Below are 57,671 nucleotides of genomic sequence, written 5' to 3' on the forward strand. Positions count from 1 at the left end.
GAAAGCAAGGCCTTCTAATACTAGGATGTTTTCTTCTAATACTTTAGAAGATAACGCAGATTTGATTGCCAGACGGCGAACCTTTTTAGGCAGTTTGTAGCTGTAGCTGCGTGGTACAGGACCAAATACAGTACCGCCTCCGCGCCATTGTGGTGAACGGATTGAACCTTGACGTGCACGGCCTGTGCCTTTTTGGCGCCATGGCTTGCGTCCTCCGCCCGCTACTTCAGAACGAATTTTAGTTTTATGAGTCCCTTGACGTAATGAAGCTCTTTGCATAACAACGGCTTCGAATAATACGTGCTGGTTAGGCTCGATACCAAAGATCGCATCATTAAGTTCGATATCACCAACTTTAGATCCGCTTTGGTTAAACAATGCTACTTTCGGCATTCTGTTTTCCTCCTTTCCGGTTTAATTATTATGCTTTTACCGCACTTTTGATTTTTACTAATGCTTTTCTGGCACCAGGTACATTACCTTTGATCAAAAGAAGGTTGCGTTCAACATCAACTTTAACGATTTCAAGGTTTTGTACAGTCACTTGCTCTCCGCCCATACGTCCAGGTAATAATTTACCTTTGAATACACGGTTTGGAGCTACAGGACCCATTGAACCAGGGCGACGGTGGTAACGAGAACCGTGAGCCATAGGCCCGCGAGATTGTCCGTGGCGCTTGATGGCACCCTGGAAACCTTTACCTTTTGAAATTCCTGTTACATCAACAGTATCGCCTTCTGCGAAAATATCAACTTTGACTTCTTGACCAACTTCATATTGTCCTAAATCAGCTCCGCGGAATTCGCGTACGAAGCGCTTAGGAGCAGTGTTTGCTTTAGCAACATGCCCTTTTTCAGGTTTGTTGGACAACTTGTCGCGCTTGTCTTCGAATCCAATCTGGATTGCTTCATATCCATCAGTTTCAACTGATTTCTTCTGAAGAACAACGTTAGCAGCTGCCTCAACTACTGTTACCGGGATAAGATCACCGTTTTCAGCAAATACTTGAGTCATACCAATCTTTCTTCCTAAGATTCCTTTGGTCATTTCAGTCACACCTCCTAAGTTTCTTATGATTATTTATTGATTAAAGTTTGATTTCGATATCTACACCTGACGGTAAGTCTAAACGCATTAGAGAATCAACCGTTTGTGGTGTTGGGTTAACGATGTCGATTAGACGTTTATGCGTACGCATTTCGAACTGTTCACGAGAGTCTTTATACTTGTGAACCGCACGTAGGATTGTGTAAATAGACTTCTCAGTTGGTAATGGAATCGGACCTGAAACAGCCGCACCAGAACGTTTTGCAGTCTCAACAATCTTTTCTGCTGATTGATCTAGAATTCTGTGATCATACGCTTTTAAACGAATACGAATTTTTTGTTTTGCCATTATTTTCCCTCCTTTTCGCCTATTTTAATATAGACATTCTCCGTGAAAATTTCCCACACACTCGCCATGGCAAAGCGGCCGGGTGTGTCAGCAACCTTTCACATCATCGCAGTCAAAGACCAACATTGTCTATTATACAGAAACAATAAATGAAATGCAACATGTATATGTTATTTCTTTTTGTTCCGCACACTTTTACTATTATAACTGCTGTGTATTGAGTTTTCAATAGTATAGGAAGAAGTCTAACTATTTGCACTGTGGTTAGTTAAATAGAAAAATATAATGGTGATTATATATAGAAGAAAAGCGGTTTTGATCGGGGGAGTGTTAAGGAGGAAGTATCTCTTTTCGGCGATTAGAAGCAGACCCGCAAGAAATCTTATTGGAATACGATCGATGCTTTTTTATTTCATTCATCTTTTTATGTCTTAAATTATTGAAGCAGCATACAAAAAAACAGATGGGTCGTCACCCATCTGTTTTTATTAGTTGAGATTACTCTTGGATTGTAGCAACTACGCCAGCGCCTACAGTACGTCCACCCTCACGGATAGAGAATTTAGTACCTTCTTCGATAGCGATTGGAGCGATTAGTTCTACAGTCATTTCGATGTTATCTCCAGGCATAACCATTTCTACGCCTTCAGGAAGATTACAGATACCAGTTACATCAGTTGTACGGAAGTAGAACTGAGGACGGTAGTTAGTGAAGAATGGAGTATGACGTCCACCTTCTTCTTTTGAAAGAACGTAAACTTCAGCTTTGAACTTAGTGTGTGGAGTGATTGAACCTGGCTTAGCAAGTACTTGTCCACGTTGGATATCTTCACGCGCAACACCACGAAGAAGGGCACCAATGTTGTCTCCAGCTTCAGCATAGTCAAGAAGCTTACGGAACATTTCTACACCAGTTACAGTAGTTGATTTTGGCTCTTCAGCAAGACCGATGATTTCGATAACGTCACCGACTTTAACTTGTCCACGCTCAACACGTCCTGTAGCAACAGTACCACGGCCAGTGATTGAGAATACATCCTCAACAGGCATCATGAATGGCTTGTCAGTGTCACGAGTTGGAGTTGGGATGTACTCGTCAACAGCTGCCATAAGTTCTTCGATTTTAGCTTCCCACTCAGCTTCTCCTTCAAGAGCTTTAAGTGCAGAACCTTTGATTACAGGAATGTCATCACCAGGGAATTCGTACTCAGAAAGAAGGTCACGAACTTCCATTTCTACTAATTCAAGTAGTTCTTCGTCGTCAACCATGTCACACTTGTTCATGAATACAACAAGGAAAGGAACACCAACCTGACGAGAAAGAAGGATGTGCTCACGAGTTTGTGGCATTGGGCCGTCAGCAGCAGAAACAACTAGGATTCCGCCGTCCATTTGTGCAGCACCAGTGATCATGTTTTTAACATAGTCAGCGTGACCTGGGCAGTCAACGTGTGCATAGTGACGGTTTTCAGTTTCGTACTCAACGTGTGCAGTTGAGATTGTGATTCCACGCTCGCGCTCTTCTGGAGCCGCGTCGATTTGATCGTATCCGCGTGCTTCACCGCCGCCCTTTTTAGAAAGAACAGTTGTGATAGCTGCAGTTAAAGTAGTTTTACCATGGTCAACGTGTCCGATAGTACCGATGTTAACATGGGGTTTTGAACGGTCAAATTTAGCTTTTGCCATTTGAAAAATCCTCCTTCAGATTATAAAAGTTAAGTATTTGATGCTGTGGAGAGGTTTCCCTTTCCACAGCGCTTATAGCCTACAATAGTAGTTATACTTTATTGAAAAGGTAAAATCAATTATTCACCTTTATTTTTTTTGATGATTTCTTCAGAAATTGATTTTGGTACTTCTTCATAGTGGTCGAAGTGCATTGAGAATGTACCGCGTCCTTGCGTGTTAGAACGCAATGAAGTTGCATATCCAAACATTTCTGATAGTGGAACCATCGCACGAACTACTTGTGCGTTACCGCGAGCTTCCATACCTTCAACGCGTCCACGGCGTGAAGTTACATCACCCATGATGTCTCCCATGTATTCTTCAGGGATTACGACTTCAACCTTCATAACCGGCTCAAGAATTACAGGGTTACATTTTGACGCAGCGTTTTTAAGTGCCATAGATGCAGCAATCTTAAACGCCATTTCAGAGGAGTCAACATCATGGTAAGAACCGTCAAATAAACGGGCTTTGATGTCTACCATTGGGAATCCGGCAAGTACTCCTCTATCTAGAGAATCTTCAAGACCCGCTTGAACAGCTGGGATGTATTCACGAGGAACGACACCACCAACGATTCCGTTTTCGAATTCGAAGCCTTTACCTTCTTCATTAGGACTAAATTCGATCCAAACGTGACCGAATTGTCCGCGTCCACCGGATTGACGTGCGAATTTACCTTCAACCTGAGCTGAACCGCGGAAAGTTTCACGGTATGCAACCTGAGGAGCACCTACGTTAGCTTCCACTTTAAATTCACGTCTCATACGGTCAACAAGGATATCAAGGTGAAGCTCACCCATACCCGCGATGATAACCTGTCCAGTTTCCTGGTCAGTATGAGCGCGGAATGTAGGATCTTCTTCTTGAAGTTTTTGAAGAGCAGTTGTCATTTTATCTTGGTCAGCCTTTGATTTAGGCTCGATAGATAATGAGATAACCGGCTCTGGGAATTCCATAGACTCAAGAATAACAAGATTCTTTTCATCACATAGAGTATCCCCTGTAGTAGTGTCTTTAAGACCTACAGCAGCAGCGATATCTCCAGCGTGTACTACTGAGATCTCTTCACGGGAATTCGCATGCATTTGCAGGATACGTCCTACACGCTCACGCTTTCCTTTAGTAGAGTTCTGTACATATGAACCAGAGTTTAATGTACCGGAATACACACGGAAGAATGTAAGTTTACCAACGTAAGGGTCGGTCATAACTTTAAATGCAAGTGCTGAGAATGGTGCATCATCGCTTGAAGGACGAGTAACCTCTTCTTCTGTATCCGGTGTTGTACCTTTAATAGAAGGTACATCAAGTGGAGATGGAAGGTAGTCGATTACTGCATCAAGCATTTTTTGAACACCCTTGTTTTTGAAAGCAGAACCACAGATAACTGGGTAGAATTCAACGTTTACTGTACCTTTACGAATAGCAGCTTTAAGCTCTTCGTTAGTGATTTCTTCACCGCCAAGGTATTTCTCCATTAATTCTTCATCAAGTTCAGCTACCGCTTCAATTAGCTTTTCACGGTATTCTTCTGCTTGATCCATGTATTCAGCTGGAATTTCACGGTCTTCGATATCAGTACCCAAATCGTTTCCGTAGAATGTAGCTTTCATTTCAATTAAGTCGATGATGCCTTCGAATTGATCTTCAGCACCAATCGGTAATTGAATTGCAGCTGCATTCGCTTGAAGACGATCATGAAGAGTCTTCAATGAGTACAAGAAGTCTGCACCGATTTTATCCATTTTGTTTACAAATACCACACGTGGTACTCCGTAAGTAGTAGCCTGACGCCAAACTGTTTCAGTTTGCGGCTCAACACCTGACTGTGCGTCAAGTACAGCTACCGCACCATCAAGAACACGAAGTGAACGTTCAACTTCAACTGTGAAGTCTACGTGTCCAGGAGTGTCAATGATGTTAACGCGGTGGCCTTTCCACTGTGCAGTTGTCGCAGCAGAAGTGATTGTGATTCCACGCTCTTGCTCCTGCTCCATCCAGTCCATCTGTGAAGCACCTTCGTGCGTTTCACCGATTTTGTGGATACGGCCAGTGTAGTAAAGTACACGCTCAGTAGTTGTTGTTTTACCGGCATCGATGTGAGCCATGATACCGATATTACGAGTATTTTCTAAGGAGAACTCTCTAGCCATTGGGTCTTTCTCCTTCCTAGTATGAGTGTTATTTTAGTTAAGCAGTATATCTTACCAGCGATAGTGAGCAAACGCTTTGTTTGCTTCTGCCATTTTGTGTGTATCTTCACGTTTCTTAACAGATGCACCAGTGTTGTTAGCTGCATCAAGGATTTCGTTAGCTAAACGCTCTTCCATAGTCTTTTCACCGCGAAGACGCGCATAGTTTACTAACCAGCGAAGACCAAGAGTAGTACGGCGGTCAGGACGCACCTCAACTGGTACTTGGTAGTTTGCACCACCTACACGGCGTGCTCTAACTTCAAGTACAGGCATGATGTTTTTAAGCGCCTGATCGAAAACTTCCATTGGTTCTTTGCCAGTGCGCTCGCTGATGATATCGAACGCAGAGTAAAGAATTGCTTGAGATTTACCTCTCTTACCATCGATCATCATTTTGTTGATCAGACGGCTAACTAGCTTTGAGTTGTAAATCGGATCCGGCAATACGTCTCTTTTTGCTACAGGACCTTTACGTGGCATGGATTGTTCCTCCTTTCAAAGATGGTTGTCTATTAATTAGAATTATTTTTTAGCTGCTTTTGGACGCTTAGCACCGTATTTAGAACGGCCTTGCATACGGTTGTTAACACCAGCAGTATCTAAAGCGCCGCGCACGATGTGGTAACGCACACCCGGTAAGTCTTTTACACGTCCTCCACGGATAAGAACAACACTGTGCTCTTGAAGGTTGTGCCCGATACCAGGGATGTAAGCATTAACCTCGATACCATTTGTTAAACGAACACGAGCATATTTACGTAATGCAGAGTTCGGTTTCTTTGGAGTCATTGTACCAACACGAGTACAAACACCACGCTTTTGAGGTGAAGCTACATTTGTTTGAGCTTTTTTGAAGCTGTTGTAGCCTTTGTTAAGAGCAGGTGAGTTTGACTTCTCAGACTTAGTTTGACGAGGCTTGCGCACTAATTGATTAATAGTAGGCATTTGATTTTTCCTCCCTTCGAATTTGTTTAAGCCCACACATCCAGGTGGTTCATTTTGAAGCAAAAACAAAGTTCTTGCAGATACCAATCTACAAAAACAGTTTTTAAATAGATATGGCAACAGCTGCTGCCCCAACTTCGATTCCGCATGCTTTTCCGAGTTTTTTCATCGAATCGACATACACAATCGGAACGTTCATCTCATTCGCTGTACTAACCACTTTGGCTGTAATCCTAGGATCAGCATCACTGGCGACTACGACTTCATCGATTGTTCCCAGTTTAAGAGCTTTGACTGTTTGCTTTGTTCCTACAATAATACTTTTTGCCTGCAATACTTTATCATAAGACATTTACGGCATCCTCCAAAGTATCCGGTGAATAGGAGCACCTTTGCTATAGTAACACCTTCATATTTCAATGTCAACAAGCAAATTGATTTTTATTTTGTTTATTCACTATAAAATGCGGTACTTGCTGTCAAACAAGCAAGCACCGCAATGATTACATTATTCTACAGTAACAGTATCTTCAGCAGTTTCCTCGTTTGTATAAGGCTCTGCTCTTCTGTATCTCTGCATACCTGTTCCAGCAGGGACAAGCTTACCAATAATTACATTCTCTTTCAGGCCAAGCAGCTCATCGCGCTTGCCTTTGATCGCTGCATCGGTAAGAACTCTTGTTGTCTCCTGGAAGGATGCTGCTGATAAGAATGAGTCTGTTTCAAGAGATGCTTTTGTGATACCCAGCAGAACCGGACGTCCTGTTGCAGGCATTTTACCAGCAAGAAGGGCTTTTTCATTGGCATCTGTAAACTGATGGATATCAAGCAGTGTACCTGGAAGCACATCTGTTTCTGCCGCATCGATTACACGCACTTTGCGAAGCATCTGGCGGACCATTACCTCGATGTGCTTATCGCCGATTTCAACACCCTGCATGCGGTATACCTTCTGAACTTCACGCAGCAAGTATTCTTGAACAGCTGTTACATCTTTAACTTTAATTAACTCTTTAGGGTCAATAGAACCTTCAGTCAGTTCCTGTCCACGCACTACTTCATCGTTTACAGCTACTTTTAAGCGGGCTGTATAAGGTGCTGTGTAGGTCTTGGATTCAACTTCACCCTGAACAACAATCTCCTGCTGACGGTCGCGGCCTTCGTTGAGACCGACAACTACACCATCGATCTCTGAAATAACTGCCTGACCTTTAGGATTACGCGCTTCGAAAATTTCCTGGATACGCGGTAAACCTTGAGTGATATCGTCTCCTGCTACCCCGCCGGTATGGAAGGTACGCATCGTTAACTGTGTACCTGGTTCACCGATGGATTGGGCAGCGATAATACCCACTGCTTCACCAACTTCAACCTCTTGGCCGGTAGCTAAGTTACGGCCGTAGCACTTCTTACATACACCATGGCGGGTGTTGCAAGTGAATGCAGAGCGGATCCATACTTTTTCAATGCCGGCTGAAACAATTTCTACTGCAATATCTTCAGTGATCAATCCATTTTCAGGCACGATCACTTCATTTGTCTCAGGATGCTTGATATTTCTTCTTGCATAACGGCCAATCAGACGCTCTTCAAGCGCTTCAATGACTTCTGTGCCATCCTTGAGGGATGCGATAAGCAAGCCGCGGTCAGTTCCGCAATCGTCGTCACGTACGATGACATCCTGCGCAACATCAACAAGACGGCGAGTCAGATAACCTGAGTCAGCTGTTTTAAGAGCCGTATCGGCAAGACCTTTACGGGCACCGTGTGTGGAAATAAAGTACTCAAGTACTGTTAAACCTTCACGGAAACTCGATTTGATCGGTAATTCAATGATACGTCCAGCCGGGTTGGCCATCAATCCGCGCATACCCGCTAGCTGAGTGAAGTTGGACGCGTTACCACGGGCACCGGAGTCACTCATCATGAAGATCGGGTTGGATTTATCCAATGACTTCATTAATTTTGCCTGGATATTATCTTTCGCTGCACTCCAGATTGAAATAACACGATCATAACGCTCGTCTTCGGTAATAAGACCGCGTCTGAACTGTTTCATTACATTATCAACCTTGCTCTGTGCTTCCTGGATAATTTCCTGCTTCTCCCTTAATACTACGATATCAGCAACACCGACTGTGATACCGGCTTTTGTGGAGTGCCTGAATCCAAGGTTCTTCATGCGGTCAAGCATTTTAGACGTTTCTGTAATTTTGAAGCGTTTGAAGACTTCCGCAATAATGTTTCCAAGGATTTTTTTCTTAAATGGATCTACCAGCGGCATTTCCTTGATAACGGCAGCTACATCAGTAGCAGGCTCTACAAAATATTTCGCAGGAGTTTCAATCTCAAGGTTTTCTTTTGTAGGCTCGTTAATGTAAGGGAATGTCTCAGGCAGAATTTCGTTAAAAATAAGCTTACCAACCGTAGTTAATAATAGCTTTTTATTTTGTACTTCAGTGAAAGTTTGATTATTTAAGGATCCAGCATGGACAGCTACTCTTGTATGCAAGTGCACATATCCATTTTGATAAGCAAGCAGCGCTTCGCTTGTATCTTTAAAAATCATACCTTCGCCAACAGCGCCGGCTCTTTCAAGTGTCAGGTAGTAGTTACCTAATACCATATCCTGAGAAGGAGTAACAACTGGCTTACCGTCTTTCGGATTCAGGATGTTCTGTGCTGCCAGCATCAGCAAGCGGGCTTCTGCCTGTGCTTCAGCTGAAAGCGGCACGTGAACTGCCATTTGGTCACCGTCAAAGTCTGCGTTGTAAGCAGTACATACAAGCGGGTGAAGACGAATAGCGCGTCCTTCCACCAATGTCGGTTCGAATGCCTGAATGCCGAGTCTGTGAAGAGTTGGGGCACGGTTAAGCAATACAGGGTGCTCTTTAATAACACTTTCAAGAACATCCCAAACTTCCGGCTGTACTCTTTCAATTTTGCGTTTTGCAGATTTGATGTTGTGGGCTAAGCCCTTCTCCACCAATTCCTTCATAACGAATGGCTTGAATAATTCCAATGCCATTTCTTTTGGTAGTCCGCACTGGTACATTTTTAAGTTTGGTCCTACGACGATAACCGAACGTCCGGAATAGTCAACACGCTTACCAAGCAAGTTTTGGCGGAAGCGTCCTTGTTTCCCTTTCAGCATATGTGATAGGGATTTTAATGGGCGGTTTCCTGGTCCAGTTACCGGTCTTCCGCGGCGGCCGTTATCAATTAGCGCATCTACAGCTTCCTGAAGCATACGCTTTTCGTTCTGAACGATAATACTTGGAGCACCAAGGTCCAATAAACGCTTTAAACGGTTGTTGCGGTTGATTACACGGCGGTACAGATCATTTAGGTCGGAAGTGGCAAAACGCCCGCCATCCAGCTGTACCATCGGACGAAGCTCCGGAGGAATAACCGGAAGAACGTCGAGAATCATCCAGGACGGTTCATTTCCAGAACCACGGAAAGCTTCAAGAACTTCCAGGCGCTTGATTGCACGAGTGCGTCGCTGGCCCTGGGCAGTTTTAAGTTCCTCTTTAAGGGAATCTACTTCTTTATTGAGATCTATGTCAGAAAGAAGCTTCTTAATGGATTCAGCACCCATGGATGCCTGGAACTTGTTTCCGTACTTTTCACGGTATGCGCGGTATTCTTTTTCAGAAAGCAGCTGCTTCTTTTCAAGAGCCGTATCGCCAGGATCGGTTACAACATAAGAAGCGAAGTAAATAACTTCCTCAAGTGCACGCGGAGACATGTCCAGCACAAGACCCATACGGCTTGGGATGCCCTTGAAATACCAAATGTGGGATACAGGGGCTGCAAGTTCAATATGGCCCATTCTTTCACGGCGGACTTTCGCACGTGTTACTTCAACGCCGCATCGATCACAGACAACACCTTTGTATCGAACACGCTTATACTTACCACAGTGACATTCCCAGTCTTTCGTCGGTCCGAAAATGCGTTCGCAGAATAGACCGTCTTTTTCTGGTTTTAATGTACGATAGTTAATCGTTTCAGGCTTCTTAACTTCACCATGTGACCAAGAACGTATCTTATCCGGTGAAGCAAGACCTATTTTCATATACTCGAAATTGTTTACATCTAGCAAGGGGCCTACCTCCCTTTTGATCTCCGGGTTTTACCCTTATTGCTCAAACAGCAGCAAAGTGCCAATAATATCCCCAGCGGCATCCGCCGTGTGAGGCGGAGCGCCAAGGGATTAAGGAATTTATATGAAATTATTCTTTCGTAACTACTTGCTCTTCGTTTTGCGTTTCCGGAGCGATTGTCAATGATTCAGCCTGCTGAACTTCATCTTCATCTTCCAAGTCGCGCATTTCAATTTCTTCTTCATCGCCGGATAGGATCTTAACATCCATACCTAAACTTTGAAGTTCTTTGATCAGTACCTTGAATGATTCCGGTACACCTGGTTCAGGAACATTCTCGCCTTTGACGATTGATTCATAAGTCTTAACACGTCCAACCACGTCATCGGACTTAACTGTTAAGATTTCCTGAAGTGTATAAGCAGCACCATATGCTTCAAGTGCCCAAACCTCCATCTCACCGAAACGCTGTCCGCCGAACTGAGCTTTACCGCCCAATGGCTGCTGCGTAACAAGAGAGTAAGGTCCTGTTGAACGGGCATGAAGCTTATCGTCAACCATGTGCGCCAGTTTGATCATATACATGACACCGACTGATACACGGTTGTCGAATGGCTCGCCTGAACGTCCATCATAAAGGACAGTCTTCGCATCACGCGCCATGCCTGCTTCTTCGATCGTTGACCATACATCTTCCTCACGGGCACCATCGAATACAGGAGATGCAACATGAATGCCAAGAGCTCTGGCAGCCATACCAAGGTGAAGCTCAAGCACCTGTCCGATGTTCATACGCGATGGAACCCCAAGAGGGTTTAACATGATGTCTACTGGTGTGCCATCCGGCAGGTAAGGCATATCTTCTTCCGGTAAAATACGGGAGATAACACCTTTGTTACCGTGACGTCCGGCCATCTTGTCACCTTCAGAGATTTTACGCTTCTGAACGATATATACACGTACAAGCTGGTTAACACCTGGAGGAAGCTCGTCTCCGTCTTCCCTGTTAAACACTTTCACATCCAGTACAATACCGCCCCCGCCATGTGGCACACGAAGGGATGTATCACGGACTTCACGTGCTTTTTCACCAAAGATTGCGTGCAATAGCCTTTCTTCAGCCGTCAGTTCCGTTACCCCTTTAGGAGTTACTTTACCAACAAGAAGATCGCCATCTTTTACTTCCGCACCTGTGCGAATAATTCCGCGTTCGTCCAGGTTGCGCAGTGCATCTTCCCCAACGTTAGGGATATCTCTTGTGATCTCTTCAGGTCCAAGCTTTGTATCGCGTGATTCTGATTCATATTCTTCAATATGGATGGATGTATAAACATCATCTTTTACAAGGCGCTCACTCATGATGATCGCATCCTCGTAGTTATAGCCATCCCATGTCATGAACGCTACAAGAACGTTGCGTCCAAGAGCTAATTCACCAAGTTCCATGGAAGGACCGTCAGCAAGGATTTCTCCCTTTGTTACACGGTTGCCAACAGCGACGATAGGACGCTGGTTGTAGCAGGTTCCCTGGTTGGAACGGATGAATTTAAGCATTCTGTATTTATCAAGATCGCCTTTAACTTCCTGGCCATCTACATTTTGAATACGGCGAACCCAAACTTCGCGGGCTTCTACATGCTCAACAATTCCCTCATGCTTACAGATGACTGCAGCACCTGAGTCTTTACCTGAAACATATTCCATACCAGTTCCGACTCTTGGCGCTTCCGGCTGCATCAATGGCACAGCCTGACGCTGCATGTTCGCTCCCATCAGGGCACGGTTGGAGTCATCGTTTTCAAGGAATGGAATACATGCTGTCGCAGCAGATACTACCTGTTTCGGCGATACATCCATGTAGTCAACACGGTCACGTTTAACAACTGTATTCTCACCTTTGAAACGGGCAACTACTTCTTCGTCAAGGAATGAACCATCATCACCAAGAAGTGCATTCGCCTGGGCCACTACATAGTTATCCTCTTCATCGGCTGTCAGATAGTCGATGCGGGATGTAACTTTTCCGGTCTCAGGGTCGATTCGGCGGTATGGTGTTTCGATAAAGCCGAAGCGGTTTACCTTCGCAAATGAAGATAAGGAGTTAATCAGACCGATGTTTGGTCCCTCCGGCGTTTCAATCGGACACATACGGCCATAGTGAGAGTAGTGAACGTCACGGACCTCGAAGCCGGCACGTTCACGTGTCAGACCACCCGGCCCTAACGCTGAAAGACGGCGCTTGTGTGTAAGTTCAGCAAGCGGATTTGTCTGGTCCATGAACTGGGACAACTGAGAGCTTCCAAAGAACTCTTTAATTGACGCAATAACAGGACGGATATTAATCAGCTGCTGAGGTGTAATCGTATTTGTATCCTGGATGGACATTCTCTCGCGGACCACACGCTCCATACGGGATAAACCGATGCGGAACTGGTTCTGCAATAGTTCTCCGACTGAACGAAGACGTCTGTTTCCAAGATGGTCAATATCATCTGTATCTCCTACAGAATGCAGAAGGTTAAAGAAATAGCTGATCGATGCAATGATGTCAGAAGGTGAAATGTTTTTCACTGCTTCTTCCACATAGGCATTGCCGATAACATTGATGACCTTTTCGCCATCTTCATTAGGCGCGTAAATCTTAATAGACTGAAGCAATACTTCATCATCTACTACTCCGCCTAACAGGCTTACTGTTTTGAATCCGATATCCTTCTCAAGGTTAGGAAGAATGCGGTCTAATGTACGGCGGTCAAGTGTAACGCCTTTTTCCGCAATGATTTCGCCAGTTTCTGGATCCACAAGCGTTTCAGCCAGTTTTTGGCCAAACAGGCGGTTTTTAATATGAAGCTTCTTATTGATCTTATAGCGTCCAACATTCGCAAGGTCATAACGCTTTGGATCAAAGAATCTTGAGACAAGCAAGCTTTTCGCATTTTCGACCGTTGGCGGCTCGCCCGGACGAAGACGCTCATAAATTTCAAGGAGCGCTTTCTCTGTGCTTTCCGTATTGTCTTTTTCAAGCGTGTTGCGAATGTACTCGTTGTCTCCAATCAAATCGATGATCTCTTGATCAGAGCCGAACCCAAGTGCACGCAAAAGAACCGTAACGGGCAGTTTCCGAGTACGATCTATTCTGACGTATACGACGTCTTTGGCATCTGTTTCATACTCAAGCCATGCGCCGCGGTTCGGGATTACGGTTGCTGTATAGCCTTTTTTCCCGTTTTTATCAAGCTTTCCACTGAAGTATACGCTCGGAGAACGCACTAACTGGGATACAATGACACGTTCCGCTCCATTAATAACGAACGTACCTGTCTCTGTCATAAGCGGGAAGTCACCCATAAAGACATCCTGGTCTTTAACTTCGCCTGTTTCTTTGTTTACAAGACGCACTTTCACACGTAAAGGTGCAGAATATGTAACATCTCGTTCTTTCGATTCCTCAACGGAATATTTTGGTTCGCCAAGGCTGTAATCAATAAATTCAAGCGACAAATTACCAGTAAAGTCTTCAATCGGAGAAATATCATGGAACATTTCTCGTAAACCCTCATCAAGAAACCATTGATAAGAAGAGGTTTGGATTTCGATTAGATTTGGTAATTCTAAAACTTCACTGATTCGTGCGTAACTTCTACGTTGGCGGTGTCGTCCATACTGAACTAGTTGACCTGTCAACTGATTCACCCCTCAAATCAAGCGTTATTGTTGCTAATAGCAATTTATATCATCCTATAAGAAAAGCGATGAGCGCCTGCCTATCGGTTCAGGTATTAGCAACTGGATCCGATGGCGCACGAAGCCAGCCAGTAAAACTGGCCCAGAAGCCGGGCTTCTCCCCCAAAAAAGCACAGGGGCTTAAGCCAAACCTCCATTCTTATAAGACAAAAAGAAAAAGGGTTTTCACTTCAAAAACCACATTTTCACAATACGACTATTATTTTGTTAGCTTTCCCATTAAAACCAAATTTATACAACTATTAGATAAATTTAGTTATAAATAGAAATATAATATGTTGGCATTTTACAATACTATCATAGCAAAAAAGTCAAGTCAATCTTTTTTTGCTCTTAAAATAAAATAGCCTTTTTTCTTTTCTGCTGTCTCCACTTCACCGAATAACTCTGTCAGTTTATCGATTGCAGATGGCGCACCCTGTTTTTTCTGGATGACAACCCATAGCTCTCCGCCCGATATCAGAGCCTCAAAGCTTTGTTCAAAAATATCATGCACTATCTTTTTCCCGGCGCGGATTGGCGGGTTTGTCAGGATAGCCGCAAACTTATTGCCTTTCGTATTCTCAAGGCGGTCACTTTCATAGATTTGAACATTTTTTATGCCGTTCAATTCAGCATTTTCCTTTGCCAGGCCAAGGGCCCTCTCATTTACATCAACCATATGAACAGTCCGTTCCGGCATAAGCTTCGCTGCAGTCAGCCCGATTGGCCCATATCCGCAGCCGACATCGAGAATATTCCCATCAGCTTCCGGCTGTTCAAATGTCTCGAGTAATAATTTAGATCCAAAATCCACTTCACCCTTTGAAAAAACACCGTTGTCTGTTTTAAAGCGGAATGGGAATTCCTTTAGAGTATAGCTCCAGGTTTTAGGGCTGCTATCAACTTGCTGTGTTTTGGAATAGTAGTGTTCAGACATGAAATCACCTCCAGGAGTATATATATGAAGATAAAAGGAGAATCACAAATTAAGTGGTTTCGAAGGAATTATATAGGATTGCCCATTAAAAAGCAAAAAGTTAAAGGACAATGTATATTCGACTCCAAAACAAAAAGCCCGCTTAAGCAGCGGACTTTTCATAAAGGCTATTACTTAACTTCAACGCCAGCTCCAACTTCTTCAAGCTTAGCTTTAACTTCTTCAGCTTCTTCTTTAGAAACGCCTTCTTTAAGAGCTTTTGGAGTGTTATCAACAAGTTCTTTCGCTTCTTTAAGTCCAAGACCTGTGATTTCACGTACCACTTTGATAACTTTGATTTTTTGGTCGCCTGCAGAAGCAAGAACAACGTCAAATTCAGTTTGCTCTTCAGCAGCGCCACCAGCAGCAGCTCCGCCCATCATTGCTACTGGAGCAGCAGCAGTTACACCAAATTCTTCTTCAATAGCTTTTACTAAGTCGTTTAGTTCTAAAACAGTCATAGATTTAACTGCTTCAATGATTTGTTCTTTAGTCATGATTATGTTTCCTCCTTATTTTTGGTTTGAATCTATTAGTTTAACGCTAAAATTAACTTACGCGCCTTGTTCTTCTTTTTGATCTGCAACAGCTTTTGCAGCAAGAGCAAGATTGCGGATAGGTGCTTGAAGTACGCTGAGTAGCATAGAAAGCAAGCCTTCGCGTGATGGTAGTTCAGCAAGAGCTTTGACATCTTCTACTGAAGCGATATTTCCTTCGATTACACCTGCTTTAATTTCAAGTGCTTCATGCTTTTTCGCGAAATCATTAAGGATTTTCGCTGGAGCAACTACATCTTCTGTGCTGAACGCGATTGCGTTAGGTCCAGTTAAAGACTCGTTTAAACCGGAAAGTTCAGCAGCTTCAGCAGCACGGCGAGTCATTGAATTCTTGTATACTTTGAATTCCACGCCAGCTTCACGAAGCTGTTTACGAAGTTCAGTAACTTCAGCAACAGTAAGACCACGATAGTCAACAACAACTGTTGATAAACTTGATTTAAGCTTATCAGCAATTTCGTCTACGATTTGTTTCTTTTGTTCGATAATGCTGCTCATCCTTACACCTCCTGTAGAATTTTCTACATTCATACCGTTCAATAAAAAACCTCCACGACTTTGCAGACATGGAGGAAGTATACAATAGCAAGAAAAAGCAATTCTATCGTAATACCTCGGCAGGAAATTAAGCAATTAAGCACCTGCTGTCTACGGCACAAATGTTATTATATTTTAACAACAAAATACATATTACAGCATGTATTTTAGAATGTCAATTGTTATTATTGTCCAGCTTCAGCGCCTAGCCCCTCGAGGTCATAAGCCAATCCTCCCGGAAAGGTAAAGAACACCTTTCAGTGAGGCTCGTCTTATGCTTGTCGGGGCTGGGCAAGGCGCTTACGCTTTTCTATTTCACTGCAACAGATGAAGGATCTACTTTAACGCCAGGTCCCATTGTAGAAGTAACAGAAACGTTCTTCATGTAAGTTCCTTTAGCAGCAGCAGGCTTCACTTTCATCATTGTGTCGAAAATTGTGTTGAAGTTTTCAACAAGCTTTTCGTCTTCGAAAGATACTTTACCGATTGGCACGTGGATGTTACCAGCTTTGTCAACACGGTATTCAACTTTACCTGCTTTGATTTCGTTAACTGCTTTTTGAACGTCAAAAGTAACTGTGCCAGTCTTAGGGTTTGGCATTAAGCCTTTAGGTCCTAATACGCGGCCAAGTTTACCAACTTCACCCATCATGTCAGGTGTAGCAACGATTACATCAAAGTCGAACCAGCCTTGGCTGATTTTGTTGATGTATTCAGAATCGCCTACGAAATCTGCTCCAACAGCTTCTGCTTCTTTCGCTTTTTCACCCTTAGCGAATACAAGAACGCGCTGAGTTTTACCAGTTCCGTTTGGAAGAACAACTGCTCCACGGATTTGCTGGTCAGCTTTCTTAGGGTCAACTCCAAGGCGGAATGCTACCTCAACAGTTGCATCAAATTTTGCAAAATTAGTTTTCTTCGTAAGTTCAATTGCTTCAGCAATCGGGTAAGCTTTTGAAGAATCAACAAGCTTCACAGCTTCAGCGTACTTCTTACCTTTTTTAGCCATTTTTATTTCCTCCTTGATTGTGGTTTTAGCGGAATAACCTCCCACGCTTAAAAGCGGAGGCGCCTCGGTCGAAGGCGCCTGCGCTTGACAGAACAAAGGTTGCGAGTGAACCAAATTCAACGTCGCAACCTCATCCCTTAATCTGCTTCATACATGGATCAGTCTTCGATAACGATACCCATGCTGCGTGCAGTACCTTCAACCATACGCATTGCAGCTTCTACGCTTGCAGCGTTTAGATCAGGCATCTTTGTTTCAGCAATCTCGCGTACCTTGTCACGCTTGACTGTTGCTACTTTATTACGGTTCGGTTCACCAGAACCAGACTCGATTCCAGCCGCTTTCTTAAGAAGAACTGCAGCAGGAGGAGTTTTCGTAATAAATGTAAATGAACGGTCTTCAAAAACCGTGATTTCAACAGGAATGATTAAGCCAGCTTGTTCAGCTGTGCGAGCGTTAAATTCCTTACAGAATCCCATGATGTTAACACCTGCTTGACCTAGTGCCGGTCCTACCGGTGGTGCAGGGTTCGCTTTACCTGCAGGGATTTGCAGCTTTACAAGTTTGATTACTTTTTTAGCCACGAGACACACCTCCTTAAAGTCCGTGATGTGGTAATAGGGAAAGTTCCCTCCCACTCAACTTATAGTCTTTATATTAAGATAAAGAACTTTTAACTACTGTCCAGTCTCTTTGTCCGAGACATACTGACCTTTGAAATATTATCACTTTTCAAAGCCAATTTCAAGTTTTTTTACAAAGATATATAAAAGTACTTTCACAGAAGGCTGATTCTTACAGTTTTTCAATCTGTGAAAAATCAAGTTCAACCGGCGTGTCACGGCCAAACATGTTCACAAGCACTTTAATCTTCGCCTTATCTTTATCAATATCTTCAATGGAGCCTGTGAAGTTCGCAAACGGACCTTCTTTCACCTTAACGGTTTCGCCGATCTCAAAGTTGATATCAAAGCGGGCTTCTTCAACACCCATATGCTTAAGAATATGAGTAACTTCCTCAGGCAATAGCGGAGTCGGCTTTGAGCCTGAACCTGCCGAACCTACAAATCCGGTTACACCCGGAGTATTTCTTACTACATACCATGAATCATCTGTCATAACGATTTCTACGAGTACATAACCAGGGAAGACCTTGCGCTTCACTACTTTTTTCTTGCCGTTCTTCAATTCTGTTTCTTCTTCTTCCGGGACTACCACCCGGAATATTTTATCTTGCATACCCATTGATTCAACACGCTTCTCCAGATTGGCTTTCACTTTATTTTCATAGCCGGAGTACGTATGAACAACATACCAATTCTTTTCCATTCACGAGGACTTGTTCGTCCTTCCCTCCCTGTATTCAACAATTTATAATTTTTCTCCAAATTAAAAAACCCGTTTCCGGGCTTTGCAAATGTTTCCTGTGTTATTCTCCATTATACCATGGAAACTCAGGGGTTATTCAAGAATTATACGAATCAATTCAGAAATTCCCAGGTCAATCACTGCAAAAAACAGAGCGAAGAACGTAACTGTAGCAAGAACGGTAACAGTATAGCTTGTCAGCTCTTTGCGTTTAGGCCAGCTGACCTTTCTCATTTCCCGGCCAACTTCACGGAAAAAATTCACGATGCGCTGCATTTCGTAACCCCCAACTTTCAAAAGATATATCCTTTAACAAGAAGCGAAAGCGGCTTCAAATCAGACCGATCTTCCAATCTGCATAAAACAGCTCAGCTTCAGTCTATTAAAAGAACAAACTTCTTATCTATATAATCACTTTGTTTCTTTATGGATCGTATGAGCACTGCATGTGCTGCAGAATTTTTTCAATTCCAGCCGTACAGCATCATTTTTGCCCGCAGTGGAATAATTCCTGGAACCACATACAGAGCATGCCAAAATTACTTTTTTCGTCATATTTCCACCTACTAACGCCCTTAAAACTTTAACACGCACCCTAAAACATGTCAATAACTGCAAAAAAAAGCATGGTGTTAGGAAATTTTGTCTACAGGGAAAATTCGCGCACTTCCAGATATCTTTCCAGCTTTCTTTTCACCCGCTGAAGAGCATTGTCAATCGATTTAACATGGCGGTTCAGTTCTTCGGAAATTTCCTGATAGGACTGCCCATCCAAATAAAGAGCAAGCACCTTGCGTTCAAGGTCACTCAAAAGCTCAGACATTTTCACTTCAATATGATCAAATTCTTCCTGGTTGATAATCAGCTCTTCAGGGTCCATAACCTTCGCCCCGGAGATAACATCCATAAGCGTTCTGTCCGATTCCTCATCATAAATGGGCTTGTCCAGAGACACATATGAGTTCAGCGGAATATGCTTTTGGCGGGTCGCCGTCTTAATGGCGGTTATGATTTGCCTGGTGATGCACAGCTCGGCAAACGCTTTAAATGAAGACAGCTTGTCCTCTTTAAAGTCGCGGATCGCCTTGTATAAGCCAATCATTCCCTCTTGTACAATATCTTCTTTATCTGCGCCAATCAAAAAATAGGATCTTGCTTTTGCCCGGACAAAGTTGCGGTACTTATGAATCAGATAATCCAGAGCCTCACTCTCGCCCTTATGAACGAGCTCCACTATTTCTTCGTCCTCAAGCTGGATAAAGTCTATAAGATTTTCGTCGATTGTCTTGAAGTCAGCACTCACTAGGATCCCCCCGACCGTACAAGCATGGTTAGAAACATTATACAGCACGGTTTTTTCAAGCGTCAACCGCTCATTGGCCCCCTCTGCGCCATTTTTCAAAAATTTCTGCCACTTCATCACTGAGAGGTATCTTGGAAACTGGCTTTTTCTCCTGAATTTTTTTTACTTTTTTTTCAATGCTGCTTTCAATCAAATTCATTTCATTCAGCAGCTCCCTCGCTGATTTTCTTAACGCCCCCTGGCCAAATATGACCCATTGCTCTGTGAAATCGGAGGTTGCCACATGAATTTGGGTTTTAATATTGCTGAGATCGATAGCCAGTTTTTCGATGCGTTCGTCGGCCGTTTCATTATTCCGCGTGAAAATAACTTCGATCTTTGAATTCTTAAACTTTTTTTCCGTGCCCTTTACATAGTGGGCATCAAACACGACAATCACTCTGTACCCGGAATATCCCTGGTACTCGGCCATTTTTTCGATCAGACGGTCTCTGGCTGATGATAAATCCTTGTTTTTGAGCTCCCTGAGTTCTGGCCAAGCACCAATTATGTTGTATCCGTCAACAAGAAGGATGTCCATTTTTATCCCTCAAGCGGGTGCCGTTTCCGATAAACCTCATACATGAGCAGTGCAGCCGCAACTGATGCGTTAAGGGAAGTAACGTGTCCAGCCATCGGCAGGTTAATGAGGAAGTCGCATTTATCGCGAATCAGGCGGCCCATTCCTTTACCTTCGCTGCCAATCACAAGACCTAAAGGCATCGCTCCATCCATCTGGCGGTAGTCCTGTTTCCCTTTTGCATCCGTACCGGCGATCCAGACGCCTCTTTCTTTTAATTCATCAATCGTTCTGGCCATATTGGTGACACGGACAACGGGAATATACTCGATCGCACCTGTTGAAGCTTTAGCTACTGTTGCTGTCAGCCCGACCGCTCTCCTCTTCGGAATAATGATCCCATGGGCACCGACTGCATCAGCCGTTCTCATGATGGATCCCAGATTGTGCGGATCTTCAATTTCATCCAGCAGCAGGAAAAATGGTGCTTCATTTTTCTTTTCTGCAGCAGCAAACAGATCATCGATTTCTGCGTATTGATACGCAGCAACCTGTGCGATGACGCCTTGATGATTTCCCTCTGCCATCCCATCTATTTTTTTCTTTGGCACAAACTGGACCAGCACCCCGGCGGACTTCGCCAAACCGATTACCTGCTGCATCTGCCCGCTTTGCGATCCTTCTGCAATAAAAATCTTATTAATATCCCTCTCTGACTTCAATGCTTCAATGACGGGATTCTTCCCAATGATAAAATCCTGGCTCATTTTACCGCTCCTCCTTTCTTTTTCTCAACTAAATCTATGGATTCCAGAATCAGCTCTTCCATCCGCTCCTGTCTTTTCGCTAAAAACAGATAGCCGATCAGCGATTCAAAAGCTGTGCTGTATCTGTATGTTTGGACATCTGTATTCTTCGGCACCGAACCGGACTTGGCATTCCGCCCCCTGCGGACGACTGCCAGTTCTTCTTCTGTCAGCCGTTCAGCGTCTATTAATTCATGAATGATCAGAGACTGGGCTTTTGCAGAAACATACCGGGTCGCCTCCTTATGGAGAAAATGAGGCCGAACCCGTCCATTTTGCAGGAGATGGTGGCGTATATAGGTCTCAAATACCGCATCTCCCATATACGCCAGGGCAAGACTATTCAATTGTTTTTCATCTATTTTGTTATCATAGTGAAGCATTGCTTAGCCTCTTTTCCATCTGATTCCCTGCGGTGTATCTTCAAGAATAATATTCATTTCTTTCAGCTGATCGCGGATTTTATCTGCCAGTTCGAAGTTTCGCTCTTTTCTGGCCTGCTGCCTCTCTTCAATCAGCTGTTCGATTTCTTCATCCAGAAGGTCTGCATGTGCCTCGTCAAGTGAAAGCCCCAATACATCAAACAGCGTTTCAAATTCTTTCGTGAAAGCATCAATCACTTCCACAGCTGTGTTTTTCTCCATCAGATAATAATTTGCAAGCTTAGACAGTTCGAACAAAATGGACACGGCATTAGCTGTGTTAAAGTCATCATCCATATCTTGAATGAACTGCTCATGAAGAGCTGTAATTTTATCCAGCCATTCCTGATTATTATCGGTCAGATTGACACTTGCTTCTCTGCGGTGCAGCAAATTGTGATAAGACGTTTTAATGCGCTCAAGCCCTGTCCGGGTATTTTCCAGAAGCTCATCACTGTAGTTGATCGGATGCCTGTAATGAACCGACAGCATAAAAAATCTTAAAACCTGCGGATCATGCTTTTGGATAATGTCATGAACCAGGACGAAATTTCCCAGTGATTTGGACATTTTTTCATTGTCGATATTAATATAGCCGTTGTGCATCCAGTAGCGGGCGAAGGTTTTTCCTGTCAGTGCTTCCGACTGGGCAATCTCATTTTCATGATGCGGGAAGGCCAGATCCTGACCGCCTGCATGGATGTCAATCATGTCCCCAAGGTATTTCTTTGCCATCGCCGAGCATTCGATATGCCATCCGGGTCTTCCTTGCCCCCAAGGACTCTCCCACGCGATTTCCCCTTCCTTCGCTGCTTTCCAAAGAACAAAGTCGAGGGAGTCCTGTTTCTTCTCGCCGACAGCAATGCGGGCGCCGACACGCAATTCATCAATGGACTGATGGGAAAGCTTGCCGTACTCATCAAATTTCCGGGTATGGTAATAGACATCTCCCTCTGATTCATACGCAAAGCCTTTATCAATCAATGTCTGGATAAATTCAATAATGATATCGATGCTTTCTGTCACTCTCGGGTGGACATCAGCCCTTCTGCAGCCGAGCGCAGAAACGTCCTCGAAGTAGGCATTAATGAACCGTTCCGCAACAGCAGGAACATCCGTTCCCAGTTCGTTTGCCACGCGAATCAGCTTATCATCCACATCTGTAAAATTGGAGACATACTGCACATCGAAGCCGCGGAACTCAAGATATCTTCTCACGGTATCAAATACAATCGGCGGACGGGCATTCCCTATATGGATATAGTTATAAACGGTAGGACCGCACACATACATTTTCACTTTTCCCTCTTCTAAGGGAATAAAATCTTCTTTTTGACGAGTAAGTGTATTATAGATTTGAATGGCCATGAATCTGGCTCCTTTCTTTCCTCAATGTTTCCACTTCCGTTTTTAATTCCCGCAGCTCCTCCTCCAGTTCCTTAAACCGGTCTGCAATTGGATCGGGAAGATCACAATGATTTAAATCTTTGTTAATTTTCACTCCATCCCGGACTTTCACTCTTCCAGGTATCCCGACTACTGTTGAATTTGGCGGAACCTCATGAAGAACAACAGAGCCTGCACCGATCTTAGAATTCTCCCCAATCGTAATAGAGCCCAAAACCTTCGCGCCGGTTGCAATCAGCGCGTTGTCCTTAATGGTAGGATGGCGCTTGCCTTTTTCCTTCCCGGTTCCTCCCAGTGTCACACCCTGAAAAACCGTTACGTTATCACCGATTTCACATGTTTCCCCGATGACAACCCCCATGCCATGGTCGATAAAAAAGCGTCTGCCGATCTTTGCTCCCGGGTGAATTTCAATTCCTGTGAAAAAGCGGCTGATCTGGGAAACCACTCTTGCAAGAAAATAAAACTTCCGCTTAAAAAGAGCGTGGGCAATGCGGTGTGACCAGACAGCATGCAATCCTGAGTAGGTTAATATTACTTCCAAATAACTTCTTGCTGCCGGATCCTGTTCAAATACCACTTCGATATCTTCCTTCATTCTTGCAAACATGGTTCATTTCCCCTCCTGACGTAGATCTCCATTTTTATAAATGTTTTTTTCATATACTAATTTGTTGCGGATTTTGCATATAAAAAAAGCGCCTCTGCCACAATCGGACAGAGACGCTTTACGCGCGGTTCCACTCTGTTTAGGCTGAAACAGCCTCAACTTTAACTTGTTAACGGATAAGTTTCCGCTCAAATCTACTTGGAAAGATGGCGTCCGTTCGAATTGAGGCTCTGAGGCGCACTTCAGAATAAAGAGAGGCTTAAACCACTTTCAGCCGGTGATGGTTCTCTCTAAAAAGCATCTTTTTCTTACTTTTCCTCTTCAACACTTTTCAATATAGAATAATTTACTTAATACTATATTACATTTTCTCCAAGATGTTAACCAATAATGCTCATTAATCGAGTTTTTACTTTTTCTTTTCCTAAAAGCTCGATGGCCTGCGGCAGATCCGGTCCATGGGTTTGGCCAGTCGTTGCGGAACGGATAGGCATGAAGAGCTTCTTGCCCTTGTGGCCCGTTGATTTCTGCACTGCCTTCATAGCCGCTTTAATTTCATCTGCTTTGAATTCTGCAAGTGCATCAATTTCCTGCAGGAATGCAGATAGCACTTCAGGAACCTGCTCTTCAGCCAGAACTTCCTTCGCTTCTTCATCAACGGTCATTTCCTCTGTAAAGAACAGCTCTGAAAGCTCGACAATCTGAGCGCCAAAGCTCATTTTTTCCTGGTAAAGAGTGATCAGGCTTTTAACCCATTCTTCGTTTTCCTGCTGCCAGTTTTCACTGATCTTTCCTGCCTTCACCAGGTGTGGGGCTGAAATGGACACTAGACGTTCCTGATCAAGCTTTTTCATGTACTGATTATTCATCCACTCAAGCTTTTGCTTATCGAAAAGGGCCGGAGATTTTGATAGGCGGTTTTCATCAAAGATATCAATAAATTCTTCTTTGGAGAAGATTTCTTCCTCGCCTGCAGGAGACCAGCCAAGAAGAGCAATAAAGTTAAAGAGCGCTTCCGGCAAGTAGCCGAGCTCTTCGTATTGTTCAATGAACTGGATAATCGTCTCGTCGCGCTTGCTCAGTTTTTTGCGGCTTTCATTGACAATCAGGGTCATATGTCCGAACACCGGAAGGTCCCAGCCCAATGCTTCGTAAATCATCTGCTGCTTAGGCGTATTGGAAATATGGTCATCTCCGCGCAGAACATGGGAAATTTTCATTAGGTGGTCATCCACTGCTACCGCAAAATTGTAGGTAGGCGTGCCGTCTTTCTTAACGATGACATAATCGCCAAATCCATCAGACTCGAATGACACTTCCCCTTTTACCATGTCATTGAATGTCAGCATCTTGCCTTTTGGCACAAGGAAGCGGATACTAGGCTTTCTGCCTTCAGCTTCAAGTGCAGATCTTTCTTCCTCTGTCAGATGACGGCATTTCCCTGAGTAAGCAGGAGTATCGCCTTTTGCAGATTGAGCTTCACGCTCTGCTTCAAGCTCCTCTTCCGTACAATAGCATTTATAGGCATGCCCTTTTTCGAGCAATTCCTTATAGTAGGTTTCATAGATATGATTTCTTTCAGATTGGCGGTACGGGCCATATTCGCCTTCCCTGTCAATGCTTTCGTCCCAATCCATTCCAAGCCATTTTAAATAATGAAGCTGGCTTTCCTCGCCGCCTTCAATATTCCGTTTCTTATCTGTATCCTCAATGCGGATGATGAATTTCCCGCCTTTGCTTCTTGCAAACAAATAGTTAAAAAGCGCCGTTCTCGCATTTCCGATATGTAAATGCCCAGTCGGACTCGGAGCGTAGCGGACGCGGATTTCATTTGACATACTGACTGCCTCCTTAAAATCTTAAATCTGTTGAGTTTATCGTAAGCTATATTTTAACACTCAGGTTTTTCTTCTGAAAGGTAATTTTAACGGTTCTCTATCTTTTTCAGCAAAACAGCCGCCTGGGAGGCGATTCCCTCTCCCCGTCCTGTAAAGCCAAGCTTTTCTGTAGTTGTTGCTTTCACATTAATATTTTCTTTTTCGGTTTCCAGAAGCTCTGCAATCCGCTCCTGCATTTTACCGATATGAGGAGCCATCTTCGGCTTCTGGGCGATGATGGTGCAATCTGCATTAACCAGCTCATACCCTTTTTCTTTTACGATTCCCCATACATACTGCAGCAGCTTTGCCGAATCGGCATCCTTGAATTCAGGATCGGTATCAGGAAAATGCCGTCCAATGTCCCCTTCACCAATGGCCCCAAGGCAGGCATCTGCCACTGTATGCAGCAGGACATCTGCATCTGAATGCCCTAAAAGCCCTTTTTCATATGGTATTTCAATACCCCCGATAATCAGCGGGCGTCCTTCAGCAAACTGATGAACATCAAAACCTTGTCCAATCCGAAACATGATAACAATCCCCTTTACATATGACTTCTTTTCTTTATAATTGCTTCCGCAAAATAAATATCTTCCGGTGTAGTCAGCTTAATATTATCGTAACTTCCCTCAACAATCACCACTTCATTGCCCAACCGCTCCACGAGGCTCGCATCATCTGTTCCTAAAAAGCCGTCTTCCTCGGCCTTGCGGTGTGCCTCAAGCAGGGAACAAACGCGAAAGGCCTGTGGAGTTTGAACAGCCCACAGGCAGGAACGTTCAAGGGTTTCTGTAATTAAATGCCCATCAGCTTTTTTAACGGTATCCTTCAGCGGCACTGCCAGAACAGCAGCTCCTTTTTCCCAGGCTGCTTTCACCAGAGGCTGCAGTAAATCCCGGGTAATAAAAGGGCGGGCAGCGTCATGAACCAGCACTACTTCCTCACCCGAAGCCGCTTTGGCCGCATTATAGACACTATGCTGCCTTTCCTTACCGCCTTCAACCATAGCAGCCACTTTCGTAATCTGATGCTGTTTTAAGAGAGTGCGCATTTCTTCCTCATCCTGAGGATTAATAGCCAGAAAGATGCCTGTGCACTCCGGATCACTCTCAAAAACTCTTAACGTATGTATAAACACAGGGACATTCCCAATTTCCAGAAGAAGCTTATTCTTTCCGGCTCCCATTCGTTTCCCCTGCCCGGCTGCCGGGAGAATCGCTTGATAATTCATATTTTTTACTCCTCTTTTTAGAAAAGCGCAAGCGCCTTGGTCACCCCCGACAAGCACAAGACGAGCCTCCCGGAAAGGCGTTCTTTGCCTTTTTGGGAGGATTGGCTTGTGACCTCGAGGGGGTAGGCGCTGGAGCTAGACAGTTAACGACGTTTAAAATTTTATACTTTCTTATTTGTTAAAAAAGCAGGCAAAAAGGCAGGGAAATCAATCTCCCTGCACGTTCTGTCCTACTTTCCATCATACATTATAAAGCTTTTTCCAGAAGTTTGGGTTTTGCAAAGATCATTCTTCCGGCTGATGTCTGCAGAACACTTGTGACAAGTACATCAATATGTTTGCCAATGTAATTTCTGCCTTCTTCCACCACGATCATCGTGCCGTCGTCCAGATAGGCAATCCCCTGATTCTGTTCCTTGCCGTCTTTTATTACCTGTACTTTCATTTCTTCACCTGGAAGCACAACCGGTTTTACCGCATTAGCCAGGTCATTAATATTAAGGACTGCCACTTTTTGCAGTTCACAAACCTTGTTTAAGTTAAAGTCATTGGTCACAACGACGCCATTCGTTAACTTAGCCAGCTTCACGAGCTTGCTGTCCACCTCTTGGATTTCTTCAAAATCGCCTTCATAGATTTCCACATTAATCGAAAGCTCTTTTTGAATCCGGTTTAATATATCCAGACCCCGTCTGCCGCGGTTCCTCTTTAATACATCTGATGAATCAGCAATATGCTGAAGTTCTTCGAGCACAAACTGCGGAATGACAATCGTGCCTTCCAAAAAGCCAGTCTGGCAGATATCAGCAATGCGTCCATCGATAATAACGCTTGTATCAAGAATCTTGAGTGATTTTTTAGGTGCAGCTTCAGGCTCAAGTTCTTCTTCACTGCTCTTCTTTTTCTTGCTGGAAAATAAACTTAAAAGCTCATCCCGCTTTTTAAAACCAACCTGAAATCCCAGGTAGCCGAATATAAGCGTCAGCACAATGGGAGCAACGGTATTCAGTATCGGCACCTCAATTGCATTTAGGGCATATCCGATTAAAAAGGCAATGACTAATCCAAAAACCAGGCCGACACTTCCAAAAATAATATCTGTTATAGGTACTTTTACCAGTGATTCTTCTGCCCATCTCACGAAATTTACGACGTGATCAACCGCCCAAAAAGTTAAAAGATAAAAAATAATAGCACCTAAAATGGCGGACACATATGGATTGTTTAAAAGAGGAATGCCATCTAAACTGATTAATTTTAATAAGTCAGGAATTAAGAATATTCCAAGCGTTACCCCAATAATAAGGAAGCATGCCTGTACAATACGTTTTAACATTCCTTCACCTCCTTTTACTCATTATAAACAAATTCACAAAATTGAAACCCTGAATCCGGGGTATTTTCAATTTTGTTCCTTATAATTATTTCACGATAGTAAAAGATCTGTTTTATTAATACTTTCGTCCACTTTAAGGGTAGCACCATTGGCAATAAACTGTCAAATAATTAACCAACCATTTTAGCATAACCAATTACATAGTTCAATGGTCTCTTTATAGCTGGCGATCCGCAAAAACCTGCTCTTTTATGAGCTTAAGTCCCTCTTTAATTTTTCTTGCCCGAACTTCCCCGATTCCTTCCACCTCATCGAGCTCCTCTACAGTTGCCGTGATGATATTTGGGAATTCTTCAAACCGGTTAATCAGATTTTCAATAATAATTGGCGGCAGGCGCGGAACTTTATTCAGCATGCGAAAGCCGCGGGGGCATTTAAATTCTTCCGTGTGAATATAACCGTTGTACCCGAGAAGCTTTAGAATGACAGAGTCTTCGAGCATTTCCCCTTTTGAAAGGACCTGTAGTTTGACAAGCGCCTCCCTGGAGTCGATGTCTTTTGATTGAGCATAATCTCTAATAATCCATTCTGCTTCCCGTTCCAGCTCCACCAGCAGCTCATTCATCTGGAGCCGGATCAGCCTTCCTTCGGTGCCCAGTTCACTCAAATAGGTGAGCAGCTCATTTTTAATGCGCAGAACCATTTCGATATTATGAAAAACATGCAGGATGTCACTGTAGGTAACAAGCTCCTCAAATTCCAGGATGCTGAGATTGCCAATGCTCTGTTCAAGAACGACCTTATATTTTTCAAGCGTCTGGACAGCTACATTCGCCTTCGTTAAAATAACGCCAATATCCCTCAGCGCATAGCGGGAATGCCCTTTATAAAGGGTAATGACATTGCGTCTTTGGGAAATGGCAATCACTAATGCGCCTGTTTGCCGGGCAACCCGCTCAGCCGTCCGGTGCCGCATGCCCGTTTCCGTAGAGGGCACACCGGGATCAGGAGCCAGCTGGGCATTCGCAATCAGAATCATGTTCCCTTCTTCATTTAAAATAATAGCTCCATCCATCTTGGCCAGCTCATACAGATAACTTGGCGAAAATGGGCAATTAATCTGAAAACCCCCATCAACAAGGTTTCTCAGCTTTTCTTTTGAGCCCAGTACAATCAGCCCGCCTGTATTGGCGCGCAGAACATTATCAATCCCTTCCCTGATAGGCGTACCCGGAGCCATGAACCGAAGGATTTCACTCATTGTTTTTTCGCCCATTTTTTTAGTCTCCATGTTTATCCCCCTAACGCAGCCTTTAGCGCTTCACCTACAGAGCTTACTCCGATCAGTTCAATTCCTCCCGGTGCGCTCCATCCGCCAAGATTGTTCGCCGGCAGGATGACCCGTTCAAAGCCCAGCTTGGCCGCCTCCTGCACTCTTTGTTCGATTCTTGAAACTCTCCTGACCTCGCCGGTGAGTCCTACTTCTCCGATGATGCAGTCTGTTGCTTTTGTCGGCTTATCCCGAAAGCTCGACGCAATGCTGACAGCTATGGCCAAATCAATTGCCGGTTCATCAAGCTTTACTCCGCCAGCGACTTTTAGGTAGGCATCCTGATTTTGCAGGAGCATTCCGACCCGTTTTTCCAAAACGGCCATCAGGAGCGGAACCCGGTTATGATCGATTCCGGTTGCCATTCGTCTTGGATTTCCAAAGCTTGTCGGGGAAATAAGCGCCTGAATTTCAACCAGAACAGGCCTCGTCCCCTCCATGGAAGCAACGACTGTTGAACCGGCAGCTCCCTGTGACCGCTCTTCGAGGAAAATTTCCGATGGATTGGCTACTTCCTCAAGCCCAAGTTCCTTCATTTCAAAAATGCCCATCTCGTTTGTTGACCCGAATCTGTTTTTTACAGCACGTAAAATCCGGTATGTATGATGGCGTTCACCTTCAAAGTATAAAACCGTATCCACCATGTGTTCCAGAAGTCTTGGACCCGCAATGGATCCCTCCTTTGTAACATGCCCTACGATAAAAATGGCAATTCCCTTCGTTTTGCCAATGCGCATCAGTTCAGCGGTGCATTCCCGAACCTGGGAAACGCTCCCGGGCGCCGATGTCACTTCCGGATGGAAAATCGTCTGAATGGAGTCGATAATGACAAAGTCAGGGTTGACTGTTTCAATCGTTCTGCTTATTTCCTCAAGGCTGGTTTCCGAATAAACGAGCAGACTGTCTGAAGAAACACCTAGGCGGTCAGCCCGCAGCTTCGTCTGGCGCATGGATTCTTCCCCTGATATATAGAGAACCGAATGCTTTCTGTTCGCCAGCTGTGATGACACTTGAAGAAGAAGCGTTGATTTCCCGATGCCCGGATCTCCACCGATAAGAACAAGGGAACCTCTTACAATCCCGCCCCCGAGGACACGGTTTAATTCTTTTAAATCGGTATGTATGCGGGGTTCGCTGACTGTTTCAATGGATGTAATTGGCGTAGCTTTTGCCGCTATGGCCGTTCCCTGTGAATGTGCAAAAGCGCCTCTTCTCGTTGAAGCTGGCTTCTCTACCTCTTCCACCATCGTATTCCATTGTCCGCACCCCGGACATTTTCCCATCCATTTCGCTGATTCATAGCCGCATTCCTGGCACATGAATTTCGTTTTTCTTTTAGCCATACTTCTTCCCCTCTCTGTACATTCATACCAGCCGCGGTAAAGGAAAATCTTATTATTACCGGCCTTGCGTGGAAGAACCAGTGATGAAAGAAGTGCGTTTACTTCCTATTCCCTTTTCCAACGGGTTTTAAAATATTATTGTCCTGATATCTTTTTCTCTCTTAAAATTAACATAAAACGGCTGAATAAGCCTCTTTTAAGGCTGCATTTAAAAATGGCCTGAAATAGTACAAAAAGGTACACGTATAACAGGGACGTGTACCTTTTTGCTGTGTGTGATCATCTGATGCTTATATTATGTGGTCCGTTACACTTATTTTTGAAGGTTGGCTGTTCTGCTTGGTTCTGCGGTTCTCACAACAAATTCTCCATCCTTCACATCGATGACCACGCTTTGCCCGGTTAGGACTGTTCCTCTTAAAAGCTCTTCGGATAAGCGGTCTTCAATATGCTTTTGAATGGCCCGGCGGAGCGGACGTGCTCCGTACTCAGGATCATAGCCCTCAACTGAGATTTTTTCTTTGGCTGCATCTGTCAATTCCAATGTAATATCCTGTTCCTTCAAACGTTTCGTTAATGTATCAGACATAAGCGAAACGATTTCCTGAAGATGCTTTTTCTCCAATGCATGGAAAACGATAATTTCATCGATACGGTTCAGGAATTCAGGACGGAAGGACTTCTTCATCTCTTCCATTACCTTTCCTTTCATATCTTTGTAATCCTGTTCTCCATCCTGGATGTTAAAGCCAACGTATTTGTTCCGCTTAAGTGCTTCAGCACCTACATTAGATGTCATAATCAGAACAGTATTGCGGAAATCGACGGTTCTTCCCTTTGAGTCCGTTAATCTTCCGTCTTCCAATACCTGTAATAGGATATTGAATACATCAGGGTGAGCCTTTTCAATTTCATCAAGCAGTACAACAGAGTATGGCTTTCTGCGGACTTTTTCGGTTAACTGCCCGCCCTCTTCATATCCTACATAGCCTGGAGGCGAACCTACCAAACGGGATGTAGAGTGCTTCTCCATGTATTCTGACATATCGATGCGGATCATCGCATCCTCGTCACCGAACATAGCTTCTGCTAAGGCACGGGCCAGCTCAGTTTTACCAACACCAGTCGGGCCAAGGAATACAAATGAGCCAATCGGGCGCTTCGGATCTTTAAGGCCGGCACGGGCACGGCGGACAGCCTTCGAAATGGCCTTAACGGCTTCTTCCTGTCCGATTACACGGGAATGAAGGATTTCTTCCAGATTAAGAAGTTTTTCTGTTTCAGTTTGAGCAAGCTTCGAAACAGGGATTCCCGTCCAGCTGGCCACCACATTGGCAATATCCTCAACCGTCACTTCACTGTTTTCTTTGCCCTGCTTTTCTTTCCATGTTTTCTTCGTTTCTTCCAGCTGTTCACGCAGGCGCTGCTCCGTATCCCTTAAGGAAGCCGCTTTTTCAAATTCCTGGCTTTGTACGGCTGCATCCTTCTCTTTTCTTACGTCCTCAAGCTTAACCTCAAGCTCTTTCAGATTTGGAGGCGTAGTATAAGAGCGCAGTCTTACCTTTGAACCCGCTTCATCGATTAAGTCAATCGCTTTATCCGGAAGGAAGCGGTCTGAAATGTAGCGGTCTGACAGCTTTACGGCTGCTTCAATCGCTGCATCTGTAATGGTTACGCGGTGATGGGCTTCGTAACGGTCGCGCAGCCCCTCAAGGATTTGAACAGATTCTTCGGCAGTCGGCTCATCAACCGTAATAGGCTGGAACCTTCTTTCAAGTGCCGCATCTTTTTCAATGTATTTTCTATATTCATCAAGTGTAGTTGCACCAATACACTGGAGTTCACCGCGGGCAAGAGATGGCTTTAGAATATTGGAAGCATCAATCGCTCCTTCTGCTCCTCCTGCACCTATTAATGTATGAAGCTCGTCAATGAATAAGATGATGTTTCCTGCCTGCCTGATTTCATCCATTACCTTCTTCAGGCGGTCTTCAAATTCACCGCGATACTTCGTTCCGGCAACTACTGTACCCATATCAAGCGTCATAACCCTTTTATCGCGAAGAGTCTCTGGCACTTCATTGTTAATAATCTGCTGCGCAAGGCCCTCAGCAATGGCAGTTTTACCTACACCAGGCTCACCAATGAGAACCGGGTTATTTTTCGTTCTGCGGCTTAATACTTCGATTACACGCTGAATTTCTTTGCTTCGTCCTATAACAGGATCGAGGCTTCCTTCTCTGGCAATAGCAGTCAGGTCACGTGCTAATCCATCCAAGGTCGGTGTGTTCGCATTGGCTGCAGAGCCTCCCTGATGGCTGCCGGACTCATTGCTGCCTAACAGCTGAAGCACCTGCTGGCGCGCTTTATTGAGACTGACTCCAAGGTTATTCAATACCCTCGCAGCAACGCCTTCGCCTTCACGGATCAGGCCAAGCAGGATATGCTCTGTTCCTACATAGGAATGGCCAAGCTTTCTTGCTTCGTCCATGGAAAGTTCAATCACTTTCTTGGCACGCGGTGTATAGTGAATCGTCTGGGAAGCATCCTGCCCCCTGCCGATTAAATTCTCAACCTCTTTTTGGATCTTATCAGAGCCGAGGCCTAAAGCATACAGAGCTTTAGCTGCAATTCCTTCACCTTCGCGTACAAGCCCAAGCAGAATATGCTCTGTTCCGATGTTATTATGTCCTAAACGGATTGCTTCCTCCTGTGCTAAAGCCAATACCTTTTGAGCTCTTTCCGTAAATCGTCCGAACATCATATTTTCATCCTCCCAACTCTTGATCTTCCATTTTTAATCTTTCCCTAATTAGTGAAGCCCTGCGGATATCGCGTTCATGCGGTCTGAGCGGCCCGCCTGCATACTGCTGCAGGAAGCCGGGCTGTGTCAGGATCATCAGCTCATTCAATATATTCTTTGATATGTTTTTGATGTACTTCATATCAATCCCCAGGCGAACATCAGACAAGCATTGTGCTGCTTCCTTTGATTCAATGATCCGGCTGTTAGATAAAATGCCATAAGAGCGGAAGACTCTATCTTCTAATTGTATGTTAGAAGTCTTTGCTAATGCTTCCCTTGCCGATCTTTCCTGAGAAATCAGCTGACTGACAACGCTTTTCAGATCCTCGGCGATATCCTCTTCTGATTTTCCGAGAGTGATCTGATTTGAAACTTGAAAGATGTTACCTAAAGCTTCGCTGCCTTCCCCGTAAATTCCTCTAACAACTAAACCTAACTGGTTAATTGCCGGGATAATCCGGTTCATTTGATGTGTGAGAACGAGGCCCGGCAAATGCATCATAACCGATGCCCTAAGCCCTGTTCCTACATTTGTGGGGCAGCTTGTTAAAAAGCCAATATCTTCATCAAATGCATAATCGGCTTCTTCCTCCAGCCAATCATCAATTTCATTCGCCATATTTAAGGCTTCAGAAAGCTGAAACCCCGGAAACAGGCATTGAATCCTTATATGGTCTTCTTCATTAATCATGATGCTGACTTCTTCATTTTCAGAAAGAAGGCAGGCACCATGAGTTGAATTCTCAGCAAGATGGGGACTGATCAAATGCTTTTCCATCAGCACTCTTTTTTGAAGAGGCTGAAGGTTATCCATTAATAAAAGCTCCATTTCCCCAAGTTTTGAAAAAGAAGAATGCTCCACCCTTGCCTTTATTTTTTCAATGATTGCTTCTGCTTCTTCATTTGAAAATAAAGTAGGGAATTTATATTGCTTTATATTGCGGGCGAGCCTGATTCGTGAACTTAATACAATATCGGAATCAGGTCCTTCCGCACTCATCCAGGAGCTGATAGCTTGATTTATGAAACGTTCCAGCGACAAGCTTACTCCCCTCCCTTTTGACCAGCATTGAGCTGCTTTTCCATATTCCTTATTTCGTCTCTCAATTCTGCAGCTCTCTCAAACTCTTCTTTGGCAATCATTTCTTTTAAATGATTTTTTAAATCATCAATATTCCTGCGTAAGTGAATGGTTCCCCCAATTCTGGCAGGGATTTTTCCGCTGTGTGAGGAATTCCCGCTGTGCAGCCTTCTAAGAATCGGGTTTAATTGGTCTTTAAAAGTCTCATAGCAGCTGGCGCATCCAAAACGGCCAACTTTAATAAACTGCTGAAAGGTCAGGGAGCATTGCTCACACTGCAGAACCTTCTCCTGCTGAAAAGGATCCTGGCCCGACCCCTGAAAGGCAGGCTGAATATTCAAAAGGCCAGCAAGCAAGTTATTTATTGAAAAACCGGACCCGCTGCCCAGCATAAACATTTCACCTTTTTCCTGTGCGCATTTCTCGCAAAGATGAAACTCTGCTTTCTCGCCATTTACAACCTTTGTAAAGTGCAGCGTGGCCGGCCTTTGATTACATTCCTGACAAATCATGACTTCACCTCTCCAGCTCACTACTATTTATATTTCAAAGTGGTCAACATTGCCTTAAGCATTCTTGCTCTCAGCTCATCCCTGAATGGAAGATCAATATACAGGACAGAACGGTCTATAACACTAAGCATTATTTTAGCTTCCCTGTGTGTTATAATCTCTTCTTCTACCAGACGGTAGATGAGATTCTCCGCACTGCTCTGGGCAATCCTGCTCTGCACCAAAGATATTAACTGGTCAATTAAATCAGCATGGTCATAGGACTGGACTTTCATAATCCTGATGAAGCCCCCGCCGCCCCGCTTACTTTCTACTGCATAACCTTTTTCAATCGTGAAACGGGTGTTGATCACATAATTGATCTGGGAAGGAACACATTGGAATTTGTCAGCAATTTCGCTTCTCTTAATTTCCACGATTTCCCTTTCGCTCTTCTCTAAAACCTGTTTGAGATAATTTTCAATTATGTCGGATATATTTCTCACCAGGCCTCCCCCTATCTGACTTTGACTATATTTGACATTAATTATACATGATTTATGTAATTTCTTGCAATTGGCGGGTATTAATAATTTTCCCCCATTTTTTGACTTCCCAAACCTGATAATGGAAGTTAATGTCGATAACAATATATTTTTGGATGGGCGGGTTTGTGCTTGGTTGGGGGAAGTTTTTTTGGATGATAGTTGATGTGTATGGATTGATTGTTCTTTGGATCGAGGATGTCAAAGCTGGATGGAGCTGCTGGGATGTATGCTGTTCTTAGATTCTTTGAAGATGGGGTGGTGCGACTTATCTCGCATGTTTGGAGATTTATTTCGCATGATTGAAGATTTATCTAGCATGTTTTGGAGTTTATCTCACATGGCACATTTTTTCTTTGCAATTAAAAGAAGAGTCCAATTGATTCAGATACCTATCATTCCACACAAAAAAGAGCACCCATCAGGTGCTCTTTCATTTGCCCGGCAGCGTCCTACTCTCACAGGGGGACAGCCCCCAACTACCATCGGCGCTGAGAAGCTTAACTTCCGTGTTCGGTATGGGAACGGGTGTGACCTTCTCGCTATCGCCACCGGACTATTTGGTTGAAGAAACTTCGTTCCCTCAAAACTAGATAATGTATGAAGAAGCATTTGCCGAGTAATTACCAATATGACTTGGTTAAGTCCTCGATCGATTAGTATCAGTCAGCTCCACATGTCGCCACGCTTCCACCTCTGACCTATCAACCTGATCATCTTTCAGGGATCTTACTAGCTTGACGCTATGGGAAATCTCATCTCGAGGGGGGCTTCATGCTTAGATGCTTTCAGCACTTATCCCTTCCGCACATAGCTACCCAGCGATGCCTTTGGCAAGACAACTGGTACACCAGCGGTGCGTCCATCCCGGTCCTCTCGTACTAAGGACAGCTCCTCTCAAATTTCCTGCGCCCACGACGGATAGGGACCGAACTGTCTCACGACGTTCTGAACCCAGCTCGCGTACCGCTTTAATGGGCGAACAGCCCAACCCTTGGGACCGACTACAGCCCCAGGATGCGATGAGCCGACATCGAGGTGCCAAACCTCCCCGTCGATGTGGACTCTTGGGGGAGATAAGCCTGTTATCCCCGGGGTAGCTTTTATCCGTTGAGCGATGGCCCTTCCATGCGGAACCACCGGATCACTAAGCCCGACTTTCGTCCCTGCTCGACTTGTAGGTCTCGCAGTCAAGCTCCCTTGTGCCTTTACACTCTGCGAATGATTTCCAACCATTCTGAGGGAACCTTTGGGCGCCTCCGTTACTTTTTAGGAGGCGACCGCCCCAGTCAAACTGCCCACCTGACACTGTCTCCCGCCCCGATCAGGGGCGCGGGTTAGAATTTCAATACAGCCAGGGTAGTATCCCACCGACGCCTCCACCGAAGCTGGCGCTCCGGCTTCTCAGGCTCCTACCTATCCTGTACAAGCTGTACCAAAATTCAATATCAGGCTACAGTAAAGCTCCACGGGGTCTTTCCGTCCTGTCGCGGGTAACCTGCATCTTCACAGGTACTATAATTTCACCGAGTCTCTCGTTGAGACAGTGCCCAGATCGTTACGCCTTTCGTGCGGGTCGGAACTTACCCGACAAGGAATTTCGCTACCTTAGGACCGTTATAGTTACGGCCGCCGTTTACTGGGGCTTCGATTCAAAGCTTCGCTTGCGCTAACCTCTCCTCTTAACCTTCCAGCACCGGGCAGGCGTCAGCCCCTATACTTCGCCTTGCGGCTTCGCAGAGACCTGTGTTTTTGCTAAACAGTCGCCTGGGCCTATTCACTGCGGCTCATCAGGGCTATTCACCCTAATGAGCACCCCTTCTCCCGAAGTTACGGGGTCATTTTGCCGAGTTCCTTAACGAGAGTTCTCTCGCTCACCTTAGGATTCTCTCCTCGCCTACCTGTGTCGGTTTGCGGTACGGGCACCTTTTCCCTCGCTAGAGGCTTTTCTTGGCAGTGTGGAATCAGGAACTTCGGTACTAAATTTCCCTCGCCGTCACAGCTCAGCCTGTGTGGTAACGGGATTTGCCTCGTTACCGGCCTAACTGCTTGGACGCGCTAATCCAGCAGCGCGCTTACCCTATCCTCCTGCGTCCCCCCATTGCTCAAACGGTAAAGAGGTGGTACAGGAATATCAACCTGTTGTCCATCGCCTACGCTTTTCAGCCTCGGCTTAGGTCCCGACTAACCCTGAGCGGACGAGCCTTCCTCAGGAAACCTTAGGCATTCGGTGGATGGGATTCTCACCCATCTTTCGCTACTCATACCGGCATTCTCACTTCTAAGCGCTCCACCAGTCCTTGCGGTCTGGCTTCAACGCCCTTAGAACGCTCTCCTACCACTGACATCGAAAGATGTCAATCCACAGCTTCGGTGATACGTTTAGCCCCGGTACATTTTCGGCGCGGAGTCACTCGACCAGTGAGCTATTACGCACTCTTTAAATGGTGGCTGCTTCTAAGCCAACATCCTGGTTGTCTAAGCAACTCCACATCCTTTTCCACTTAACGTATACTTTGGGACCTTAGCTGGTGGTCTGGGCTGTTTCCCTCTTGACTACGGATCTTATCACTCGCAGTCTGACTCCCATGGATAAGTCTTTGGCATTCGGAGTTTGTCTGAATTCGGTAACCCGATGGGGGCCCCTAGTCCAAACAGTGCTCTACCTCCAAGACTCTTACTACATGAGGCTAGCCCTAAAGCTATTTCGGAGAGAACCAGCTATCTCCAGGTTCGATTGGAATTTCTCCGCTACCCACACCTCATCCCCGCACTTTTCAACGTGCGTGGGTTCGGGCCTCCATCCAGTGTTACCTGGACTTCACCCTGGACATGGGTAGATCACCTGGTTTCGGGTCTACGACCACATACTCATTCGCCCTATTCAGACTCGCTTTCGCTGCGGCTCCGTCTTATCAACTTAACCTCGCATGTAATCGTAACTCGCCGGTTCATTCTACAAAAGGCACGCTATCACCCATTAACGGGCTCTAACTACTTGTAGGCACACGGTTTCAGGATCTCTTTCACTCCCCTTCCGGGGTGCTTTTCACCTTTCCCTCACGGTACTGGTTCACTATCGGTCACTAGGGAGTATTTAGCCTTGGGAGATGGTCCTCCCTGCTTCCGACGGGATTTCTCGTGTCCCGCCGTACTCAGGATCCACTCTGGAGGGAACGAAGTTTCAACTACAGGGCTTTTACCTTCTCTGGCCGGCCTTTCCAGACCTGTTCATTTACCTCGTTCCTTTGTAACTCCGTGTAGAGTGTCCTACAACCCCAGGAGGCAAGCCTCCTGGTTTGGGCTAATCCCGTTTCGCTCGCCGCTACTCAGGGAATCGCGTTTGCTTTCTCTTCCTCCGGGTACTTAGATGTTTCAGTTCCCCGGGTCTGCCTTCCATATCCTATGTATTCAGATAAGGATCCCATCCCATTACGGATAGGGGGTTTCCCCATTCGGAAATCTCCGGATCAAAGCTTACTTACAGCTCCCCGAAGCATATCGGTGTTAGTACCGTCCTTCATCGGCTCCTAGTGCCAAGGCATTCACCGTGCGCCCTTTCTAACTTAACCGTATTTGACAGGTTCATCGAAGATGAACAAGATCAAAGGTTTTTAACTCTATTTAACATAGAGAGAATTCACTAAAATGGCGATTACTCGGTTATTGCTTCTTCATAATCATTATCTAGTTTTCAAAGAACGAATCTTTCATTGAGAGATTGAACTCTCAAAACTGAACGAACAAAGAACGTCACGTTTCTTGTAAATATTCCTTAGAAAGGAGGTGATCCAGCCGCACCTTCCGATACGGCTACCTTGTTACGACTTCACCCCAATCATCTGTCCCACCTTAGGCGGCTGGCTCCAAAAGGTTACCCCACCGACTTCGGGTGTTACAAACTCTCGTGGTGTGACGGGCGGTGTGTACAAGGCCCGGGAACGTATTCACCGCGGCATGCTGATCCGCGATTACTAGCGATTCCGGCTTCATGCAGGCGAGTTGCAGCCTGCAATCCGAACTGAGAATGGTTTTATGGGATTCGCTTAACCTCGCGGTTTCGCAGCCCTTTGTACCATCCATTGTAGCACGTGTGTAGCCCAGGTCATAAGGGGCATGATGATTTGACGTCATCCCCACCTTCCTCCGGTTTGTCACCGGCAGTCACCTTAGAGTGCCCAACTGAATGCTGGCAACTAAGATCAAGGGTTGCGCTCGTTGCGGGACTTAACCCAACATCTCACGACACGAGCTGACGACAACCATGCACCACCTGTCATCCTGTCCCCCGAAGGGGAACGCCCTATCTCTAGGGTTGTCAGGAGATGTCAAGACCTGGTAAGGTTCTTCGCGTTGCTTCGAATTAAACCACATGCTCCACCGCTTGTGCGGGCCCCCGTCAATTCCTTTGAGTTTCAGCCTTGCGGCCGTACTCCCCAGGCGGAGTGCTTAATGCGTTTGCTGCAGCACTAAAGGGCGGAAACCCTCTAACACTTAGCACTCATCGTTTACGGCGTGGACTACCAGGGTATCTAATCCTGTTTGCTCCCCACGCTTTCGCGCCTCAGCGTCAGTTACAGACCAAAGAGTCGCCTTCGCCACTGGTGTTCCTCCACATCTCTACGCATTTCACCGCTACACGTGGAATTCCACTCTTCTCTTCTGCACTCAAGTTCCCCAGTTTCCAATGACCCTCCCCGGTTGAGCCGGGGGCTTTCACATCAGACTTAAGGAACCGCCTGCGCGCGCTTTACGCCCAATAATTCCGGACAACGCTTGCCACCTACGTATTACCGCGGCTGCTGGCACGTAGTTAGCCGTGGCTTTCTGGTCAGGTACCGTCAAGGTACCGGCAGTTACTCCGGTACTTGTTCTTCCCTGACAACAGAGTTTTACGATCCGAAAACCTTCATCACTCACGCGGCGTTGCTCCGTCAGACTTTCGTCCATTGCGGAAGATTCCCTACTGCTGCCTCCCGTAGGAGTCTGGGCCGTGTCTCAGTCCCAGTGTGGCCGATCACCCTCTCAGGTCGGCTACGCATCGTGGCCTTGGTGAGCCGTTACCTCACCAACTAGCTAATGCGCCGCGGGCCCATCTGTAAGTGATAGCGAGATGCCATCTTTCAGCTTTTCCTCATGTGAGGAAAAGAGTTATCCGGTATTAGCCCCGGTTTCCCGGAGTTATCCCAGTCTTACAGGCAGGTTGCCCACGTGTTACTCACCCGTCCGCCGCTGACTTCAGGGAGCAAGCTCCCATCTGTCCGCTCGACTTGCATGTATTAGGCACGCCGCCAGCGTTCGTCCTGAGCCAGGATCAAACTCTCCATATAAGAGTTGATTAAGCTCGTTTTGTCTTTTCATAAAAGACTAATGATTTAAACGTTGACGTTTTTGTTCGTTCAGTTTTCAAAGATCAATCCGCCGCTTCAGAAGCGACTTTATTATCTTATCAGGTTTAAATACCTGAGTCAATAACTTTTTTAAAGTTTTTTTGGTGGAGCCTAGCGGGATCGAACCGCTGACCTCCTGCGTGCAAAGCAGGCGCTCTCCCAGCTGAGCTAAGGCCCCAATATAAATGGTCGGGAAGACAGGATTCGAACCTGCGACCCCTTGGTCCCAAACCAAGTGCTCTACCAAGCTGAGCTACTCCCCGTATAATGGCGCGCCCGAGAGGAGTCGAACCCCTAACCTTTTGATCCGTAGTCAAACGCTCTATCCAATTGAGCTACGGGCGCAATATGAAATTAAATGGTGCCGAGGACCGGAATCGAACCGGTACGGTAGTCACCTACCGCAGGATTTTAAGTCCTGTGCGTCTGCCAGTTCCGCCACCCCGGCATAAAAATGGAGCGGAAGACGGGATTCGAACCCGCGACCCCCACCTTGGCAAGGTGATGTTCTACCACTGAACTACTTCCGCTTAAAATGGTGCGGGTGAAGGGAGTCGAACCCCCACGCCTTGCGGCGCCAGATCCTAAGTCTGGTGCGTCTGCCAATTCCGCCACACCCGCAATATGAAATTAAAAATGGTGAGCCATGAAGGACTCGAACCTTCGACCCTCTGATTAAAAGTCAGATGCTCTACCGACTGAGCTAATGGCTCGTATTAATATTCTGCTGCCTAAAGCCTGAAAGTGCTAGGTCAGATGTTCCAAAGCCCTGCGTGCTTTTGTCACAGATTGCTATTCGGGTGAAGAATCTCACTGTTGCTGCAATCTGCTCTACCGACTGAGCTAATGGCTCATATTCCATTAAAGGAACTGAAGTGGTGCCGGTGAGAGGACTTGAACCCCCAACCTACTGATTACAAGTCAGTTGCTCTACCAATTGAGCTACGCCGGCAAATATGGTGGAGGATGACGGGATCGAACCGCCGACCCTCTGCTTGTAAGGCAGATGCTCTCCCAGCTGAGCTAATCCTCCATAATATACGCCCGGCAGCGTCCTACTCTCACAGGGGGACAGCCCCCAACTACCATCGGCGCTGAGAAGCTTAACTTCCGTGTTCGGTATGGGAACGGGTGTGACCTTCTCGCTATCGCCACCGGACTATTTGGTTGAAGAAACTTCGTTCCCTCAAAACTAGATAAAGCATGAAGAAGCAGTTGCCGAGTAATTACCAATATGACTTGGTTAAGTCCTCGATCGATTAGTATCAGTCAGCTCCACATGTCGCCACGCTTCCACCTCTGACCTATCAACCTGATCATCTTTCAGGGATCTTACTAGCTTGACGCTATGGGAAATCTCATCTCGAGGGGGGCTTCATGCTTAGATGCTTTCAGCACTTATCCCTTCCGCACATAGCTACCCAGCGATGCCTTTGGCAAGACAACTGGTACACCAGCGGTGCGTCCATCCCGGTCCTCTCGTACTAAGGACAGCTCCTCTCAAATTTCCTGCGCCCACGACGGATAGGGACCGAACTGTCTCACGACGTTCTGAACCCAGCTCGCGTACCGCTTTAATGGGCGAACAGCCCAACCCTTGGGACCGACTACAGCCCCAGGATGCGATGAGCCGACATCGAGGTGCCAAACCTCCCCGTCGATGTGGACTCTTGGGGGAGATAAGCCTGTTATCCCCGGGGTAGCTTTTATCCGTTGAGCGATGGCCCTTCCATGCGGAACCACCGGATCACTAAGCCCGACTTTCGTCCCTGCTCGACTTGTAGGTCTCGCAGTCAAGCTCCCTTGTGCCTTTACACTCTGCGAATGATTTCCAACCATTCTGAGGGAACCTTTGGGCGCCTCCGTTACTTTTTAGGAGGCGACCGCCCCAGTCAAACTGCCCACCTGACACTGTCTCCCGCCCCGATCAGGGGCGCGGGTTAGAATTTCAATACAGCCAGGGTAGTATCCCACCGACGCCTCCACCGAAGCTGGCGCTCCGGCTTCTCAGGCTCCTACCTATCCTGTACAAGCTGTACCAAAATTCAATATCAGGCTACAGTAAAGCTCCACGGGGTCTTTCCGTCCTGTCGCGGGTAACCTGCATCTTCACAGGTACTATAATTTCACCGAGTCTCTCGTTGAGACAGTGCCCAGATCGTTACGCCTTTCGTGCGGGTCGGAACTTACCCGACAAGGAATTTCGCTACCTTAGGACCGTTATAGTTACGGCCGCCGTTTACTGGGGCTTCGATTCAAAGCTTCGCTTGCGCTAACCTCTCCTCTTAACCTTCCAGCACCGGGCAGGCGTCAGCCCCTATACTTCGCCTTGCGGCTTCGCAGAGACCTGTGTTTTTGCTAAACAGTCGCCTGGGCCTATTCACTGCGGCTCATCAGGGCTATTCACCCTAATGAGCACCCCTTCTCCCGAAGTTACGGGGTCATTTTGCCGAGTTCCTTAACGAGAGTTCTCTCGCTCACCTTAGGATTCTCTCCTCGCCTACCTGTGTCGGTTTGCGGTACGGGCACCTTTTCCCTCGCTAGAGGCTTTTCTTGGCAGTGTGGAATCAGGAACTTCGGTACTAAATTTCCCTCGCCGTCACAGCTCAGCCTGTGTGGTAACGGGATTTGCCTCGTTACCGGCCTAACTGCTTGGACGCGCTAATCCAGCAGCGCGCTTACCCTATCCTCCTGCGTCCCCCCATTGCTCAAACGGTAAAGAGGTGGTACAGGAATATCAACCTGTTGTCCATCGCCTACGCTTTTCAGCCTCGGCTTAGGTCCCGACTAACCCTGAGCGGACGAGCCTTCCTCAGGAAACCTTAGGCATTCGGTGGATGGGATTCTCACCCATCTTTCGCTACTCATACCGGCATTCTCACTTCTAAGCGCTCCACCAGTCCTTGCGGTCTGGCTTCAACGCCCTTAGAACGCTCTCCTACCACTGACATCGAAAGATGTCAATCCACAGCTTCGGTGATACGTTTAGCCCCGGTACATTTTCGGCGCGGAGTCACTCGACCAGTGAGCTATTACGCACTCTTTAAATGGTGGCTGCTTCTAAGCCAACATCCTGGTTGTCTAAGCAACTCCACATCCTTTTCCACTTAACGTATACTTTGGGACCTTAGCTGGTGGTCTGGGCTGTTTCCCTCTTGACTACGGATCTTATCACTCGCAGTCTGACTCCCATGGATAAGTCTTTGGCATTCGGAGTTTGTCTGAATTCGGTAACCCGATGGGGGCCCCTAGTCCAAACAGTGCTCTACCTCCAAGACTCTTACTACATGAGGCTAGCCCTAAAGCTATTTCGGAGAGAACCAGCTATCTCCAGGTTCGATTGGAATTTCTCCGCTACCCACACCTCATCCCCGCACTTTTCAACGTGCGTGGGTTCGGGCCTCCATCCAGTGTTACCTGGACTTCACCCTGGACATGGGTAGATCACCTGGTTTCGGGTCTACGACCACATACTCATTCGCCCTATTCAGACTCGCTTTCGCTGCGGCTCCGTCTTATCAACTTAACCTCGCATGTAATCGTAACTCGCCGGTTCATTCTACAAAAGGCACGCTATCACCCATTAACGGGCTCTAACTACTTGTAGGCACACGGTTTCAGGATCTCTTTCACTCCCCTTCCGGGGTGCTTTTCACCTTTCCCTCACGGTACTGGTTCACTATCGGTCACTAGGGAGTATTTAGCCTTGGGAGATGGTCCTCCCTGCTTCCGACGGGATTTCTCGTGTCCCGCCGTACTCAGGATCCACTCTGGAGGGAACGAAGTTTCAACTACAGGGCTTTTACCTTCTCTGGCCGGCCTTTCCAGACCTGTTCATTTACCTCGTTCCTTTGTAACTCCGTGTAGAGTGTCCTACAACCCCAGGAGGCAAGCCTCCTGGTTTGGGCTAATCCCGTTTCGCTCGCCGCTACTCAGGGAATCGCGTTTGCTTTCTCTTCCTCCGGGTACTTAGATGTTTCAGTTCCCCGGGTCTGCCTTCCATATCCTATGTATTCAGATAAGGATCCCATCCCATTACGGATAGGGGGTTTCCCCATTCGGAAATCTCCGGATCAAAGCTTACTTACAGCTCCCCGAAGCATATCGGTGTTAGTACCGTCCTTCATCGGCTCCTAGTGCCAAGGCATTCACCGTGCGCCCTTTCTAACTTAACCGTATTTGACAGGTTCATCGAAGATGAACAAGATCAAAGGTTTTTAACTCTATTTAACATAGAGAGAATTCACTAAAATGGCGATTACTCGGTTATTGCTTCTTCATAATCATTATCTAGTTTTCAAAGAACGAATCTTTCATTGAGAGATTGAACTCTCAAAACTGAACGAACAAAGAACGTCACGTTTCTTGTAAATATTCCTTAGAAAGGAGGTGATCCAGCCGCACCTTCCGATACGGCTACCTTGTTACGACTTCACCCCAATCATCTGTCCCACCTTAGGCGGCTGGCTCCAAAAGGTTACCCCACCGACTTCGGGTGTTACAAACTCTCGTGGTGTGACGGGCGGTGTGTACAAGGCCCGGGAACGTATTCACCGCGGCATGCTGATCCGCGATTACTAGCGATTCCGGCTTCATGCAGGCGAGTTGCAGCCTGCAATCCGAACTGAGAATGGTTTTATGGGATTCGCTTAACCTCGCGGTTTCGCAGCCCTTTGTACCATCCATTGTAGCACGTGTGTAGCCCAGGTCATAAGGGGCATGATGATTTGACGTCATCCCCACCTTCCTCCGGTTTGTCACCGGCAGTCACCTTAGAGTGCCCAACTGAATGCTGGCAACTAAGATCAAGGGTTGCGCTCGTTGCGGGACTTAACCCAACATCTCACGACACGAGCTGACGACAACCATGCACCACCTGTCATCCTGTCCCCCGAAGGGGAACGCCCTATCTCTAGGGTTGTCAGGAGATGTCAAGACCTGGTAAGGTTCTTCGCGTTGCTTCGAATTAAACCACATGCTCCACCGCTTGTGCGGGCCCCCGTCAATTCCTTTGAGTTTCAGCCTTGCGGCCGTACTCCCCAGGCGGAGTGCTTAATGCGTTTGCTGCAGCACTAAAGGGCGGAAACCCTCTAACACTTAGCACTCATCGTTTACGGCGTGGACTACCAGGGTATCTAATCCTGTTTGCTCCCCACGCTTTCGCGCCTCAGCGTCAGTTACAGACCAAAGAGTCGCCTTCGCCACTGGTGTTCCTCCACATCTCTACGCATTTCACCGCTACACGTGGAATTCCACTCTTCTCTTCTGCACTCAAGTTCCCCAGTTTCCAATGACCCTCCCCGGTTGAGCCGGGGGCTTTCACATCAGACTTAAGGAACCGCCTGCGCGCGCTTTACGCCCAATAATTCCGGACAACGCTTGCCACCTACGTATTACCGCGGCTGCTGGCACGTAGTTAGCCGTGGCTTTCTGGTCAGGTACCGTCAAGGTACCGGCAGTTACTCCGGTACTTGTTCTTCCCTGACAACAGAGTTTTACGATCCGAAAACCTTCATCACTCACGCGGCGTTGCTCCGTCAGACTTTCGTCCATTGCGGAAGATTCCCTACTGCTGCCTCCCGTAGGAGTCTGGGCCGTGTCTCAGTCCCAGTGTGGCCGATCACCCTCTCAGGTCGGCTACGCATCGTGGCCTTGGTGAGCCGTTACCTCACCAACTAGCTAATGCGCCGCGGGCCCATCTGTAAGTGATAGCGAGATGCCATCTTTCAGCTTTTCCTCATGTGAGGAAAAGAGTTATCCGGTATTAGCCCCGGTTTCCCGGAGTTATCCCAGTCTTACAGGCAGGTTGCCCACGTGTTACTCACCCGTCCGCCGCTGACTTCAGGGAGCAAGCTCCCATCTGTCCGCTCGACTTGCATGTATTAGGCACGCCGCCAGCGTTCGTCCTGAGCCAGGATCAAACTCTCCATATAAGAGTTGATTAAGCTCGTTTTGTCTTTTCATAAAAGACTAATGATTTAAACGTTGACGTATTGTTCGTTCAGTTTTCAAAGATCAATCCGCCGCTCAAGAGCGACTTTATTATCTTATCAGATTTAACTATCTGAGTCAATAACTTTTTTTAAAATCTTTTTTGTAAGTCGCTGTCTTGCAGCAACGAATATAAATATATCACCTCACAGGACAACATGCAATATGTTTTTATTACTTTTATGCGCAAAAAAGAAAGAAAAAATATTCCCATTATTCAGCCCCGGAAAAAGCATTATTTTTGGCAGATCCCTAATTCTTTCTATAAAAACAAAAAAGACAGAGCACGCATTGTACTCTGCCTTGTTTTATAAAATTTTAACGATGACGCATTAACGGGAATAACAGTACATCTCTAATAGAAGGTGAATTTGTCAGCAGCATGACAACACGATCGATTCCGATGCCCAGTCCTCCTGTTGGCGGCATGCCGTATTCAAGAGCTTCAATAAAATCATCATCCATCATATGAGCTTCATCATTGCCCTCTTCACGTTCTTTCAGCTGTGCTTCAAAGCGTTCGCGCTGATCAATTGGATCATTCAGCTCAGTGAAGGCATTTGCATGTTCACGGGCTACAATAAATAATTCAAAACGATCAGTAAAGCGCGGGTCTTCGTCATTTTTCTTCGCAAGCGGCGAGATTTCAACAGGATGTCCATAGATGAATGTCGGCTGAATTAGTTTCTCTTCAACCTTCTGCTCGAAGAATTCATTAACAATATGACCATATTCCATATTGTCTTTGATTTCAACACCATGGTCTTTCGCAAGCTGCTGGGCTTCTTCCTTACTGGTTTCTTTCCAGAAGTCTACCCCTGTGTATTCCTTAATGGCATCTACCATATGAAGCCTTTTCCATTCGGGCTTTAGATCCACTTCGTACTCGCCGTATTGCACAGTAGTTGTCCCAAGCACTTCTTGGGCGATATGGGCAATAAGGTTTTCAGTAAGGCTCATGATATCTCTATAGTCAGCATATGCTTCGTATAATTCAATCATAGTGAATTCAGGATTGTGACGTGTAGATACACCTTCATTACGGAATACTCGGCCAATTTCATATACCTTTTCAAGTCCTCCCACAATCAGGCGCTTCAGATGAAGCTCAATCGCGATACGCATATAGAGTTCCATATCCAGTGCATTATGATGAGTGATAAATGGACGTGCAGAAGCTCCCCCTGCAATGGAATGCATCATAGGTGTTTCAACTTCAAGGTAGCCATGGCTGTCAAGGTAGCGGCGCATGGATTGGATAATGCGGCTTCTCGTGACGAAAGTCTTTTTGCTTTCCTCACTCATAATGAGATCCAGGTAACGCTGGCGGTAGCGCTGCTCAACGTCCTTCAGCCCGTGAAATTTATCCGGCAGCGGACGCAGGGATTTTGTCAGAAGGACAAATTCCTCCGCTTTAACAGACAGTTCGCCTACTTTTGTTTTAAAGAGCTTGCCGCTGATCCCAACAATATCTCCCAGGTCTGCAGTTTCGAAGATGGAGTAGCTTTCTTCTCCAACAGCATCTTTGCGGACATAGATTTGAATTTGCCCTGATAAATCCTGTACATGGGCGAATCCGGCTTTCCCTTTTCCGCGCTTCGTCATAATGCGGCCTGCCAGTGTAACAGAAACATCCTTTTCCTCAATTTCTTCCTTCTCAAGCTCACCGTATTGCTCAATTAATTCATTGCTTTGGTGTGAACGGTCGAAACGCTTCCCGAAAGGATCCATTCCCTGTTCGCGCAAGCTGCTCATTTTCTCGCGTCTTACTTTCAACTGGTCATTTAATTCTTCATGACTCTGGCTCACTGAAATCATCTCCATTTTGTAAATCTTTTTATGTACGCACAATTCTGCGGTCCTTCAAAAATGTATATCTCTATTATTTTACACAAAGCGGGTAAATCAGACATCCTAAATAGTTAAATAGAATAAAAACTGCCAGTTCATGCACTGGCAGTTTCCATTTATCAAAAGTATTATAGGCAAAGAATGACAGCCTGTCAAACTTTACGCAGCTTATACAGCCTGTATCTGGCTTCTTTCTTTTTCTTCTGCATCAATGACAAGAGCGTTAAGAACGCTCACCAATTCTTCTCTTGTATTGGAATCATTGATTCCATTGCGGACCTTCGCATTGCCGCGGATTCCTTTCAGGTACCATGCAGCATGCTTTCGCATTTCGAGTACAGCGATATGTTCACCCTTTAATGAAATCAGGCGGTCCAAATGGAGGATACACACATCCATCTTCTCTCGTACAGAAGGCTCGCCCATTAATTCGCCAGTCTCCAGGTATTTAACTGTACGGTAAATCATCCATGGGTTTCCCAATGCAGCCCGTCCGATCATGACACCGTCACAGCCTGTTTCATCCAGCATGCGCTTGGCATCCTGAGGTGTTTCCACATCACCATTTCCGATTAGCGGAATGTTAATGTTCTGCTTTACTTCGCGGATAATATCCCAGTTCGCGTGTCCTTCATACATCTGGACACGCGTACGGCCGTGAAGGGCTAAAGCTTTGCCCCCTGCGCGTTCAACTGCCTGCGCGTTTTTAACAGCATAGATGTGATCTTCATCCCAGCCCATCCGCATTTTTACAGTAACCGGCTTTTCAACAGCGGCTGTTACAGCAGAAACCATTTCATAAATTTTATCCGGGTCAAGAAGCCACTTGGCACCCGCATCACATTTGGTGATTTTAGGGACAGGGCAGCCCATGTTAATGTCGATGATATCCGCATTCGTATTTTGATCTACAAATTTCGCCGCTTCTACAAGCGTTTCTTTTTTGCCTCCGAAGATCTGCAGGCTTAGCGGCTTTTCTCTTTCATCAATATAAAGCATGTTCATTGTCTTTTCGTTCTGAAGGACAATGCCTTTGTCGCTTACCATCTCAGCACATACAAGTCCGGCACCGAATTCTTTTACAGTCAGACGGAAAGCGGAATTGCATACTCCGGCCATCGGAGCCAGTACCACACGGTTTTTTAGCTCTATATCACCTATTTTGAACATAATTGCACCTCCCTCTTTAACGATTCAAACATATATATATTAATCCTGCTCTTGTCTGGGAGCCAATTCTTCCTGTGTCACTTTAAGCGCCAGAGCAATCTGCTCGATTAAAGCCGGTGCAGGCATGCGGTTTCCTCTCTCAATTTCACCTAAAATTGAAACCGATACACCCAGCTCTCTTGCAAATCCTTCTTGCGTAAATCCTTTTAGCTTTCGAAAAGCGCGAATACGTCTTCCCCATTTTTCTGCTTCCATATCCGTACTCCCTCTCTGTCAGGTATATCTTCCAGTATTGAAATTAAAGGCCGCTCCATCTTCGGAAGCCTGATGCTGGAATCAATCTCTAAAAGAGGAACAAGGACAAACGCTCTTTCATGCATCCGAGGATGAGGAACTATTAGCTTCTCTGTTTCAATATTTTCGTGACTATACAGTAAAATGTCAAGGTCTATTGTCCGCGGGCCCCAATGAATTTCCCTTTTTCTCCCAAGTTTTAATTCAATATCAAGGCATGCATCCAGCAATTCAAAAGGATTTAAGCCGGTAGAAATTTGGATTGCCATATTTAAAAATTGTTCTTGATCTTCATAACCGACCGGATCTGTTTCATAAACAGATGAAGTATTTACCACTTCAGTTTCTGGAAGCTGATCAATCATCTCAACCGCTTTCTTCAAGTGGCCAAACCGGCTGCCGATATTTGAGCCAAGCGCAATAAATGCTTTGTTCCTCATGATCTGCCTCTCGTAATCTCGACGGCTACTGATTGATAGTGGCCGGGAATAGGCGGATCAGGCTTGATCACTTTGACCGTCAGCTGCCAAATCAGCGGGAACCGGGAAAGAAGTTCTGCTGCAAGCTTTTCTGCTACAGCTTCAACCAGCTTATAGGGCTTCCCTTCCACAACCTCTTTGCACACTGCATACAGCTCACCATAGTTAATGGAGTCGTCAAGATTATCGGTTTCCCCCGCCTTTTTCAGGTCTGCTTCGACTGTAAGGTCTACAGCAAAGCGCTGGCCAAGGCGTGTTTCTTCCGGAAAAACACCATGGTAGCCGTAAAACTCCATTCGGTTCACATAAATTTTATCCATTGTATTCACCTTTTCCCATTAAAGCGTCCATCATTTTAGCCATTCGGCACATTTCCTTTACATCATGGATGCGGATCATCTGGCAGCCCTTTTGGATGCCGTAGCAGACCGTCGCTCCCGTTCCTTCTGTCCGCTCCTCAACCGGAAGGTCCAGAATGGTTCCGATCATCCGCTTCTTCGATGTGCCTAGCAGCACAGGATAACCAATAGCCACAAGCTTGTCCAAATCCCTCATCATTTCCAGGTTATAGTTCAAGTCCTTAGCAAAGCCGATGCCCGGGTCAAGGATAATATTCTCGTCTTTAACACCTGCTGACTTTACAAGCGCAATGCTTTCGTACAGGTCATTCATGACATCACGGAAAAAGGATGTGTATTCCATATCCTTGCGGTTATGCATTAAGATGATCGGCACTCCCGTTTCTGCTGCGGTTGATGCCATATCAGGATCCGCTTTGGCTCCCCATACATCATTGATGATATGGGCCCCGGCTTCAATGGCCTGCCTGGCGACTTCAGCTTTATAGGTATCAATGGATATCGGAACATCCACTTCTTTTGAAATTGCCTCGATAACAGGAAGAACACGTCTCAGCTCTTCGTCTGCAGGGACCGGATCAAATCCCGGACGTGTTGACTCTCCGCCGACATCGATGATATCTGCTCCGTTTTCAACCATTTCAAGAGCATGCTTGACTGCCAGATCCTGCTGACTGTATTTGCCCCCATCTGAAAAGGAGTCAGGCGTTGCATTTAAAATTCCCATTACAATGGTTTTCTTCCCGTAATCTAGCGTATATGGCCCACATTGAATTGTTGTTTTAGACATTATGAATCCTCCTACAGTTCATTCCTGCTCCATAAGTGCTCACAGCAGTTTTCATAGTGCACCTGGAACTCCAATGTTTTCTTCCCGGATAACCCTGGCATTGAATGGCCGTCAAACGAGGAGATTGGCACAATTTCCTGGATGGAATTCGTGACAAAAACTTCATCCGCACCCAGTACAGCTTCCGGCCGGTACATGCCTTCCTGCACATTCAACCCCAGCTTCCCGGCTAGCTTGATCACAAATTTCCGGGTAATGCCGTTTAGTATGCCGGTATTAAGAGAGGGGGTAAATACACAGTCATCACGAATCCAGAATAAGTTCGACGTGATCCCTTCTGCCAGGTAGCCATCCCTGGTCAAGAAGATCCCTTCTATGCTTGGATCGTCCCCCGCTTCCTTTTTAGCCAGAATGTTATTTAAATAATGGTGGGACTTCAGACGTTCGGTCCCTTCAGGTGTATTGCGGGGAATCTCCAGCATCACTGCCTGCTTTTCTGCGCTTGCACTTCTAGGCGGAAGCGGTTTGCAGAAAATAATCGTATTCGGGTTTTTGTACGAATCTGTCTGCAGGCCAATCTCCCCGTTACCCGCTGATACATTCATCCGGATATAGGCATTATGGTATCCGTTTTTTCCGAGCAGCATCTCAAGCTTCTCGAGCACTTGTTCCCTAGTGTAGCCACCTTCAATATTTATCGCTTCAAGACTTCGGTTCAGCCTTTCCAGATGATCGTCCAATAAAAAGGGATGCCCATTATAGACACGGAACGTCTCAAACAGCCCCATTCCATATAAAAAGCCATGATCAAAAGGAGAGATCCTTGCCTCCTCTTTCCTGATAACTTCCCCATTCATATAAATATACAAGGTTTACAGCCCTTCTGCCTGAAGTGAGGCTTTGTAATGATGAATGAAATTCTGAAGGAGTTCCTTACCGGCCGTGGTCATAATCGACTCAGGATGGAATTGGACACCTTCTACAGGCAATTCCTTATGGCGGATGGCCATAATCTCTCCCTCAGCTGTCCATGCCGAAACCTCAAGACATTCAGGAAGTGTTTCCTTTTTGACAATCAGCGAATGGTAGCGGGTAGCAGGAAAAGGGTTGGGCAGGTCTTGAAATATAGTTTTTCCATCATGAAAAATGTCAGAGGTTTTCCCATGCATCAGACGCTCCGCCTGCACCACATCGCCTCCGAATACTTGGGCAATCGACTGATGTCCCAGACAAACGCCAAAGACCGGGATTTTGCCTGCAAAAGCTTCAATGGCTTTCACGCTGATGCCTGCCTCATTTGGGCTGCACGGACCCGGAGAGATCATCAGGAATTTCGGCTGCATACTGCCTATTTCAGAAATTGATGTTTCATCGTTTCTTTTTACAACCAGCTCTTCACCTAATTCACCGAGATACTGCACGAGATTATACGTAAAAGAATCGTAATTATCGATCATATAAATCATAGCTGATCCCCTTTTGCCTGTTCTGCGAGTTCTTTTGCTTTCCAAAGAGCAATCGCCTTCTTCAGCGACTCTTTGTATTCATTTTTTGGATTGGAGTCAATAACAATGCCTGCACCTGCCTGCACATGGGCCTGTCCATCTTTCACGAGCATGGTGCGGATGATGATATTCAGTTCCAGGTCGCCGCTGAAATTGATCCAGCCAAGAGAGCCGGTGTACGGTCCTCTAGTGACCGGTTCAAGCTCTTCAATGATCTCCATGGTGCGCACCTTAGGGGCACCCGTGATCGTTCCCCCTGGAAATACAGCGTCAATGATATCAACTGCATTTTTGCCTTCTGCCAGCTCACCTTTTACGTTGGAAACGATATGCATCACATGTGAGTATTTTTCAATGACCATGAACTCATCCACTTCAACAGTCCCATATGCGCAGACTCTTCCCAGGTCATTTCTCTCCAGGTCAACCAGCATTACGTGCTCTGCACGCTCTTTCTCATTTTCAATCAGCTCACTGGCGAGCTTGAGGTCCTCCTCATGATCCTTCCCCCTGGACCTTGTCCCGGCAATCGGCCGTGTGCTGACGGTGTTTCCTTTTTTCTTAATCAGCAGCTCCGGTGATGCGCTCACAAGCTGGTATGCAGGTGTGTGGAAATAGCCCATGTAGGGAGACGGGTTCAACACTCTCAGTTGCTCGTATACATCCATAGCCTGAATATGAATCGGGCGGCTTTGGCGTACCGAGAGATTCACCTGAAAGACATCTCCCTGTGAAATATATTCCTGAACACTCCGGACAGCAGACTGGAATTCTTCTTCGTTCATGGATACATCAAGCGTTTGTTCTGCCTGACTGCAACCCGCTTCCTCAGAAGTCTCTCTGCTCTCACTCTTCCATCTCTGCTCCCAATTCTCTGCCCGTTCCTCAATCGAGTGCTCTTCCCCTTTTTCATATAAGAATAGGAGCCAGAGCTCTTCCGTTTCATGATCAAAGACAAAGCATTCTTTATAAATAAAAAAGTGGATATCAGGTATTTGCAGATCATCCTGAGCATCATTTGGAAGCTTTTCGATATATCGTGCGTAATCATAGCTGATAAACCCGATTGCACCTCCCTGAAAGTCAGGAAGTTCTTCAAGCTTATCTGCTTTATATTGATTCAGCCATTCCTGCATCAGGTGAAGGGGGTTGCCCTCGAGCACCTGCTTTTCGCCGTCTGCAGTGATTTCAAGCTGTGAATTTTTGCCTGTTAAAATGGCTACCGGCTCAAAAGCTGCAATACTATACCTGCCGCCCCGTCCGCTTTCCAGTAAAACATGATGCGGCAATCCCTCCGACAGCGAGCGGTATGTGCGGAATAACCGGTTATATGTATATGGTATTTTTTTTGCATGGATCTGAAGATGCTTCACTAAAAGTCACCCCTATATAGTTCTCTATTTTTCATCATACATGATACAGGGCATGCTTTCATAATTTTTATTGCACGCAAAAAACAGCGGTCATCGGAGACCACTGTCCTCTCAATTATTCAGCTTCAAATTGGTATAAAGGAGTACTTAAATAACGTTCGCCGTTACTTGGGAGAATGGCCAGAACTTTTTTGCCCTCGCCAAGCTCTTTAGCGACCTTCAGTGCCGCACTGATCGCCGCACCGGAGGAAATTCCTCCAAGGATACCTTCTTCCTTGGCCGCACGGCGGGCATAATCAAATGCCTCATCGTTTGTAATCTGGATCACTTCATCATAAATCTTTGTATCCAGTGTATCCGGCACAAACCCCGCTCCAATACCCTGAATTTTATGCGGGCCCGGCTTTCCGCCTGATAGGACAGGTGAATCAGTTGGCTCCACTGCGTAAATTTTGATGTTTTTATATTTTTCTTTAAGCACCTGGCCGGCTCCTGTAATAGTTCCGCCTGTTCCGATTCCGGAAATGAAGGCATCCAGCTGGTCGCCCATTTGCTCTGTGATTTCAGGTCCAGTTGTTAAACGGTGAATTTCAGGGTTAGCAGGGTTTTCAAACTGCTGAGGAACGAAATAGCCATGTTCCTTTGCCAGCTCCTGCGCCTTGCGGATCGCACCGCCCATTCCTTCCGGTCCAGGTGTGAGGACAAGGTCAGCCCCGTAAGCACGCAGCAGATTGCGGCGCTCCATACTCATTGTCTCCGGCATCACAAGAACGGCTTTATAGCCTTTGGCTGCGGCAATCATCGCTAATCCAATTCCTGTATTTCCGCTTGTCGGTTCAATGATGGTATCACCTGGTTTAAGACTTCCATCTTTCTCTGCAGCCGTAATCATTGCCAGGGCAATACGGTCTTTTACGCTGCTCCCCGGATTCATGTACTCCAATTTTAGATAAACATCTGCGCTATTATCATCAACTAGACGGTTTAGTTTCACAATTGGCGTATGGCCAACAAGATCTGCAATTGAATTTGCTACACGTACCATTTTCCCCACTCCTTATTTCCGACTATTTTTATTGGTTTAATATAAATTTACCAATTTCCAATGGGAATGTCAATGAATTTGACTGCCATTTAAAAGAAAATTCATACTTTTGTCATTATAGATAATTACCCATCTCTATTCATGATACTCAATTTATGCAGAAAAAAACACGGAATTGGCTCCGTGTTTTTTATTTACTGCTCACCGTAAAACCATTCAACATCCGTCTCTTTCCAAAACGGTTTGGCAGAGACAGGAACATCCATCTGCTCAAGAGCAATCTGGCGGCGAATCATGTTCTTCACCTCTTTAAAGGAATACTTTTCTCCTTTTAAATGCTCATGAAGCATGACAACAGCATAGCCATCTTCTGTTTTAACCGGTTTAGTCCATTTGCCGGGCTTCAGGTCTTTGACCTGTTCCAGGACTTCTGCCGGTATATGCTCATCATCTTCACTGACATACCCTGCATTTCCCCCAAGGTTGGCAGTGAATTCATCAATGGATCGCTCCATCGCCAGCACAGAGAAGCTGGAGCCTTCTTCCAGCTCCTTCACTGTCTGTTCTGCTTCTTCTTTTGTTTTTACAATGATTTGAGAGATGTGATAGATGTCAGGAACATGAAATTGGCTGCTGTTTTCTTCATAATAGCTCTTCATTTCCTCTTCTGAGACAGAGACATCAGCCGTCAGCAGCTCTTCAAGAATAAGATTATTCTTGATTTGCCTGCGCCATTTGTCTTCACTCATCTCATCAGTGAAATTGCCGCCATACATCGTCTTGACCATTTTCAGCTCAAGATCTACTGCCTTATCAGAGATTTTCACCCCGTATTTTTCCCCGGCTTCTTCAATGACCTTCTGATCAATTAATTCGCTTAAGGTGCTTTTTCCGTACTTCGTTTCCATCTCACTCATCCATTCCTGGCGAGTGATTTTTTCTCCGCCGATTTTGGCTACTGCTTCCCCGCTGCCATCGCTTTTAAAAAGCAAAAAGGCCAATGTGATAAGATTCAGCAACACTAAACCGCCAATGATCATTAAAAGCTGTCTCTTTTCCAAGTGCTCCTCCCCCCAAGAAAAGCGCAAGCACCTGTCCCTCCCCGACACTCGAGGGGGCAGGCACTGAAGCTGGACATTTCTCTAAGTTCAAAAAACAAAAGCGTTTGGCCCCGGCCTAAAGGGCAAACCTTTAGGAGACCGGCAAACGCTTATTTTATCACTTTACTTCGTTTTTTAATTCTTCCAGTTCTTCCTTTGTATAATGGTATTTCTCGTTGCAGAAGTGGCAGGAAGCTTCAGCCTGGCCGTCTTCATCGATCATCTGCTGGATTTCGTCTTCACCGAGGCTGATAATCGCATTGGCAAAACGCTCTTTTGAACATGTGCAAGTGAAGGATACAGGAAGCTTCTCGAGGAACTTCACATTATCTTTGCCAAGAATCGTTTCCAAAAGCTCTTCAGGCGTTAAGCCCTGCTGAATCAATTTGGATACAGGCGGGATTTCTTTCAGTCTGTTCTCAATTAAAGTAATCGTCTCTTCATCTGTTCCCGGCATAAGCTGAAGAATGAATCCTCCAGCAGCAAGAATAGAGTTATCAGGATTAACAAGAACCCCCACTCCAACGGATGAAGGAACCTGTTCAGAAGTAACGAAGTAATAAGTGAAATCTTCCCCAAGTTCTCCCGAAATCAGCGGAACCTGTCCTGTGAAGTGTTCTCTCA

General features: G+C 45.8%; 46 protein-coding genes, 9 tRNA genes, 6 rRNA genes and 2 other annotated features (2 of these 63 only partly in view). All 61 genes read right to left on the reverse strand.

Annotated elements, in window-relative coordinates; translation table 11 throughout:
• On the reverse strand, nucleotides 1–393 hold the 5' portion of the coding sequence (rplD, locus tag NYE23_RS20470) for a 50S ribosomal protein L4 (RefSeq protein ID WP_035332298.1). Its footprint begins 231 nt before the window's first position; the window shows 393 of its 624 coding nt (coding positions 1–393); its start codon is at nucleotides 391–393; its stop codon lies beyond the left edge, outside the window.
• Nucleotides 394–421: 28 nt separating this feature from the next.
• Nucleotides 422–1,048 (reverse strand): 50S ribosomal protein L3, encoded by a 627-nt coding sequence (gene rplC / locus NYE23_RS20475; RefSeq protein WP_035332300.1) that lies wholly within the window; start codon nucleotides 1,046–1,048, stop codon nucleotides 422–424.
• 40 nt (nucleotides 1,049–1,088) lie between these two features.
• Nucleotides 1,089–1,397 carry a 30S ribosomal protein S10 gene (rpsJ, locus tag NYE23_RS20480; protein ID WP_009336571.1) on the reverse strand — a complete coding sequence of 103 codons (309 nt, stop codon included), beginning with the start codon at nucleotides 1,395–1,397 and terminating at the stop codon, nucleotides 1,089–1,091.
• A gap of 498 nt (nucleotides 1,398–1,895) precedes the next feature.
• Nucleotides 1,896–3,083, reverse strand: coding sequence for an elongation factor Tu (gene tuf / locus NYE23_RS20485; RefSeq protein ID WP_009336569.1), 1,188 nt, complete (start codon nucleotides 3,081–3,083; stop codon nucleotides 1,896–1,898).
• Nucleotides 3,084–3,202: 119 nt separating this feature from the next.
• Nucleotides 3,203–5,281: an elongation factor G gene (gene fusA / locus NYE23_RS20490; protein WP_341080352.1), complete on the reverse strand. Its 2,079-nt coding sequence runs from the start codon at nucleotides 5,279–5,281 to the stop codon at nucleotides 3,203–3,205.
• 51 nt (nucleotides 5,282–5,332) lie between these two features.
• Nucleotides 5,333–5,803 carry a 30S ribosomal protein S7 gene (gene rpsG, locus NYE23_RS20495; protein ID WP_009336565.1) on the reverse strand — a complete coding sequence of 157 codons (471 nt, stop codon included), beginning with the start codon at nucleotides 5,801–5,803 and terminating at the stop codon, nucleotides 5,333–5,335.
• A gap of 42 nt (nucleotides 5,804–5,845) precedes the next feature.
• Nucleotides 5,846–6,268 carry a 30S ribosomal protein S12 gene (gene rpsL / locus NYE23_RS20500; RefSeq protein ID WP_009336562.1) on the reverse strand — a complete coding sequence of 141 codons (423 nt, stop codon included), beginning with the start codon at nucleotides 6,266–6,268 and terminating at the stop codon, nucleotides 5,846–5,848.
• Between the two features lie 103 nt (nucleotides 6,269–6,371).
• Nucleotides 6,372–6,620: a 50S ribosomal protein L7ae-like protein gene (locus NYE23_RS20505; RefSeq protein WP_341080356.1), complete on the reverse strand. Its 249-nt coding sequence runs from the start codon at nucleotides 6,618–6,620 to the stop codon at nucleotides 6,372–6,374.
• Between the two features lie 156 nt (nucleotides 6,621–6,776).
• A complete protein-coding gene (gene rpoC, locus NYE23_RS20510; protein ID WP_341080359.1) occupies nucleotides 6,777–10,376 on the reverse strand; it encodes a DNA-directed RNA polymerase subunit beta' in 3,600 nt (1,199 codons plus the stop codon).
• Nucleotides 10,377–10,506: 130 nt separating this feature from the next.
• A complete protein-coding gene (rpoB, locus tag NYE23_RS20515) occupies nucleotides 10,507–14,061 on the reverse strand; it encodes a DNA-directed RNA polymerase subunit beta (protein WP_341080361.1) in 3,555 nt (1,184 codons plus the stop codon).
• 376 nt (nucleotides 14,062–14,437) lie between these two features.
• Complete coding sequence (locus NYE23_RS20520) at nucleotides 14,438–15,040, reverse strand: class I SAM-dependent methyltransferase (protein WP_341080364.1); 603 nt, start codon at nucleotides 15,038–15,040, stop codon at nucleotides 14,438–14,440.
• Between the two features lie 170 nt (nucleotides 15,041–15,210).
• Entirely contained in the window at nucleotides 15,211–15,576 is a 366-nt protein-coding gene (rplL, locus tag NYE23_RS20525; protein WP_048011525.1) for a 50S ribosomal protein L7/L12, read from the reverse strand.
• Nucleotides 15,577–15,633: 57 nt separating this feature from the next.
• Entirely contained in the window at nucleotides 15,634–16,134 is a 501-nt protein-coding gene (gene rplJ / locus NYE23_RS20530) for a 50S ribosomal protein L10 (RefSeq protein WP_048011526.1), read from the reverse strand.
• 34 nt (nucleotides 16,135–16,168) lie between these two features.
• Nucleotides 16,169–16,308, reverse strand: a sequence feature (ribosomal protein L10 leader region).
• A gap of 175 nt (nucleotides 16,309–16,483) precedes the next feature.
• Complete coding sequence (gene rplA / locus NYE23_RS20535) at nucleotides 16,484–17,227, reverse strand: 50S ribosomal protein L1 (protein WP_341080823.1); 744 nt, start codon at nucleotides 17,225–17,227, stop codon at nucleotides 16,484–16,486.
• A gap of 113 nt (nucleotides 17,228–17,340) precedes the next feature.
• Nucleotides 17,341–17,766, reverse strand: coding sequence for a 50S ribosomal protein L11 (gene rplK / locus NYE23_RS20540; RefSeq protein WP_009336545.1), 426 nt, complete (start codon nucleotides 17,764–17,766; stop codon nucleotides 17,341–17,343).
• A gap of 211 nt (nucleotides 17,767–17,977) precedes the next feature.
• Nucleotides 17,978–18,511 carry a transcription termination/antitermination protein NusG gene (nusG, locus tag NYE23_RS20545; RefSeq protein WP_035332317.1) on the reverse strand — a complete coding sequence of 178 codons (534 nt, stop codon included), beginning with the start codon at nucleotides 18,509–18,511 and terminating at the stop codon, nucleotides 17,978–17,980.
• A 132-nt stretch (nucleotides 18,512–18,643) separates the two neighbouring features.
• The gene (secE, locus tag NYE23_RS20550; protein WP_048011528.1) at nucleotides 18,644–18,826 is read right to left on the reverse strand and encodes a preprotein translocase subunit SecE; all 183 of its coding nucleotides are present in this window, start codon (nucleotides 18,824–18,826) and stop codon (nucleotides 18,644–18,646) included.
• Between the two features lie 135 nt (nucleotides 18,827–18,961).
• Nucleotides 18,962–19,105 (reverse strand): 50S ribosomal protein L33, encoded by a 144-nt coding sequence (gene rpmG, locus NYE23_RS20555; protein ID WP_048011529.1) that lies wholly within the window; start codon nucleotides 19,103–19,105, stop codon nucleotides 18,962–18,964.
• 91 nt (nucleotides 19,106–19,196) lie between these two features.
• On the reverse strand, nucleotides 19,197–19,853 hold the full coding sequence (sigH, locus tag NYE23_RS20560) for an RNA polymerase sporulation sigma factor SigH (RefSeq protein WP_009336536.1): 657 nt from the start codon (nucleotides 19,851–19,853) through the stop codon (nucleotides 19,197–19,199).
• A 70-nt stretch (nucleotides 19,854–19,923) separates the two neighbouring features.
• Nucleotides 19,924–20,433, reverse strand: coding sequence for an NYN domain-containing protein (locus tag NYE23_RS20565; RefSeq protein ID WP_035332323.1), 510 nt, complete (start codon nucleotides 20,431–20,433; stop codon nucleotides 19,924–19,926).
• Nucleotides 20,434–20,435: 2 nt separating this feature from the next.
• Nucleotides 20,436–21,179 (reverse strand): 23S rRNA (guanosine(2251)-2'-O)-methyltransferase RlmB, encoded by a 744-nt coding sequence (rlmB, locus tag NYE23_RS20570; protein ID WP_174751557.1) that lies wholly within the window; start codon nucleotides 21,177–21,179, stop codon nucleotides 20,436–20,438.
• Entirely contained in the window at nucleotides 21,176–21,601 is a 426-nt protein-coding gene (locus NYE23_RS20575; RefSeq protein ID WP_341080372.1) for a Mini-ribonuclease 3, read from the reverse strand. Before NYE23_RS20575 ends, rlmB begins: the two co-directional genes overlap by 4 nt.
• Nucleotides 21,602–21,604: 3 nt before the next feature.
• Nucleotides 21,605–23,008: a cysteine--tRNA ligase gene (cysS, locus tag NYE23_RS20580; RefSeq protein WP_341080374.1), complete on the reverse strand. Its 1,404-nt coding sequence runs from the start codon at nucleotides 23,006–23,008 to the stop codon at nucleotides 21,605–21,607.
• A complete protein-coding gene (cysE, locus tag NYE23_RS20585) occupies nucleotides 22,989–23,657 on the reverse strand; it encodes a serine O-acetyltransferase (RefSeq protein ID WP_341080377.1) in 669 nt (222 codons plus the stop codon). Before cysE ends, cysS begins: the two co-directional genes overlap by 20 nt.
• A gap of 106 nt (nucleotides 23,658–23,763) precedes the next feature.
• Nucleotides 23,764–23,991: a binding site (T-box leader), on the reverse strand.
• Between the two features lie 46 nt (nucleotides 23,992–24,037).
• Nucleotides 24,038–25,495 carry a glutamate--tRNA ligase gene (gene gltX, locus NYE23_RS20590; protein WP_341080379.1) on the reverse strand — a complete coding sequence of 486 codons (1,458 nt, stop codon included), beginning with the start codon at nucleotides 25,493–25,495 and terminating at the stop codon, nucleotides 24,038–24,040.
• 86 nt (nucleotides 25,496–25,581) lie between these two features.
• Complete coding sequence (gene ispF / locus NYE23_RS20595) at nucleotides 25,582–26,067, reverse strand: 2-C-methyl-D-erythritol 2,4-cyclodiphosphate synthase (protein WP_341080381.1); 486 nt, start codon at nucleotides 26,065–26,067, stop codon at nucleotides 25,582–25,584.
• Between the two features lie 14 nt (nucleotides 26,068–26,081).
• Nucleotides 26,082–26,768 (reverse strand): 2-C-methyl-D-erythritol 4-phosphate cytidylyltransferase, encoded by a 687-nt coding sequence (gene ispD / locus NYE23_RS20600; protein ID WP_341080383.1) that lies wholly within the window; start codon nucleotides 26,766–26,768, stop codon nucleotides 26,082–26,084.
• A 247-nt stretch (nucleotides 26,769–27,015) separates the two neighbouring features.
• On the reverse strand, nucleotides 27,016–28,104 hold the full coding sequence (locus NYE23_RS20605) for a PIN/TRAM domain-containing protein (RefSeq protein ID WP_048011538.1): 1,089 nt from the start codon (nucleotides 28,102–28,104) through the stop codon (nucleotides 27,016–27,018).
• Between the two features lie 217 nt (nucleotides 28,105–28,321).
• Nucleotides 28,322–29,395, reverse strand: coding sequence for a DNA integrity scanning diadenylate cyclase DisA (gene disA, locus NYE23_RS20610; RefSeq protein WP_341080384.1), 1,074 nt, complete (start codon nucleotides 29,393–29,395; stop codon nucleotides 28,322–28,324).
• Nucleotides 29,396–29,397: 2 nt separating this feature from the next.
• A complete protein-coding gene (gene radA, locus NYE23_RS20615; RefSeq protein WP_035332338.1) occupies nucleotides 29,398–30,777 on the reverse strand; it encodes a DNA repair protein RadA in 1,380 nt (459 codons plus the stop codon).
• 313 nt (nucleotides 30,778–31,090) lie between these two features.
• The gene (clpC, locus tag NYE23_RS20620; RefSeq protein ID WP_048011540.1) at nucleotides 31,091–33,541 is read right to left on the reverse strand and encodes an ATP-dependent protease ATP-binding subunit ClpC; all 2,451 of its coding nucleotides are present in this window, start codon (nucleotides 33,539–33,541) and stop codon (nucleotides 31,091–31,093) included.
• Nucleotides 33,542–33,545: 4 nt separating this feature from the next.
• The gene (locus tag NYE23_RS20625; RefSeq protein ID WP_341080386.1) at nucleotides 33,546–34,625 is read right to left on the reverse strand and encodes a protein arginine kinase; all 1,080 of its coding nucleotides are present in this window, start codon (nucleotides 34,623–34,625) and stop codon (nucleotides 33,546–33,548) included.
• A gap of 2 nt (nucleotides 34,626–34,627) precedes the next feature.
• Nucleotides 34,628–35,176 (reverse strand): UvrB/UvrC motif-containing protein, encoded by a 549-nt coding sequence (locus tag NYE23_RS20630; protein WP_341080388.1) that lies wholly within the window; start codon nucleotides 35,174–35,176, stop codon nucleotides 34,628–34,630.
• Nucleotides 35,177–35,199: 23 nt separating this feature from the next.
• Nucleotides 35,200–35,661, reverse strand: a complete 462-nt coding sequence (locus NYE23_RS20635; protein ID WP_341080389.1) for a CtsR family transcriptional regulator — start codon at nucleotides 35,659–35,661, stop codon at nucleotides 35,200–35,202.
• Between the two features lie 478 nt (nucleotides 35,662–36,139).
• A 5S ribosomal RNA gene (rrf, locus tag NYE23_RS20640) occupies nucleotides 36,140–36,256 on the reverse strand.
• Nucleotides 36,257–36,336: 80 nt separating this feature from the next.
• Nucleotides 36,337–39,272 (reverse strand): 23S ribosomal RNA (locus tag NYE23_RS20645).
• 207 nt (nucleotides 39,273–39,479) lie between these two features.
• A 16S ribosomal RNA gene (locus tag NYE23_RS20650) occupies nucleotides 39,480–41,030 on the reverse strand.
• A 162-nt stretch (nucleotides 41,031–41,192) separates the two neighbouring features.
• A tRNA-Ala gene (locus NYE23_RS20655) sits at nucleotides 41,193–41,268 on the reverse strand.
• Nucleotides 41,269–41,276: 8 nt separating this feature from the next.
• Nucleotides 41,277–41,353 (reverse strand) — tRNA-Pro (locus tag NYE23_RS20660).
• Between the two features lie 5 nt (nucleotides 41,354–41,358).
• Nucleotides 41,359–41,435: transfer RNA gene (locus NYE23_RS20665), tRNA-Arg, on the reverse strand.
• 14 nt (nucleotides 41,436–41,449) lie between these two features.
• Nucleotides 41,450–41,538: transfer RNA gene (locus NYE23_RS20670), tRNA-Leu, on the reverse strand.
• 7 nt (nucleotides 41,539–41,545) lie between these two features.
• Nucleotides 41,546–41,620, reverse strand: a tRNA-Gly gene (locus NYE23_RS20675).
• 6 nt (nucleotides 41,621–41,626) lie between these two features.
• Nucleotides 41,627–41,711 (reverse strand) — tRNA-Leu (locus tag NYE23_RS20680).
• A gap of 16 nt (nucleotides 41,712–41,727) precedes the next feature.
• A tRNA-Lys gene (locus NYE23_RS20685) sits at nucleotides 41,728–41,803 on the reverse strand.
• Nucleotides 41,804–41,966: 163 nt separating this feature from the next.
• Nucleotides 41,967–42,042 (reverse strand) — tRNA-Thr (locus NYE23_RS20690).
• 5 nt (nucleotides 42,043–42,047) lie between these two features.
• A tRNA-Val gene (locus NYE23_RS20695) sits at nucleotides 42,048–42,123 on the reverse strand.
• A 9-nt stretch (nucleotides 42,124–42,132) separates the two neighbouring features.
• Nucleotides 42,133–42,249, reverse strand: a 5S ribosomal RNA gene (gene rrf / locus NYE23_RS20700).
• 80 nt (nucleotides 42,250–42,329) lie between these two features.
• Nucleotides 42,330–45,265: ribosomal RNA gene (locus tag NYE23_RS20705) — 23S ribosomal RNA — on the reverse strand.
• 207 nt (nucleotides 45,266–45,472) lie between these two features.
• A 16S ribosomal RNA gene (locus tag NYE23_RS20710) occupies nucleotides 45,473–47,023 on the reverse strand.
• Together the 16S, 23S and 5S rRNA genes with 9 tRNA genes alongside form the textbook arrangement of a ribosomal RNA operon.
• Nucleotides 47,024–47,399: 376 nt before the next feature.
• On the reverse strand, nucleotides 47,400–48,890 hold the full coding sequence (gene lysS, locus NYE23_RS20715; protein WP_341080391.1) for a lysine--tRNA ligase: 1,491 nt from the start codon (nucleotides 48,888–48,890) through the stop codon (nucleotides 47,400–47,402).
• 210 nt (nucleotides 48,891–49,100) lie between these two features.
• Nucleotides 49,101–50,102, reverse strand: coding sequence for a tRNA dihydrouridine synthase DusB (gene dusB, locus NYE23_RS20720; RefSeq protein ID WP_341080395.1), 1,002 nt, complete (start codon nucleotides 50,100–50,102; stop codon nucleotides 49,101–49,103).
• 39 nt (nucleotides 50,103–50,141) lie between these two features.
• The gene (locus NYE23_RS20725; protein ID WP_035333327.1) at nucleotides 50,142–50,357 is read right to left on the reverse strand and encodes a helix-turn-helix domain-containing protein; all 216 of its coding nucleotides are present in this window, start codon (nucleotides 50,355–50,357) and stop codon (nucleotides 50,142–50,144) included.
• Nucleotides 50,309–50,836 carry a 2-amino-4-hydroxy-6-hydroxymethyldihydropteridine diphosphokinase gene (folK, locus tag NYE23_RS20730; RefSeq protein WP_341080398.1) on the reverse strand — a complete coding sequence of 176 codons (528 nt, stop codon included), beginning with the start codon at nucleotides 50,834–50,836 and terminating at the stop codon, nucleotides 50,309–50,311. Before folK ends, NYE23_RS20725 begins: the two co-directional genes overlap by 49 nt.
• Nucleotides 50,833–51,195, reverse strand: a complete 363-nt coding sequence (folB, locus tag NYE23_RS20735) for a dihydroneopterin aldolase (RefSeq protein WP_341080400.1) — start codon at nucleotides 51,193–51,195, stop codon at nucleotides 50,833–50,835. Before folB ends, folK begins: the two co-directional genes overlap by 4 nt.
• On the reverse strand, nucleotides 51,188–52,024 hold the full coding sequence (gene folP / locus NYE23_RS20740) for a dihydropteroate synthase (RefSeq protein ID WP_341080403.1): 837 nt from the start codon (nucleotides 52,022–52,024) through the stop codon (nucleotides 51,188–51,190). The genes folB and folP overlap by 8 nt, the downstream gene beginning before the upstream one ends.
• Before the next feature lie 11 nt (nucleotides 52,025–52,035).
• Nucleotides 52,036–52,893: an aminodeoxychorismate lyase gene (gene pabC, locus NYE23_RS20745; RefSeq protein WP_341080404.1), complete on the reverse strand. Its 858-nt coding sequence runs from the start codon at nucleotides 52,891–52,893 to the stop codon at nucleotides 52,036–52,038.
• A 3-nt stretch (nucleotides 52,894–52,896) separates the two neighbouring features.
• Complete coding sequence (gene pabA, locus NYE23_RS20750) at nucleotides 52,897–53,490, reverse strand: aminodeoxychorismate/anthranilate synthase component II (protein ID WP_341080407.1); 594 nt, start codon at nucleotides 53,488–53,490, stop codon at nucleotides 52,897–52,899.
• Nucleotides 53,487–54,902, reverse strand: coding sequence for an aminodeoxychorismate synthase, component I (gene pabB, locus NYE23_RS20755; protein ID WP_341080409.1), 1,416 nt, complete (start codon nucleotides 54,900–54,902; stop codon nucleotides 53,487–53,489). The genes pabA and pabB overlap by 4 nt, the downstream gene beginning before the upstream one ends.
• A gap of 115 nt (nucleotides 54,903–55,017) precedes the next feature.
• The gene (cysK, locus tag NYE23_RS20760; protein ID WP_341080411.1) at nucleotides 55,018–55,947 is read right to left on the reverse strand and encodes a cysteine synthase A; all 930 of its coding nucleotides are present in this window, start codon (nucleotides 55,945–55,947) and stop codon (nucleotides 55,018–55,020) included.
• A 194-nt stretch (nucleotides 55,948–56,141) separates the two neighbouring features.
• Nucleotides 56,142–57,008, reverse strand: coding sequence for a peptidyl-prolyl cis-trans isomerase (locus tag NYE23_RS20765; RefSeq protein ID WP_341080413.1), 867 nt, complete (start codon nucleotides 57,006–57,008; stop codon nucleotides 56,142–56,144).
• A gap of 157 nt (nucleotides 57,009–57,165) precedes the next feature.
• On the reverse strand, nucleotides 57,166–57,671 hold the 3' portion of the coding sequence (gene hslO / locus NYE23_RS20770) for an Hsp33 family molecular chaperone HslO (protein ID WP_076262413.1). 373 nt of this gene lie beyond the right edge of the window; 506 of the gene's 879 nt are visible here — the last part of the coding sequence; its start codon lies beyond the right edge, outside the window — the gene reads right to left on this strand; it ends in the stop codon at nucleotides 57,166–57,168.

The sequence above is a fragment of the Cytobacillus sp. FSL H8-0458 genome (genome assembly GCF_038002165.1).
Taxonomy (GTDB): domain Bacteria; phylum Bacillota; class Bacilli; order Bacillales; family Cytobacillaceae; genus Cytobacillus.

Excerpts from the sequence above, each read along its gene's own strand:
- gltX (WP_341080379.1), bottom strand. The coding sequence starts at position 25,495 with ATGTCAAATGAAATCCGCGTCCGCTACGCTCCGAGTCCGACTGGGCAT.
- NYE23_RS20605 (WP_048011538.1), bottom strand. The coding sequence starts at position 28,104 with ATGTTAAAACGTATTGTACAGGCATGCTTCCTTATTATTGGGGTAACG.
- cysK (WP_341080411.1), bottom strand. The coding sequence starts at position 55,947 with ATGGTACGTGTAGCAAATTCAATTGCAGATCTTGTTGGCCATACGCCA.
- cysS (WP_341080374.1), bottom strand. The coding sequence starts at position 23,008 with ATGGCCATTCAAATCTATAATACACTTACTCGTCAAAAAGAAGATTTT.
- rlmB (WP_174751557.1), bottom strand. The coding sequence starts at position 21,179 with ATGAGCCAGGATTTTATCATTGGGAAGAATCCCGTCATTGAAGCATTG.
- NYE23_RS20565 (WP_035332323.1), bottom strand. The coding sequence starts at position 20,433 with ATGGACATCCTTCTTGTTGACGGATACAACATAATTGGTGCTTGGCCA.
- folK (WP_341080398.1), bottom strand. The coding sequence starts at position 50,836 with ATGAGGAACAAAGCATTTATTGCGCTTGGCTCAAATATCGGCAGCCGG.
- NYE23_RS20575 (WP_341080372.1), bottom strand. The coding sequence starts at position 21,601 with ATGCTTCACTATGATAACAAAATAGATGAAAAACAATTGAATAGTCTT.
- fusA (WP_341080352.1), bottom strand. The coding sequence starts at position 5,281 with ATGGCTAGAGAGTTCTCCTTAGAAAATACTCGTAATATCGGTATCATG.
- NYE23_RS20725 (WP_035333327.1), bottom strand. The coding sequence starts at position 50,357 with ATGGAAGCAGAAAAATGGGGAAGACGTATTCGCGCTTTTCGAAAGCTA.
- tuf (WP_009336569.1), bottom strand. The coding sequence starts at position 3,083 with ATGGCAAAAGCTAAATTTGACCGTTCAAAACCCCATGTTAACATCGGT.
- rpsG (WP_009336565.1), bottom strand. The coding sequence starts at position 5,803 with ATGCCACGTAAAGGTCCTGTAGCAAAAAGAGACGTATTGCCGGATCCG.
- secE (WP_048011528.1), bottom strand. The coding sequence starts at position 18,826 with ATGCAGCGCATCGTGAATTTTTTCCGTGAAGTTGGCCGGGAAATGAGA.
- clpC (WP_048011540.1), bottom strand. The coding sequence starts at position 33,541 with ATGATGTTCGGACGATTTACGGAAAGAGCTCAAAAGGTATTGGCTTTA.
- ispF (WP_341080381.1), bottom strand. The coding sequence starts at position 26,067 with ATGTTTCGGATTGGACAAGGTTTTGATGTTCATCAGTTTGCTGAAGGA.
- rpmG (WP_048011529.1), bottom strand. The coding sequence starts at position 19,105 with ATGACGAAAAAAGTAATTTTGGCATGCTCTGTATGTGGTTCCAGGAAT.
- rplC (WP_035332300.1), bottom strand. The coding sequence starts at position 1,048 with ATGACCAAAGGAATCTTAGGAAGAAAGATTGGTATGACTCAAGTATTT.
- NYE23_RS20520 (WP_341080364.1), bottom strand. The coding sequence starts at position 15,040 with ATGTCTGAACACTACTATTCCAAAACACAGCAAGTTGATAGCAGCCCT.
- rplL (WP_048011525.1), bottom strand. The coding sequence starts at position 15,576 with ATGACTAAAGAACAAATCATTGAAGCAGTTAAATCTATGACTGTTTTA.
- NYE23_RS20505 (WP_341080356.1), bottom strand. The coding sequence starts at position 6,620 with ATGTCTTATGATAAAGTATTGCAGGCAAAAAGTATTATTGTAGGAACA.
- dusB (WP_341080395.1), bottom strand. The coding sequence starts at position 50,102 with ATGTTCAAAATAGGTGATATAGAGCTAAAAAACCGTGTGGTACTGGCT.
- pabA (WP_341080407.1), bottom strand. The coding sequence starts at position 53,490 with ATGATTTATATGATCGATAATTACGATTCTTTTACGTATAATCTCGTG.
- nusG (WP_035332317.1), bottom strand. The coding sequence starts at position 18,511 with ATGGAAAAGAATTGGTATGTTGTTCATACGTACTCCGGCTATGAAAAT.
- disA (WP_341080384.1), bottom strand. The coding sequence starts at position 29,395 with ATGGAGACTAAAAAAATGGGCGAAAAAACAATGAGTGAAATCCTTCGG.
- NYE23_RS20630 (WP_341080388.1), bottom strand. The coding sequence starts at position 35,176 with ATGATTTGTCAGGAATGTAATCAAAGGCCGGCCACGCTGCACTTTACA.
- rplJ (WP_048011526.1), bottom strand. The coding sequence starts at position 16,134 with ATGAGCAGCATTATCGAACAAAAGAAACAAATCGTAGACGAAATTGCT.
- folB (WP_341080400.1), bottom strand. The coding sequence starts at position 51,195 with ATGGATAAAATTTATGTGAACCGAATGGAGTTTTACGGCTACCATGGT.
- rpsL (WP_009336562.1), bottom strand. The coding sequence starts at position 6,268 with ATGCCTACTATTAATCAATTAGTGCGCAAGCCTCGTCAAACTAAGTCT.
- cysE (WP_341080377.1), bottom strand. The coding sequence starts at position 23,657 with ATGTTTGCAAGAATGAAGGAAGATATCGAAGTGGTATTTGAACAGGAT.
- rpsJ (WP_009336571.1), bottom strand. The coding sequence starts at position 1,397 with ATGGCAAAACAAAAAATTCGTATTCGTTTAAAAGCGTATGATCACAGA.
- radA (WP_035332338.1), bottom strand. The coding sequence starts at position 30,777 with ATGGCTAAAAGAAAAACGAAATTCATGTGCCAGGAATGCGGCTATGAA.
- ispD (WP_341080383.1), bottom strand. The coding sequence starts at position 26,768 with ATGAATTATCAAGCGATTCTCCCGGCAGCCGGGCAGGGGAAACGAATG.
- folP (WP_341080403.1), bottom strand. The coding sequence starts at position 52,024 with ATGTCTAAAACAACAATTCAATGTGGGCCATATACGCTAGATTACGGG.